This window comes from Paenibacillus sp. P4_E11, from assembly GCF_056401635.1.
In genome coordinates this window covers 1-56,158 of record NZ_JBFUIX010000042.1, presented here as the reverse complement: position 1 = coordinate 56,158, position 56,158 = coordinate 1, and the positions used below count along the sequence as shown (strand labels likewise).

Genomic DNA, 56,158 nt, shown 5'->3' with positions numbered 1-56,158 from the left:
CGATTCATCGTTAATCGAGAGGATAAACCAATTGAATTTTTCCGTCGGCTGCTTCAGAATGGTGACTGGTTTGCCTTCTTTGGTATGCAGTTGAAGGCTTGTTCCGCTGGCATCAAGAATTTGTTCCGCCGACGTTTCCCCGATTGAGAAAGTATGGTCTTGAACATCCAGTGGTCCTTTATTTTCAGAAAATCCGGTAATGATTTTACCCGAAGGGGTGATCAGGGCCAAATTCATTTGTTCTTTTTTATTAATTTTGAATAACGTTTCCTCAATCGCTTTAAGGTCCAAATCTACAGCTATGGCCATAGGAACCGGGGAGCCGTTCAGATATCGGACCATCGTAACCGTCCAGCCAGAATACTTCGATTTATAAGGTTCACTGACGATTGTAGTCCATCTGTTCTTGTCTGCCGCTTCGAACAAAGGTTCTCTGTCTGGCAACGGTTCATCGAAAATTCGGGTAGGCGTACTTCCGCCTAGGATAGATAAATCGCTTTTGATCAGGTAAATGTTACTGACATAATTGCTATTGAGCTCATACAGTTCCCTTAATTGCTTTCTAATCACTTCCATATTGTTAATGTTGGCCTTCACCGACGTTTCGACCGAGAACAAGATCGTCTGAAAGGATGAGAAATTTACCGTCAAATACTGGTCGACCTTGGCCAGAATCTGGTTTGTGTAATAGGCATCGTTAGTTCTTATTTCCTTTTGAACATATCGATAGGATAATTGGCTTATCAAGATAATGCAGCTTAGAACAAAGGCAAAACATAGAAGAAATAATTTCAAAGGCAAGCTGATTCTTCTTCGCATCGGTCATCTTCCTCATATATCTGATTAAACAAAGAATAGCATAGAACAACAAAGAGAGGGGCTACTTATCGCCACTCTCTTCGTTTATTTACTTGATTAGGCCTGCTTCTTTAAATTGTTTGATTGCTGTATCCTTGTATTTCTGCATTTCAAACTTGGTATCCAACGTTTTGAGGAAATTATCCCACTCGGAAAGAGGGTCCTTGCCCGTCATGAATTTGACCAAGCTTTCATTAATGAAACGTTGGCGGTCAGCTGCCAATGTATCGCTCGGGTCTGCAGTCAATAAATTTCCGGGTAAAGTAAGACCCACATATTGCTGGTTGTTCGTAAATGCTTCTGCCGTCTTCGGATTCTGGAAGCTGAAGTACTCGGCATCATCGCCACGGCGTGGCATTCTATAATGATCGACCCATGAATACTTATCTTTCATTGCAGCCGATAATTCAGAGGTTTTATTTTTGACCTTGCCGTCCACCAGATCCCAATGAATCCCTTTAATTCCATATGCGAAATTCGGGTATGCTTCTTTGTCTGTAAAGAGATATTCCAGCATAGACAAGATCCGAATGATTTTTTCCTTGTCCGCTTTTTTGGAAATGGCCCATGAATTGCCTTGGAACGATTTTTTCTCAACAATTTGATCGCCGTAAGGTCCTTTCATTGGAGGAATGACGATCCATTCCGGCACCTCTCCGCCGATTTCTTTCATTTTCTGCTGATAATCCGGTTCCAGCCTGCGGGCATCTCTGATCATGAAGCCAACTTTACCCTTAAACAACTTTTGGTCCAACRCATCAGGCGTATTCATCGTCACCCAGTCCGGGTCCACAACTTTGGCTGCCATCATTTTATTGATGTAAGCGAGCGCTTCCTTCATTTTGGGATCGATAAAAAGGAACACAGGTTTATTGTCTTTCACTTCAATGGCTGAAGGAGGATTGACGCCAAACATCCACATCAAGCTATCGAAGCCGTAGGTTTGCAGATTGCCTTCTTTATTCATACCGCCTATGAATCCGTACGTATCGTTTTTGCCGTTTCCGTCCGGGTCTTTATCCGTAAAAGCTTTCATCACTTCGAACAGCTCGTCAGGGGTTGTCGGCACTTTCATATTCAGCTTTTTCAGCCAATCGTTGCGGATGAAGAAGCTTCGACTGATACCGTTTACATTATCATAACCTGGAACTGCAATCGTTTTCCCTTGATAGGACATCGCCTCCCAGGAGTCTTTACCAAAACGCTTCTTCAATTCGGGGAATTGATCCAGGTATGGAGTCAAATCCGCAAGAACGCCTTGGTCATAATATTGCGCGAGATCGGCCCGGCTCTTCAAGAAGATCAGATCCGGAATATCCCCGCCAGCAATGAGCGTATTCAATTTGGTCGTCGCTTGTCCCGCCTGAGGAATGATCATATCCAAGTCGATATTCACTGCTTTTTCCAGCATTTGGCGTTGGACATCTTCTTCACGGGGAGGGATCGGAGCCGCAGCGTTGAAGGTGCCCTGGTTAAACATCGAGATTTTCATTTTGTTCGCAAACTTGTTGGACTGAGCTTGAGGGCTGCTCGAAGCTGTCGGTGTACCTTCTTGTTTTCCTCCGCAGCCTGCCAATACCGACCCCAATATAAGGGTGGCAGCCAGGACGGACAATATCCTTTTATTGTGTTGCATGTTGACCTCTCCTTTTGAGTATTATCATAACGGTAGAACACCGTAATAACCAATGAAAAAAATGGCTTGCTACCCCTTAATGGATCCCAATAGAACGCCTTTGGTAAAATGCTTCTGCAAAAATGGATAAACGAACAATATGGGAAGTGTCGTCACGACTACTGCGGCCATCTGTACAGCGAATGTGCTAACCGTTCCCGAATTGGCGAGCGAGTCGGCGCTTTGGGCTGCTACATTAAGCAGGATGTTGCGCAAGACCACCTGAAGAGGCATTAAGTTCGAATCATTAATATAAACAATCGCGTCGAAATAACTGTTCCAATGCCCAACTGCGTAGAACAAGGAAATCGTCGCTACTACGGGCAAAGATAGAGGGAGGATGATCTTCCACAGCGACTGGAGTTCACTTGCGCCGTCTACCCTGGCCGATTCTTCGATTTCAGCAGGCAATTGCTCGAAGAAGCCTTTAATGATCACCAGATTAAAGGCGCTGATTAAACCCGGAATAATTAATACCCACGGGGAGTTTAGCAATCCCAGAGAGCGGATCAACAAATACGTTGGAATTAATCCTCCCCCGAACATCATGGTAAAGACAATGAATAACAAGAATGAGCTGCGGCCTGGCAAATATTTTTTGGATAACGGGTAAGCGGCTATTATCGTAAAAACCACGTTAAGCGCAGTGCCTACAATCGTTCGGAACAACGTAATCTTATAGGCCTGCCCGATGCCATGAGAAAAAAAGACTTGTTTATAGGCTGTTAATGTAAAGGTTTCAGGTATAATAACGATTCCTCTTCTTATCACTTCCGCTTCAGGAGTCACTGAAACAGCAACTACATATAAGAAAGGGAACAAACAGATTATGGATAGCAAGATAAGAATGGAATAAACGGCTGCTTGTAATGCTTTTTCCCCGAATGTCAGGTTTATCATCTTGAATACCACCTCACCAAATTTGCCCATCGAATTTCTTGGCAAGCTTATTCGCAGCCAACACTAAAACAAATCCGATAACAGCTTTAAACAATCCTACTGCAGTAGCCAGCCCCACCTTAAGCCGTTCCAACCCTTCGCGGTACACCCATGTATCGATAATGTCGATCTTCTCCTGGTTAAAGGTATTGGCAAACATGTATATTTGGTCAAAACCCGCATCCAGAATATGGCTTAATTTCAGAATTAGCATCAGAATGATGACCCCTCGAATGCCGGGCAACGTAACATGCCAAAGCTGTCTCGACTTGGAAGCGCCATCAATTCGGGCAGCCTCATATAAGCTCGGATCGATTCCCGCCAATGCTGCAAGGTACAAAATCGCTCCCCAGCCGATATCCTTCCATATTTCAGATAAAATGATAATCAGTCTGCTCCAGGCAGGCTCCGTCAGAAAGGAGATGGGTTGGAACCCATAATCCTTCAAAATCATGTTAACCAGCCCATCCCCCGGTGCCAACAAGGCCACCATCAGCCCATACACAATGACCCATGACAGAAAATGGGCCAAATAAGTGATCGTTTGAACGGTTTTCTTAAACCATTGGACATACACTTCATTAAGAAGCAAAGCAAGTACGATGGGAGCAGAGAAGCCGAACAAAAGCTTGTATAGAGATATGAGAATCGTATTCCTCATAATGTCCCAGAAATAAACCCCATTCATAAAATCTTTAAAATTTTTCAGTCCCACCCATGGGCTATCCCATAGTCCCAGCACCATGTTGTAGTTTTTAAAAGCAATGATGATTCCCGCCATAGGAATGTACTTGAATATGGCGAAATATATCAGTGCGGGGAATAAAAGAGCATACATCACTTTATATTTGCGTATCGTTCTTATCAAAGATCTCCACTTTTGGGGGAGGGGAATGGCTTCCGCTGTCATTTTCGTTTGCATATCATCACCTCTGCTGTATTTATTTAAATAGTAGCATTCCAAAATCGATTAAATTTCTATATTTTCAAGAGTTTCTTATAAGATCTTAAGCAAGAAAAAAAACCGTCCGGTTCCCGGACGGTCCTTGGTGGTTAAGCGAAAGGGGAACCATTTGCATGGCTCCCCCTCTATAGAACCGGAAGTACGGTTTTCCGCATCCGGCACCCTATTCCCCTAACATCTATTTGTATAGCACTTTATCAATGTTGTATTTGGCCTTCAAGCTATTAATGATGTAGGTCTCATAAATTTCTCGGTCCACGGGGTCTTCCACAATACAAACATCAATTTTGGTTACTTCGTTGCGATGGTTGATCATGGGGGACACGGTGTCTTCGAAATGCTTCTTGATTCTTGGTCTTAGTTTCCTGGCCTTGCCGACAAACAGCAACTCATCACTTTGGTTGTAGAGCATGAAGATCCCACCCTTATCTCTAGGAATCAGGTGAAAATCAGTAAACCCATAAATATGACTAAGCTCAGGAGCAACTTGTTTGGCAATGGAAACATCCGGTGTTGGAATAGTAATGGTGATCAGGGTCATTCACGTCCTTCGTTCGATTTAATCTTAAATACTATCACAAATCCCGAAGTAAAACCATGTCCCCGCTGAGCATCAGGCATTAATTAATCGGAAGTAACGATAGACTTTAGCTAATTTCTGGTCGTGCCTTCCCTTTGGACTCTCCATACTCCCAAATTCGAAAAATTTCACATTTTTGATACCCACGTAATTGAATAAGGCTTTCCTCATTAACACTTTGTGTGCATTATTCAACCAGTACAACGGATAATACGCCGGCCCCTTCATCGTGGAGATGCATACAACCGACTTCCCTTTCAACAGACCTTCTGGCAGAAGCCCGCCGTTATCCTTGTAGKCAAAGTTAGAAGCGAACATTTGGTCAATATACCCCATAAGCATAGCGGGAGGCCGTCCCCACCAGATCGGATAGACGAACACAATCTTATCGGCCCACTTAATCTGCTCCCGATACTTCTCAAGCTGGGGGTCAGCATGCATATCCCTTCTGCGTTTCTTCTCATTGAAGATCAGGACCGGATTGAACGCCTCCTCATACAGATCCAACACCTGGACGTCCGTTATATGGGGGTTCTCACTGCTTCCTTGGATAACTTTTTGCAAAAATGCATAACTTAGGCTCTGATGATTAGGATGCGTATATATAACGAGTGTTTTCACTATGCCACCTCTTTACTTATCATTTGATAAGTAAATCGTACCACACTTTATTTTTAGTTGTCAAATGATAATTGTATTTTGATAATTGTTTTGTTATGGTGACTTATGAGGTGATCCCTGTGGACCAAACCACTTTTTTTCACAAATTCGTGACTTTTACTACCGCTGTTCATCAAGTGACGCATGAGCTTACCAAAGACGTTAAATTCGATGCTATCACCCCTGTCCAATATAGTATGCTGGAATATATCGCGGTTAGTCAGCCCGTTACCCTTAGTCAAATAAGTGATTGTCAGCATATGTCCATGCCGAACGCAAGTCGTGAACTGAGAAAACTAAGCGAAAAAAATCTATGTGAAAAATTTGCCGTTAGCGAAGATCGCAGAAAGCAATTTATTCGTCTTTCCCCTCAAGGGCAAGCCATGATGGACGAAGCCTTTGCTTCCATAGCGACCCGCTTCCTGCAACGGATCAAATCTGCTTCCGAAGAAGAGTTGGAAGAAATCGATCGTGCTCTGGACTTGCTCCACTCCAAAGTGTTTTATACTGGTGAACCAGTAGAGTAAGTGGGCATCATCCCATAGTAATCCGTAACATCATACGGATCGTTATGGTATAATAGAGATTGCATTTGAATATACTTTGGTAGAAACGGGGTATTGAAGGATGGGAATTTCTATGTCTAAACCAACATTTAATGTGGATCAATTGATTACCTCCACTGATGCATCGAAACGATTTGGCGAGCTTCGCAAGAAGGCGCAACAGGAGCCACAATATATCACCGATAATGGAAATGTCGAGTCTGTTTTAATTGGCTACCATTTATTTGAGGATTTATATAAGCGTCTCACTCAATTAGAACAGCAAGAAGAAGAACGCATTCTACTTCAGCGAATTGAACGAGTCGAGCAAAGCCCAGCAAGAGCGAAATCTTGGAAAGATATTCGTCGTGAACAACAATGAAGACAGAGCGCTTTGACGTTCGCTTCGATGCGGACGCGGAGAAAGAATACCTTCAAATAGACAACTCCCTATTACGCATTGTCAATGCGGCAATTGATGAACTCGTCTATCGGGCAGATGAAGTCGGAAAAAAGCTTAGCAATCATTCCAGTACCAAGTTGGCTGGTTGTAAGGAGATCAAACTGCGCGACGCGGGAATCCGTATCATTTTTCGTTTAACGAATGAGACTGTAGACATTCTTCGGATCGTTTACATTTTATCTGTTGAGCGACGATCCCATGATAGGGTGTTCAAGATTGCCGATCAGCGTTTAAAGGTTCTGAAAGCAATACAAAGTCAAAGTCTAAAGCGACATCTCTCAGCACGCAGAAAATGGGCACCATTAAATCTGGACCGAGAGAAGGACTAGCAACCGTTTACACAGAACAACCCCCGAATCCAAGTAATTGGAATCGAGGGTTGTTTGTTAATAGATGATGGCCTCTGGTGTTACGCCTACAGGGAACGTTTCTCGTTTAGAAGCCAGCAGCTACTTTTGCTGTTTCTTCCAAGCCTGCGGAAATGATTGCTTCCGCACGATCCTTGAATTGATTGTGGCCTTCAATAATGACATCTATAGGCTGAATGCCGAACAACCCAAGAGTGGCCTTTAATGGTGTTATCGCGGATTCAATGGCTGACATAGGCTCCACGGAATAAATCCCTCCACGAGCATTCAACAATACTACTTTTTTATCGCCCGCCAGACCCACCGGGCCTTGAGCTGTATATTTGAACGTCTTCCCGACTTGAGTAATGTAAGCAATATAATTGATCAGCGGTGCGGGAGCCGTGAAGTTCCAGAGCGGAAAGGCGAATACGACTTTGTCTGCCGCAAGGAATTGATCCAAATAACGATTCACAATCGTCGCAGCACTCTTCTCTGCCTCCGTAAGGTCGTAACCCTGGCTCAGCTTATAAGTTCCTGTAATCGCGTCGTTCCCATAATAAGGAAGCTCTGCATCATACAGATCGAGCTCCGTGATGACATCGGAAGGATGCGTTTCTTTATAAGTGTGAAGAAACGCTTCATACATCTTAACGCTTACCGCCTGCTCTACAGGGCGATCATTTGCTTTAACGAATAGTACATTTGCCATAATAGTTTTTCCCCTTTTGTTAAACTTAGAAGTAGTGTGGTCCCAAAAATAAAGCGCAGAATTAACTGCAACTGACTTAAGCACATAATAGTCGTTTTGAAATCGTTTGTCTAGCCCTTTGAAAAAATATTAAGTCACAAAGAAATCGACACGATTCATAACATCCGCAATCGTGTATTCCCGCAAATACTCAATTGTACGTTGTTCCGCTTCATGAAGAATCTTCTCTAACTCCAAATCCAGCTGTTTTCCAGCCTCCCCACAGTCCAATTCAATCTCAGGTTCCGATGGCACCGCGCTGACTGCAGCGTATATATCACCTAATGTAATCCGATCCGTAGGGATTCGCAAGAAATACCCTCCCTCACGGCCACCCTTGGAATCTACGATCCCTGCGGTCGCTAATTGCTGCATCACTCGGCGCATGAACGTTGCATGTGAATCGACCTGACATGCTATACTCGCACTCGATAAGATGTCGCCGCTCTTGGCTAACCAGACGATCGAGTGAACGGCTATCTTGAACCGGGGAGGCCCTATGTTAATGCCACGGTTGGCTGTACTCATTCTAGCTCACTCCTATAACCGACTACATGCAGCACATTATAGATCAATCCTATCGTTTGTTCAAGAGCACGGTCATTTTCGATAAAAGCGTTAGGATTGTGCAAATGCACGCTATGATTGTACATCCACAAACGTGCTGCTCCATACTAAAATAACGAAGAACAGCTAATACAATAATCACGAGTATGCGAGAGGATGACACAGCGATGAGTGAAATGCGCCAGCAAATATTGATCTTGCACCTGTCTTCGCCGGATTTGGAAGCGAGAACGGTCGCCTGGGCACTCTACGACAGCACCAAACCGAAGGGCGAATTGCAGATGCAGACGGGAGACGAGGACGTGCCGATGTACGAGTCGGTGTTGGACGCGATGCGGGAAGGCTGGAATGTGATCCAGCTGCCGTCCATGCCGATCTTCCGGACGGGATTTGAATTCGAGCAAGGCCATCTGACTTACGAGTATGTGCTGGAAAGAAAGGTGGCGTTGATATGAGCGGACAAGTGGAGCGGCATCATCTTCTGACGGCACGGCAAATGGCGGAGTTTGCTGTGAATGGGTTTCTCATCGTACCCGACATCGTTCCGCAGGCCTATAACGAGCAAGCTGCTGCGGAGATGCGCAAGTATGAGAACGGCACCGGCAAGTATTGGTTCGAGTCGGCTGTGATTCAGGAAATCTTCAACCTGCCTCAGGTCAAGGGTGCGTTACAAAGTTTCGTCGGCACAAGCCCAGTATATGACCATTCACATCTGCACATCGTGAAGGCGCATAATCATAAGGGGCAAGGGTACCACGCCGATTCCGTGATCGATACGCGACCGTTCGGCTACGACATCCAGGCGTTCTACTTCGCGCACGATACACCAGACGAGATGGGGCCGACACTCGTGCTGCCAGGCTCTCACCTTCGCCGGGTCAGCAATGGCAGCATCAGCCGCTACAAGAACATTGTCGGCCAGCGCCGCCTCGTCTCCAAGGCCGGTACCATCGCGTTCATGCACCATGCCATCTGGCATTGCGCCCAGCCGAACTTCACGGATGCGACACGCTACGTCTTCAAGCTCCGCTTGCGGCCTGGCCAGGAGCAGCGTGGACTGTTCAACACGGAAGGCTACACCGATCCGGAGCTGCACACGTACTTTCAACGATCCGGCCATCATGCGTGGGCTGGCGAAGAGAGCCGCGTGAACCAGATTCAGATCGCCAAGTTCTGGCGCTACTTGACCGGGGACAACCGGGTGGACGTATCGTTCGAAGGCGCTTTGACACGAATGGGGCAGTAAGCCAGGAAAGCCGGGAGATCCGCGGAATGCGGAATCGACCCGGCTTTTGTTATGTTCCTCTGAATAGAGTCAAATATTGCGGCGCAACTTCCGGTAGTCGCTTGGTGCGTAGCCGGTGCACTGCTTGAAGAAGAGAGAAAAGTAGTGAATCGAGCTCATGTGAAGCTGATCGGCGATTTCTCCGACCGTATGGTCCGTCTCCGCCAGAAGCTCCTTCGCCAGTTGGATCTTCTGCTCCATGAAGTACCGATGCGGGGATAGCCCGAATTGCTGATGGAATAGCCGCGATGCGTAATTCTCGTGATACAGCGTCCACTCCTTCAACCAGTTCCGGTCGTACGGCATGGCCGCGTTCCGCTTCAGTCCTTCCATGACCCCGCTCATCGTCTGCCGCGACGACACAACCTGCCCTTGGCTTGTGTAACGCTCCTTCAACTCCAGCATGAATTGTGTGAACAGCGACCGATTCAGCAAGTGTGCGCTAATCTCCTCCTTGTTCCACTGATCCACCAAACGGCGAAAATACGCTTCGATCCAGGTAGCCCCATCGTTCCAATGCTCCGGAATTTCCAAACCACTCCCGGCGTCGCCAATCGATAGCCGATTAGGCCGTTCCACCTTATAAAGAGTATCCTGCACTAGTGTAGTAGCGCCTGTCGAGTGCATCTTACCGTTCTCGGGGAGTGTGCCGTTCAGCATGTAATGAATGCCGTATAGGACGAACGGGCTGTTCTCATCCGCACAGAAGTAATGCGCAATATCCGACCCATAGTGGAACAGATCACCGGGTCCCGCTTCGTAATGCCTGTCTTGAATGTGCACACGCCCGAATCCGCTAGCCACATAGATGAACTGGTAGTATTCAATGACACGCGGACCGAATGCGAATCCCGGTGTACACACCAATCGGTTGGCGAACGTAATGACCGGGTAGAACGCGTTCCAAGACATGGTTCTGCTTCGTTTCATTCGGAATACCCCTATGTTTGTAATTTATAAATAGTGTATTACAAAATCTAAATACAACAGGCCTGAAGGCGTATTACAATCAATTATATCGTTTGTAATTCGCAAATTCTATAGTGAGGTGAGCAAGATGACAACAACTACATTGCATGAATTCGAGGAGTCCAACCCACGGCTGAACAACGTTCCGGTCTTGCGGGAGCGGCTGAAGGAAAAGGGGTATTTGTTTTTTCGCGGCATCCTAGACAAGGAAGCGCTACTGCAAATTCGCGGCGATATGCTGCGATTGTGCGAACCGTACGGCTTGATCCGGGAAGGTACTGATCCCATCGACGGGATTCATAGCGGATCGACGGAACTGAACGGAAAGTTCGAGACCAGCCCGCTTTACCGGGAAATTCTGGAGCTGCCGAGCTTAAACGCCTTCGGCCGCAATCCCGTGCTGATGCTGCTCTATTCCGGATTGCTGGAAAGCGAGGTGCTGGAGCACCGTCGGCGGATCGGCCGGGTTACTACGCCCAAGAGCTACGCGCAAACGACGCCCTCGCATCAAGATTTGTTCTATATCAAGGGAACGGCCGAGACATATACGAACTGGATTCCGACAGGGAATTGCCCACGGGAGTTGGGCGGACTTGCCTTACTGGAAGGTTCAAACCATCTCGGCGTTCTGGAGCATGTGAAGATGGTCGGCACGGGCGGATTCGGCATTCCAGAAGAAGTGACCGACCAGAGTGGGTTGCGCTGGTTATCGTCCGATTTCCAACTGGGGGATTTCTTGATGTTCCACAGCACGACGGTGCACAAGGCACTTCATAACGAAACGGAAGATCGACTTCGGGTTTCGCTCGAATACCGCATCCAACGCAACGGCGATGACATCGATCCGTGGTCACTTCAATCGCATATGGGACTTGTCGAGAGCAAGGCGTGACATTACCCCGAGCTGTGAAATAATCGAAGAGGCCCGCATTAGCTCCTATACGAGCTAATCGGGCCTCTCCTCTTCCATCCTCCACAGACTACTCCGCCTCACCCGCGGCTTCCCATCTAGCTATTTCCTCTCGAACCCGCGGCGCCACTTCTGTACCGAGCAGCTCAATGGCTCGCATTACATCCTCATGAGGCATCGTGCCAAGCGGTACATGCAGCATAAAACGTGTGATGCCTACTTGTTTGCGCAGATGAATGATCTTCAGAGCAACGGTCTCAGGATCGCCTACGTACAATGCTCCCTCGAAGCTGCGTGCGGCATCATAGCTGGAACGGTCGTAATGCCCCCATCCCCGCTCCCGTCCAAGCGCATTCATAGTAGCCTGGGTGGAAGGAAAGAACTTCTCGGCCGCTAGCTGGGTATTCTCCGCAATGAACCCGTGCGAGTGCGAGGCAACCGGCAACTGCGATGCATCATGACCTGCATGAGCGGCCGCTCTCTTATAGAGCTGTACGAGTGGTGCGAACTGCACAGGACTGCCTCCAATAATCGCCAGCACAAGCGGCAATCCGAGCAAGCCCGCACGGACAACGGATTCCGAATTGCCTCCGCTGCCAATCCATACCGGCAATGGCGTCTGAACGGAACGCGGATACACACCCAGATTGTCAATCGCCGGACGATGCACACCGCTCCAGGTTACTTTCTCAGACTCCCGTATTTTCAATAGCAACTCCAGCTTCTCATCGAACAGTTCATTGTAGTCATTCAAATCATAGCCGAATAGCGGGAACGATTCGATAAAGGACCCCCGGCCCGCCATAATCTCCGCGCGTCCATTCGAGATTCCGTCGAGTGTAGCAAAATCCTGGTAAACACGCACGGGATCGGCAGAAGAAAGCACCGTGACCGCGCTAGTCAACCTAATCCGCTTCGTCTGTGGCGCAGCCGCAGCCAGCAAGACAGCAGGAGAGGACGCCGCAAAATCTTTACGATGATGCTCGCCCACGCCAAATACATCCAGACCTACCTGGTCGGCAAGGACAATTTCTTCGACAACTTCACGCAATCGTTGTGCATGACTCATCACCTCACCAGTAATGACGTCCGGCGATGTTTCTACAAACGTGCTTATTCCTATCTCCACTTACATTCCCTCCTACTCAGCAAGTTTTTTCAAAAAAAGCAACAAGCCTAGTCCTCATGACTGCGCTCATCGCTTCTTATTGGTTCGTTCCATTTAACTACATGATTGCTTGTATATCACTTTGTCTACATTGCACTTGGCTCGGTGGTCTAAATACTATCACAAATATCAAATGAAAACCATTGGCTTGGAAGCGATCAGAGTAACAGAAAGACAAGCTGGTGAAGAAGGAGCACCAGGGCGGGTACTAAGAACCATTGTTCAACAGGCGATTTCTTTGCTTGTTGAAGGCGACGAAAGCAGCACATAGTAGCAGAAAGATTCCTGTGAATATAAACTTTTGGATAATGGTAAAGGGCAGCCAGCCTAACACGGAAGAGCCTGCAACAACACCTAGAGAGAAGAAGGCGTAAAAGTAACCATACGCTTTCCCGCGCATCTCTACTGATGTAGCTTTAATGAGTAACGTATTAATAGAGGGGAATAAGAAGGCGAAACCCACTCCATATAGACCTAACACGAAGTAAAGTGCTATTGTCGCCGTTGATTGGCTAATCAGAAGCTGGCTTACTCCCATTAAAGCAATTCCGATCGCCATCGTTCTTGACGGGGCAACATAATCGAATATACGACTAGTCGGAAGTACAAAGATCAGAATAGCAATGATCCCAAACGTGCTCATTAATGTGCCGCTAATTTTCGAATCATAGCCAAGTGTCAGAACATGCAGGGGTAACAAATAAGCAATCACGCCTTGAGAGAACATTAAGATAAAAGCACCCAAATAAGCTTTTATTACACCCGCATTGAAAATCGACCCTGAAGATGGTAGGACAGCATCGTTCTTCTCTTTCTTCGAGGGCTTGTACTTGCTGAGAAAAAGGGCAGACAGGATCGCAAGTAAAAACCCTAATAGAGCTACGTAAGTTAAGACAGTTGGTACGGAGGTTTTGCTTGCCATAATGCCGCTGAAAGCAGGGCCGATAATGGCGGCTAGTCCCACAAATGTACCGATGAAGGCTACTTTTTGGCCTTGTTGCTCGTTTACCGTAGTATTCGCAGAGAATGTAAACGCAGCTGGAACAATTAATCCGGCGACAAAACCATGTATGAGGCGAACGAGTATTAATAAGAAAGGTTGATCGACGAAATGATAAAGCAGCAGAGCGCCGCTTGTTAGAAGCAATCCGACCATTAGCATTTTGAAAGGCCCGACCTTATCCGTCATAATACCAGATACAATATTGCCTAACGTATTGGATAACGAATACAGCCCAATTACAAAACCTGCAAGAAACGAACTAGCACCAATGGATGTCGCGAATGTACTCATGACCGGCAGTTGTGAGAATAAATCAAAGAAAGAAAAGAACACGATACTGTACACGAGCAGGGCATAGTTGAAAGGCTTTACACGATATTTGGCCTGCGCTTTCTTCAGCTTCCCGTCCAGCAAAAAGTTGCCGAGTGGTACAAAAGCTGCGCATAGTGCTGCTGCAGACCAAAGCAGGCTCCACTTCAATCGCAATGCAGCATATAGTATCGCAAGTGTATATAGAATAAAAATCCCACCGTGAATGCTTCCTACAATCGTTACGGATTTGTCTATCCCCCATACATATTTCAAAGGCATTGCGATACTAAGTAAGACTAATAATGATATACCATCTAAAAGACCTGTTATACGTAAGAAGTAGATTGGATGTGACTGCACTTGTTATGCTCCTAATTATTAATGTGAACGAACGTACCCTATTGTAACATTTTATTGGGCGACAATAATAAGACGGAATGGGTTGGGATGTTGGTAATAACAGGAACACGGTCTAAAAAATGTGGTGGCGATCTCAGCAGGATCCCACATGAGAGCCACTCCATCCATGCAAATAATAAACTCCAAGTCTCAATTGACTTGGAGTTTGCCTCCTCTGAATTCTCTACCCCACATCTCACTTACTCGTTGCTTTCCGGATAATTGGGGCCACTTCCGTAGCTAACAGCTCTATGCTGGCTGCTACTTTCTTGAACGGTACACCGCCAATGTCGATCTGGGCAATGAAACGCTGATGCCCGAACAGCTCGTATTGACGAAGAATTTTCTCGGTGATTTGTTGAGGGCTTCCTACGAATAATGCGGTATCGGGCCCTGTCATTTGATCAAATTCGGCTCTGGATAGCTGGAATCCAGCCCCTCTCTGCCGATTCACATATGTCCAGTAATTCGAATAATAAGGAAAAAATTCGTCCTTCGCTTGCTGGGTTGTTTTCGAGATATACCCATGTCCCGTTATACTTACCTTAAGTTCTTCTCGAGCATGTCCTGCCTCGTTGCCGACTTGATGGTACAGTTCAACAAATGGCTTGAATCGCGCGGGATCACCACCGAGAATCGCAATGGCAAGCCCAACACCTAGTCGGCCCGCACGGGCAGCACTCTCCGGCGTTCCTCCTACACCAACCCATAGCGGCAACTGACGTTGTACAGGGCGCGGTGCAATCTCAGCATCATGTAAGGAAGAGCGGAAGTGACCCTTCCAAGAGATCGTGTCGGATTCGTTTAATTTTATGAATAAGTCCATATTTTCTGAGAACAGATAATCATAATCTTCCGTACTATACCCGAATAGTGGGAACGATTCCAGAAATGCTCCTCGGCCAGCGATGATCTCAGCACGTCCATCTGAGAGCAGATCCAAGGTAGCGAAGTCCTCGAACAGTCGCACAGGATCAACCGTGCTTAACACGGTCGTTGCGCTTGCCAGCTTGATATGTTGGGTCACCTGGGCAATGGCTGCGAGTACAACCGCAGGGGAAGATATAGCGTAGTCTAACCGGTGATGTTCGCCAACCCCGAATAGATCAAGTCCAGCCGCGTCCGCGAGTTTAGCAGCTTCGATTATTTCCTTTACACGTTGCTGGGCGCTCATCGCTGTGCCAGAATGAGGATCGTGTCCTATATCTCCCAGCGTATAGAGACCAATTTCCATTCCTGTTTTTGTGGATCCGATTGTCATTGGGATACCTCTCCGGATAGGGGATAACTGACAAGTTCATACTCACAGGCTTAGTCATTCGGACAACTGCCTCCTGCGGCTAGATGACCGGAGCGATTGATCTTGGTCTGCAAGTACTTTTCATTAAATTCCGAAACGTTGCCCCACAGCGGAACTCTCCCCGCTACATCCATACCTGAGTTTTTCAAGGCGTCTAGTTTTTTAGGATTATTCGTAATCAGCGTAACCGGCTTAGAACGAAGAACTTTTAACACTTGAATCGCATCACTGTAGTTCCGGGCATCATCCACAAAACCAAGATTCAAATTGGCCTCCACGGTGTCAAACCCGTTCTCTTGAAGGACATAAGCCATGGCTTTACTGAATAGACCGATACCTCTTCCTTCATGATTGGCTAGATAGAATAAGGCGCCCGTCCCATGCTCCGCGATCATCTTCAGGGATTGTTCCAGTTGGAACCCGCAATCGCACCGCTGGCTGCCGAATATATCTCCCGTATGGCAGATGGAGTGCATCCGAATAAGCGCGTCCTCGTTATCTTGGAAATCGCCATACACCAATACGCTCGATTGCTGCATTTCAGCTAGATTGATGGAAGATAACTTGTCAATGATTCGTTCGAAGTGATCGGTCACTTCTTCACACTGCAACCAACAATACCATTGAAACATGACGGATGCACCATCTAAGTTCACAGGCAACTGTATGGGCCCCACCAAGTACAGAGCTTCTTTACCATTATGAATCATTTTTATTTTCTTTTCCAAGATGGAAATTACTTTCTCTTGAAGAGCTGACATGAGATCCCCCCTTACATTCTAATACACAATATTCCTCAGCAATTGAAACTATATGTGTAGATCCACGCAATTCACCAAATTCCAAAAAAAATAGAACCGCCCGAATCGGGGCGCTCCTGAAGGATTGGTCGGATGAAAAATGTGAACAATTCGGTACACTCATGAAAAAATTGCTGGACGTTTCACCTAGTCGACTATACGGTTCTCGATCAACTGGGTGTATTTCTCATACCAGATTTCCCATTCGGTCTTACGCGATTCCAGTACGCTACCATCCAGCAAAGCGGCAATGACATCCAAGCATACATGCCAGCCAGCTAGATCCTTTGGCGTATGAGCTGTAATCTTATTTATCTTTTCAATTAAAACCAACCGACACCCCTCAGACTCTGGATATAGCTCAAAACGAACAAAATCTTCGGCCCATGTATATTCCAAAACGGAATACGCTTTAAGCTCGATGATTTCCATCTCCAGAAACGTACCGTCCTGCATGTTAAACTTAATCGTCCCTCCTTCTCGGTGGTCGTCAACCCGTAACTCAGGAAACCATTTTGCTAATTGATCATTCTCCGTCAAATAGGACCATACTTCCTCAACAGAGTGCTTCAGATGACGCTCGAAACGGGCTATATATCCATTATCGACTTGTTGTACACTAGCTAACATGCTACACCTCCTCGGCGATGTGTTTTAATTTCCATTCTAAAGACCCAATATCAGATACCATATGTGCAATCTGGCGAATCGTTTCCGCCTCTATTGTATCTTCTCCGATTTCTTTCATAAAATCATCGAATTTCATCGCGACTCCTCCTCCTCGTCAAATCTCTGTCCCTTGCTCCGATTCCACCGATGCCTTGGCATGGTGAAGCTGTTCGCCCCAAGCTTTCATGGCAAGAATGATAGGCTCCAGCGTTCTACCGAATTCGGTCAGCGAGTATTCCACTTTGGGCGGGACTACTTTATATACTTCCCGGTGGATGATCCCATCGCGTTCGAGCTCGCGCAGTTGCAAGGTAAGCATGAACTGAGTAAGTCGGGGATAGAGCCGGCGAAATTCATTGAACCTCTTCGTTCCGCCTATCAGATGATACAGAATAATTCCTTTCCACTTGCCCCCAATGACGCTTAAGGTGGCTTCTACCGGGCAATCTCTCGCTTGGTCACACGGTTCATTCTTGCCCTCGCGATCTCCCATAACCCGAATCACTCCAATAGTATGATTTTTAGTACTAAATACTAAAAAACTGCGTACTTATGCAATTTCATTATACATTGTACAATTCAGTTGCAACATACCCCACCTCGAAAGGAAGAATGCAATGAGCCTTCAACAAACCATGAAGAGTGTCGGGTTTTACCGCTCTCTTCCGTTATCCGATAAGGAAAGTCTCCTGGACCTGGAGACCGACAAACCTTCCCCGACAGGGAGAGATATTCTTGTCAAGATTATGGCCATATCCGTCAACCCGGCGGACGTCAAAAATCGGGCAGGAGGGTATGATGGGAAGGGAACGCCCAAAATCATCGGTTGGGATGCAGCCGGAATCGTCGAGCAGGTCGGACCGGACTGCACGTTGTTTCGGCCAGGCGATGAAGTCTATTATGCGGGCGACATCGCGCGGCCGGGTTGCTACAGCGAATTCCATCTGGTCGACGAACGGATCGTGGGGAAGAAGCCGACAAGCCTGAACTTTGCGCAGGCCGCGGCGATGCCATTGACGTCGATAACCGCATGGGAAGGGCTGTATCATCGGTTGGGGATCAGCCGCAACGCGAAGGACAATCAAGGCCAATCGATTCTGATCATCGGCGCGGCAGGAGGCGTTGGGTCCATCGCCACTCAGCTCGCCAAGCTTGCCGGATTGACCGTCATCGGAACGTCTTCAAGACCGGAGTCTTCGCAATGGAGTAAGGATCACGGGGCCGACTACATCATCGATCATAAGCAACCTTTTGCCCCACAGCTTAAGGAACTCGGTATTGACGCCATCGACACCATATTCTGTCTGAACGATACGGCTGGACATTGGGAGAACATGGCCGACAGCATTAAGCCGCAAGGCAAAATATGCGCGATCGTGCCCGCCACTCAACCGGTCAACCTGGACGCCATGTTCTACAAAAGCGTCTCGTTCCATTGGGAGCTCATGTTCACGCGAGCCATGTACCAGACGGAAGATATGCTCGAGCAGCATCATCTGTTGAATGCGCTAGCCGACCTAATTGATGCGGGGCAAGTGAAGTGCACCCTGACGCAGCGTCTGGAGCCGATCAATGCGGCTAATCTGAGACTGGCCCACGAGAAGGTAGCGGCTGGGGATATGATCGGGAAGCTCGTATTGGAGCGTTTCTAAGCATTCAAGAAGAGAAATGCCGAGACAGCAAATAAACTCGTCCCATGCACTGGGCGAGTTTATTTGTTCCGTTCATTTTAACCCGCTCCAGCCTGTTTCCTTGCCAACTGAACAGTGCCCGTACTGGTTGGTTTCTTACTTAAGCATGACTAGGTAGTGCAACTACCTTGATACTTTGGCAGCGCCGGGTGCAACTTATGGAATACTGCTGGCTTGGTTAGACTGAGTCTCTCCGATTGGTCGTACGTGCCGAAGCCGCGTAACGACAAGGACGATGATAACAAGCATGATGGCGCCGCTGGCTGCCGCAACGGTGTGCATCCCGCTCGTAAAGGCTTCGCGTGCCCCCGTGAGCAGTGCCTTGCCGACTTGTTCTGAGAGGCCTTCCGCTATAGTCGTGGCACCGGCCAAGCTGTCGCGGGAAGCTTGTACCGCGGACGCCGGCAAGTCGGTGGGAATAGAGTTCGCCACCTGGTTGCGATAAACGACCGTGCCGATGCTGCCCAAGACTGCGATACCTAGCGCGAAGGCGAATTCGCCGCTGGTTTGCAGCATGGAGGCCGCCGATCCTGCCTTCTCCGGCGGGGCTGAGCCGATGATAAGGTCGCTGGACAGGCTCGGGAGCGGGGCTGCACCTAAATTGAAGCAGATGTACCCGAGCACCAGAAACGTGAGACCTGACTCAACCCCCACCTGGGTCAGCAGAAAACAGCCCGCGGTCGATACCAATAGACCCGTTCCGATAAGGCGGGCCGGTCGGATCCGGCGTGCGATTAGCGGTGAGAAAAACATACCGACCATCGAGGCAATTACCCCAGAGAGCATATACAACCCTGCCTGAAGCGGCGACATTCCTTGTACGAATTGGAGGTACTGCGCGATGAAGAGCATGGTCGCTCCTGTCAGTGTAATACCGAACATGCCCCCCAGTGCAGCGCTGAATCCGGGACTCGTGAACAGTCGCAGGTCCAGCAGGGGACTCGTCAACCTGCGCTGCCGCGACACGAACACCGTGCCGAGGACGACGCCCGCCAGTATTAACAGTGTAGGCACCATCTGCAGACCGTGCTTGGCGATTTCCTTGAGGCCGTATATGACGGGCAGGATGGCGCCCAGCGATAACGCGACACTGGTCAAATCCAACCGGCTGGATTCGGGGTGCCGGTATTCGGGCAGCAACATGGGTCCGGTTATTAGTAGAAGCAACATGACCGGCACACCCAGAAGGAACACCGAGCCCCACCAGAAGTGATCCAACATGATACCTCCAACTACCGGCCCGAGGGCCATTCCGCCCATAGAGCACGTTAACCAAATGCCGATGGCAAAGGAGCGCTGCTTATGGTCACGGAACATGTTGCTAATCAAGGCTAGAGTAGAAGGCGATACAGTCGCTCCGGCTATACCGAGTATTGCGCGGGCCGCAATGAGCATCTCAGCGCTTCGAGAGAATGCAGCCAATATCGAGGCTATCATGAATGCGCTCCCGCCGATCAACAGCAGTTTGCGGCGGCCGATCCGATCTCCCAGCGTCCCCATGGTGATCAAGAACCCGGCGAGCATGAATCCGTAGATGTCGATGATCCACAACTGCTGAGCGCTATCGGCGCCGAGGTCGGCACCAATGTGCGGCAGTGCGAGAATCATTACCGAGAGATCAATCGAGACGAGAAGGGCGGGCAAGGCCAGTACCGCGAGCCCGATCCATTCACGCATGCCGGCCTTCATCTCATTTCCATGCAAGGCGTTCTTCATTCGTTCTGCAGCTCCAAGCCCAGCTTATCTAACATCAATTTTGTGCCGTGCTCGCGTTGTTCTGGTATATCGTGACCATCCAAGAAAGCTCCTTGTTCGGTGTAGATGAGTTGAGTGCCGTTGCCTGATCGCCTTATTTCTACTGTTGTCACGGAGACTGAGATCCGTGTCTCTCCTTGGTCCAGGGTGTAAGTATAAACGATGCGACTGTCCTGAACGATCTCTTGATAGCAAGCGTCGAAAGTGTAAATCGGACCATTCGGCGGGCCGCCGCGGTTGATTTCTCGACCACCAACCCGAAAGTCGAACTCGTCGGCTTTCGGGAACCACTGGGCTTTGGCCGACGGGTCCGACCAGGCGGAGAATACCCGCTCGGGCGATGCATTATAATTTCTCTCGATAACAAAGGTAGAGTGCTTTACAGATCGTTCATTCATGGTTTTAATTTGTCCTCCCTTGGGAAGCGTCATCTGGATGCTCGCCAAGATAATCGTCAAGTCGGTCGAGATGGGATTCCCAGCTCGCTTCCCGCTCGGCAAAATATTTATGGTGGCTCGTCCTCATGGCGCTCAATATTTTGGTGAATTCTTGACCTTCAGACGCTCAATTTGAAGGGAAACAATGTCGAACAGGCTGAAATGATTGCCGGCAATAACGGATTTGACCTGATCCAACGACAAGCCGAGCTCCTTCAATCACAAGTTCTCCAACTTTCCACTCCCGTTTCATGATCATCCCCTTTTTTCGCGCGAGGTTTTTACCGGTATCCACATCATAAGACATTACGTTACGTAAGTTTCAAGTGCAAAATGAAATTTTTTAAAATATTTGCATGAAAATGAGGTGTTAAGAAATAAAGAAGAGTGCGAAGCCATCTTGGCTCTGCACTCTTCCACTTGTTAAACCTCGCCCCAGTACACCTCGGTCTCATAGTCAAAAAACACTTGGCCATCCTGTTGGTTCCGTTCAAATACTTCCCTTAGTTCGTTTACCATAGGTTCGTAACTCGGATCACCAGGTACAGGACTATAGGATGACGACAGTAATCGACCCCTCAGACTTTCAAAGTCAAACGCTTGTTGGTTAGTGAACCTTGCTTCTTGCATTTCCCCTGATTTGAAAAAAGAGGCCAGGTCCTCTGGCGTAATGTTTTTTTGACTAACTACTAGGTAATCGGTGCCGAATGTATGAAGGAGTCGATCATACGCTTCCCGAAAAGGCGTGCCCTGAGTAAGCCGCGAATTCCAGATCAAAACGACCTTCCCACCTGGCTTCAGAATACGATGGAACTCCGCACGCGAAGCGACGCGATCGAACCAATGAAACGCTTGCGCGCAAACGATAAAATCAACGGATTGGTCTGGCAGTCCAGTCACCTCAGCAGATCCCGACACAACGCGATAATGGGGTTCCCCCGCAAGCTCTTTCTCTGCAGCTTCTCGCATCGCTTGATTCGGTTCGACGGCAGTAACATGACTCCCACGCTCCAGCAGCAACTTTGAAAAAATACCGGTTCCTGCACCGATGTCCGCTACCTCACTATTCAACTGCAACCCAACGATGTCGTACAAATAATCAATGGCTTCTTGCGGATAGCTCGGGCGGTACTTCACATACGAATCGACCCGGTTTGAAAATCGTTCTTTGCTATTCATTAAGAATCACTCTCCCACCATGAAATTAGACGCATAGTTTCATCAGATGAAAACGAGTTTCATTAATAATATTGTATAGTAAGCGAGAGAAAATAGCCAGCATTATCTCTACATCCAGACCTCTGAATCCTAAAATATCTGCATACAGCTCGACGTCTTCATTCGCCATAAGCCCGCGGCAGCGATGGCCGTTTATTACGAGCAGCCATACAAGTCGTCGGTATTCATTCACCAACGACTTGTATGGCTGCTTTTTTCATTCATTCTTCATTTTTTAGCAAGGAACTGGTAAATGTCCTTAGTCAGGAACGCATTCTTTTTATTCTGCTCGTACCATTTCGCATACCATTCGAAGGTCTGGTTTTGTCCGATCTTCTGCTTCAAACTCTTGAGATCGTTCATCGCCTGGTCAACCGAATAGCTGCCGCCGCTGACTACGGTCTTGGCAATAAGATCCTTGCTTTGTTGGGTCCAGTCGTTATTGATTTTTAACAAATCGGCCGGAAGCGTGGGCATATGCTCACTATGCGTAAACGTGTACAGCGGCACTGCGGGATTCTCGTATAAGTCACGCGTTTCTTTTCTGATCACACTCCATTCCTCGGCATAAGGAATTTCCTTGTTAACCACAGGAAGGTTGCATATCTCTTTGGAATCGATCGTTGTCGCCATCATATTCAGATCGGTGTTATAGTTGATTTCGATTTTACGCAAATCCGGATTAATCGCTCTAGGACAGCCAAGCTCGTCGTTTTTCCAATGTACGTTTTCCGTGCCGAATCTGATCATTTTCCAAGTCGGTTCAGCCATCATGAAGTCGATCGTTTTCACTGCGGCGACCGGATCCTTCGAGCCTGCATACACCACGGTCGTCATCTGAAGCGGATTAGACATCCGAAACGTGTATTGTCCGAAGTCAGTCTTCGGCAGCAGCATAGGGGCGATCGTAGCAGCCGAATTCGCTCCGCGGAGCGCCGTTAATAAGTCGACATTCGCGTTGTCAGCCACATAGATTCCGAGTTTACCGGACAAAAAGTCTTTCTTAGCTTTCTCTCCGTTCTTGTCTGTCAAATAATCGCGATCGACAACGCCTTCTTCGAACAGTCGTTTCTTGAACGAAACGGCCGCTTTCATTCTCGCATCATCTTCCACAAGCTTGCCGTCTTGAATGAACATCGTGTTGCCGAACATGGCGTCAATCGATTCATCCCCCAGATAGGCGAGTGAATAGCCGTACGTATCCTTCTTCCCGTTGCCGTCCGGATCTTTCTCTGTGAACGCCTTCGCCACGACCAGCAGCTCATCCAGCGTTTTCGGGATTTGTAGCGAAAGTTTTTTTAACCAGTCGGTGCGGATAAATAAGGCTATTTGTACGGAGCTCGGGGAAACCCGCCCTACCTCGTACAATTTGCCGTCAGGCTTTGTCCCAATCTGGCGCATGATCGGATACTTTTCCAGCATTTTGCTGTAGTTCGGCGCATGTTGCTTGATCAGATCCTCCAACGGCAGCAGTTGCTTCTGGCTATACAGTTGATCCCGATAACCCGTATCAAATTCGTTGATCACGTCCGGAGCATCTCCAGAAGCAAACAGCGTATTAAACTTCTGCTTCGATTCGAACCTCGGGATGGCGACGAATTCGACATCAGCCGGACCGTTCTCGTTAATCCATTTCGTCCAGCGGTTGCTCGTAGCCGTCCCTTCTGCGGGCGGAGTGTTGCCACGGTCGTAGAGGGACATTTTGATCTTGCCCCGTTTCATCGGCGTCGACGACACCGCTCCCTCTTTGGCTGGCGAGGCGGAGGCTCCGCTCCCCTTTTCGTCCGATTTACCACAAGCCGCAAGTAACGTCCCTGCCGCCAACACGACAGCCATTGTCGTTAATGTACTTTTCGTCATCTTCCCTACCATATGTTTTCCCCCTTTTGTGAGTAACCGACCGCTATGGATCGGGTTATCCTTTGATAGCACCTAGCATTACACCTTTCACAAAATATTTTTGCAGAAGAGGATATACGATCAACATCGGCAGCGTCATGATCACAATGCCTCCAGCTTTCACGGCCTCAGGTGCCATATTCTTCAGATCTTCCGGCTGCAAGGCAATCGTCTGGATCAACATACTCTGACTCTGCACCATCTGCTGAACGAATACGGTCAAATTCATCTTCTCGGCATCATTGATGAATAGGAGCACGCTCAAGAAGGAGTTCCAGTAGCCGACAGCTAAGAATAGGCAAATCGTTGCGATAACAGGCAAGGATAGAGGAAGCATGATTTGCGCAAGAAGCCGCCATTCCCCACAGCCATCGATACGCGCAGCCTCCTCAATTTCGACGGGAATCCCATCGAAATGGGTCCGCATGATCAACAGATTATACGCGCCGACCAACCCCGGGAGCCATAGCGACCAGTAGGTGTCGATCAGGCCGAGGCTTTTCATCAGAAGAAAGTTGGGGATCAACCCGCCGCTGAACATCATCGTAAACACCATCGCCAGCGTAATAAATTTGCGTCCGTAGCAGTATTTACGCGACAACGCATAAGCAGCAAGCGTAGTGCAGAACAAGCTTAATGCGGTTCCTCCCAATGTGATCTGCAAGCTGTTCAGAAACGAGGGGATGACTCTAGTGCCGAGGAACAGTGTTTTATAAGCTTCTACATTGAAATGAATCGGCCACAACCAGACGAATCCTGAATCGATAGCCGCCGAATCGCTGAACGATACAGCGATAATGTTGATTAACGGAATGAGACAGCTGACGGCCGCCAGCAGCAGAATTGCATGTACTAAGGCATTGAACCATTTCCCCGCGGAAGTCTCTCTCACGCCTTCCACCTCCTTTCATGCCGGTTACCATAGGCTTTGGTTGAACTTACGGGCAATGCTGTTGGCGGCCAACACCAACACGAAGCCTACCAGTGACTCGAACAACCCCATCGCAGCGGGAACGCCGAATTCGCCCCCCTGAATTCCCGTCTTGAACGTGTACGTGCTGATGACTTCCGAGATATCGGCGACAACCCGATTCTGCATCACATAGATTTGGTCGAAACCGACCTCCATCACACGACCTACCCCCAGAATCAGTAGCAAAATGATCGTAGGCCGAATGCCTGGAAGCGAAACATGCCACATCTGCCGCCATTTGCCGGCACCGTCCATTGCCGTCGATTCATACAAGCTCGGATCGATCGTCGTAAGTGCCGCCAAATAAATGATCGCGGAAAAGCCAGCTTCTTTCCAAATCCCTGAACTTAGATACACGGCGGTCCATGTGAACGGTTTGTAGAGAAAGGGATACCGTTCGCCGGTCAGCTTCTCGAGAATGTCGTTCACCATGCCGGAATCTTGTGAGAACAAGGTGATAAAGATGCCACCAACAATGACCCAGGAGAGGAAATGCGGCAAATACAGAAGGGTTTGTACCCATTTCTTGAACCACATCTTCCGGACTTCGTTCAGCAGTAAAGCAACCAGTATCGGAAATGGAAACCCGACAAAACTAAGTAAACTTAGCGTGAACGTATTCCGGATAATCTTCCATCCTTGTGGGTTGTTAAACAAATAATCAAAGTGCTTGAGTCCGACCCATGGACTCCCCCAGATTCCATCCCAAAAGTTATAATCCTTGAAGGCAAGGACGACCCCACCCATTGGTGCGTACTTGAATACGAGAAAACAAAAAATGGCGGGAGTCAGCATGAGATAGAGCGGAATATTTTGCTTCAGTACCTTGCTGCCCCGCTTCTTCATATCTCTTGTTCGACCCGGCACTTCCATTTCCAACGCTGTTTGTTTTGAAGATACTTGCATGAGACCTCACCTCCTATGACGCCCTGCCGAGCGTGGTATCGCATCGTTGTAATCGTTTCTGTCCCGCTCACAACTCAACACTACCTCAGAGTCCGTCGGCGCGGCAATTCACACATTTAGACCCGATGCACAACTTCAATAATCAGCAACAACCCTTGATTCGCAGGCATCCGAACATCTTTGTCGACATCTTGCGACACCTGTCGACATGCCATGCACAGTTTTTACACAAGACTCTGTTTCCACACTTTCTGAATCGAGAACAAAAAAAAGACCGGTTTCACAGGGACTTAGTTGATCTTTCCCTGAATCGGTCGTCTTCGTCCTTAGATGGTTAAGCTTGCTGGAACTCCTTGCGGTAATCACCAGGTGTTCGGCCCACTAGTTTCTTGAATACTCGGATAAATGAAAAGGTATGCGTGTACCCGACCCTCACTGCGATTTCCTGGATGGGCTCGGATGTGGTGACCAGCAAATATTTGGCTTGTTCGATTCGCAAACCAGCCAAGTAATCAATAAATTTCTCACCGAATTCTTCTTTGAACAAGCGGCTCAAATAATTCGGTGTCAGCTTGAACTTCTCACTTAGCATGACGAGCGAGAAGTCGGCATTGTTATATTCGCTCTCTATATACGCTTTCACTTGGTCAATCAGATCGTGCTGGCTTCGCTGCACCCGAAGTAAATCCAGCCTCTGATAGGCATCCTTCAGAATACCATGCAACTCTTCCTCCAATTCATCTATCGTGTCGAAGGCCACTATCCATTCATTAATGGGATTCATTGCATATTCTCGCCAACATTCCAGATATTCTGCGGACAACCCCGACATTTCCTTGTAAAAGTGAAATAACAAATAATTCATCAGATTGGCAACTTGTTCCCGCGATAATAGCTGTATGCGAACTTCTCCAAACAGGGCTTTATAATGGCGTTCCCAGTCGGCTTCGCCGAGCCGATAAGAATGGACCAGTTCACGAATATAGGGAAGGGATCGGAATATTTCTTCGGTCGACTTGTTATTGATAGCCTCGAATTCAATGACGCTGCTGGCTCCGAGCGTTGTCTTATAGCCGAGTGCTTCTAAAGCTTCTTCATAGGAACTTGATACCCTATTAATGCCCGACACTTTCGTTCCAAGTCCACAAGTGATCGTAATCGCCGCATTTTTGTCGATCCAATTCACCGTTTTACGCATGATCTCTCGCAACGGATCACCGGCTGCAGTCTCATTCGGCAGTTGACAGACGACGCATAACCGATGTTTTTCGATCCATTCTGGACAGATCGGGATGCCCACGTTCTGAGTCAGTTCCTGAACGACGTTATCAATGATGAATTTAATCAAATATTGATCCTTATTGTTGTAAGTGGAGGTGAAAGACGCATACTTATCGATTTCGATAATAGCGACCCTATAATGATCGTACGCTTCTTGAAATCCGAACTGCGATAACTCCCTCTCCCATTCCCCTTCCTTCCGAAGCTGCGTGCCAGTTAGTAATTCTTCGAACAAATATCGCCGACGGTAGCTGAAATTCTCGTCGTTCTCTAGCCGATACTTCCCGAATTGTTCAAGCAGATGATCAAGCAGGTTATCAATAATTTTGAATTCATCGTGCTTGACTTGTCCAAGGATATGGGGTCTCTGTAACGGAACGGATGAGAGCCGCTCCAGAAGCGACTGAATCGGCTTGTAATTCTGCCGACTCGCGTATACGATCCATAATGCACCCGCCAGAACCGTGATGATGCCGATCCCCATCCAGAATGCATTGAGGTTCACCAGAAAACGAAAAACGACGCCGTCTACAAATCCGCTACGGATCGTCCAACCTGTGTAGTCCGATTTCATTACGGTAAAATCTTTCCGATCTACGCTAGCTCCTCCGTCTACTGTGTGTTCACCAATGATGGTTTCTCCGCTGGCATCAAGCAGGTGGAGATAACTGAATTTAGAACGGGCCACATTGCTGACGAGGGTAGAGAGTGTATGTACTTTAATATTGACAACCAGTATCCCATCCGTGCCAAGCGGCAATGGCATACGCTTAACCAGGGACACGACTGGCGTTGTTATCCCGGCGTTATCGATATACTTACGACCGATGCTCCAGCGATTCACAGGGGGAGCGGCTATTATAGCATTCATATAAGGGCTGTTGGTGAATTGATTGAGCGTCAGCATCGACATATCGCTTAAGACGATCTGATCACGGTCGCGATACAAATAGACCGAATCGATCTCGCTGAAACTGTCGCGTAGCAGGATCAATTTCTTGTACACGTCGCGGTCGTTGAGGTAGCGGTTGGGGCTCGATGGAGACACGCTGTAAAAATCGATGACAGACTGTTCATCGAGAAATGTCTGCACGATATATTGTTCGATCGACCGTAGCTTGGAATCGACAACTTGCATCGTATTCTCCGCATAGATCTCGTTAGCCTTTAACGCCTGCTGCTTGGACAACTCACTCATGGTGACAAAGAATATCCACAACAACACGATAATAACGAGAATGAAAACGGGCAGATAAGCAAATACAAGACGATTTCCCCACTTTTTTCTCATGCCCGCATCCCCCTTTACCTTGGTACAAGGTACAACGATTCAGATGAACAAGTCAATACTCAATTAGGTGAATGATGCACATATAGAAGAAAGTAAGAAAAACCGTCCGGTTCCCGGACGGTCCTTGGTCGTTGAGTTTAGTTAGCGTGTGGAGGGCAGGTAGAGGGGTTACGACCGCTGTTGAAATCTTGTGCTTTGGATTGGAGATGGTTAAGGGTAGCACAATCTTTCAAAGGCGGGCGCTTCGCTTCTCCACCCCCTCTACCTGCCCCTCTTTTGAGCTACTTTCGATCAAGACGTTACGTTCTCCGCACGCTCCGCGTCCGGTTTTGCAGGTCGTACATTTTCTATCCGGTATTCGTATCCATTTACACCTTTGTAGTAGTCCGGGTACATCTCACCCCCACAGTTCTCACAGCTGAACTTCGGGGGTACACTCGGATCCCCGCCATCCACCGTAGAGATCCGCGTAGGTAATTGAAAGACGACCTTAACCCCCATAAAAAGGGAATTAAGGTCGTCTTTTTGATTCATGTTCCTTAGCTGCTTCGAAAAACTACAAGTTCTTCAGTGGCCTCGAATTGCCCCAGCGGCCCTTTTGGGAACTGCTTCCGGTTCGTGGCTGAATTCTTATTTCGCGATTGCTCCGCAGCTTGTGAGAACTCGAAGAAGAAGGGTTGCGGCTTGGGCGCGATTCGCTTCGCCGCGAGGCTCCAACTCGGTCTCCGTCATGCCTTGCAGCCATCCTTGACGGACGGACGCAATCATCGCTTCCCTCGCCCATCCCGAAATATCCCGCGCATCCGCGTAACGGTCGAGCGTGGACGTCACTTCAGTGGACGATTCGAGCGGAAAGCCTTGCAGCGTGGCAAAGCGCCGCAGTAGAACAGCGAGTTCTTCCCGCGTAACCGCATCGTTCGGCCGGAAGCGGTTATCCGCCCCTTCCACGAGCCCCAGCTTGGCAGCAGTCACCACAAACGGCGCATACCACGCATCATTCGCCACATCCAGGAAAGCGGGGGTAGTATTCGCCCGGGCGGAAAGCGCCTCCCCATACCCGCGTTGCAGCGATTCCACCAGTAACTTCGTCAACTCTGCCCTCGTAATCGGACGATTCGGCTCAAAGCTGTCGGCGCTGACGCCATCCACAATGTGGCGGCTTACGAGAACATCCACATCTTGGCGGCTCCAGTGGGTCGTCAAGTCCGCGAAAGGATGGTCGTACAGCAAGACGACATATTCGCCAAAGGCCTGAATGTTCGCGGTGATGCTGCGATTCGCTTCATCCAGAATTCCCCCGAGGTAGGTCCAATCCGATGGCGAGGACGCCTCTTTGAAATAGATGCCCAATCGGCGCGCATCCATACCCTTATGGAGAGCTGGATCATATTGAATGGTCAGTTTCATCGGTTGTTTCGGCTTGGTTTGACCTGCATCCATTAGGTATGACTGCGACAACCAGTAGTATTCGTCAGGCAAATGGCCGGCATTATATGGCAGCTCCTTAACCGTCAGCTTCGTCTTGCCATCGAACGTACCGGCTGCTGCTTGAAGCTGAAGCTTGCCTTCGAACGCTTCAAACTTGCCTCCGTCCTTACTTATGACCCATTCTCCATCGGCTGGCGGCCCTGTATGACCCGGACCCGGACCCGGACCCGGCCAGCCACCGCCGCCGCCACCATTACTACCTGGACCGGCTGCTGATGTTCGAGCTGTGACACTGGCGGCATCGGATTCATTGCCGTTCGTGTCGATGGCGATAATCGAAATGTTATATGTGGTCGAAGCACTTAACCCCGCTATTGAGTAAGCTTGCAAGCCCTTTGTCAAATCAACCGACTGAACGGCAGCATTGCCGCTCTCCGGTACCCAGCTAAGTCTCAGCTTCGCCAGACCCGGCGCTGCAGGGTCCTTCCATGTCACGTTCAGCTGGCTCCAGCTTGCAGCGACCGCGTTCAGCTCGCGAACGGATGATGGTGCCGTCAGATCGGGCTCCGTGGCGGCTGCCGTCCAGCTCGATCTAACGCCGGCAGATTCATTGCCGCTTTCGTCAACGGAAGTAACATGGAATTCGTAAGAGGAGCTTTCCTCCAGTAGAGCGATGCTGGCCCATTGGGTCCCCTTGCTCACTTCAAGAGGTGCGCTGAAGCTGGCGTCCGCTGCTTTCTTATATCGAACTCTTGCTTTCGATAAATCCATATCTGCGGGATCTGCCCATGAAAGTGTCGCAATCCCGTCGAAAAGCCCCACGCTCAGTCCCGAAACTTCCCCGGGCGGAGTTACGTCTCCTGCGACAATGGTCATATTTTGCTCGAAATCCGTCCCTATAGCAACGCCTGCGTAGCTAACGATTTGTCCGCTGACCGTTACCTTATAGACTGCGTCAACCGTCAGTGGACGGTCCGGTGTGAACTCGACAGCCATGGATAACACCTTGCCGCTTTCGGTAACGGGGGACTTGGCATATACCGCGCCGGTTACAGTCACTCCTCCTGCATCGGTAACTTGGACGGCTCCTTCATGCAAAGATTCGGCTGCGATCGGTTTCGTGAAAATCACATTCACCTTCGCTCCGCCCGGCTCAGCCAATACTTTGCTTACTGCTGGAGGCAGATAGGAAACTAATGGCACATTCACTTCTAACTGTGGCGGCGGTACGTCAAGTTCATTACTATAGCCTGTTATATAGCCGTCCTTTTCATATCTCACCCTCCATTTGCCTTCCGGCACATCCCATGCATATCTTCCCTGCCGATCGGTGATGAGTGGATTCTTCTGATTATACCACTGCGCATCCCATACGTTCCATGCCTTCGTGACCGGATCCTGCTCCATGACAGTCGCCGTCACGCCTTCCAGGCGATTACCATGGATACCTTCATAGACGTAACCGCTAGGATCCCAAATGAATCTAGGATCTGCTTGTGGTTTCTTGGGTAGTTTCGGCAAGCACTTGACTTTACTCAAAGCTTCTTCGAGCGCATCTAATTTATATGTGACCGCATCGTTGAGAATTTCCGAGGCCACATATTGGAAGCCGAATAGCGCCACAGTTCCTATTCCGAAGGTTGCAGGGCCAGAGACAAGAGCGACCGCCGCCAGTCCCCACTTGATCGTTTCATTGATCATAATGTCATTACCGATTTCCGTTGCCCAATCGGAATAATATTTGATCAGGTCAGGATCGCACAAGCTTTGTGCCCATTCCAAATCTTTGGTAACCCGGTCAAAAAGCTCCGGCTCTTCGGATATGCCCTTCATTTGCCAGAAACGGTCGAATAGATTCCAAAGCTCGTCAGCATTGCCCTTCACCAAATCGAGACCAAAGGTCAAGCCGATCTTGATCATCGAGCCTGAGACCAATGGAGCCGCCCCAAGAGCTGCGACCTTATTCTCCTTACCGGCCGCATTCGGACCGGATGCGCTTAACGCTTTGCTCATTAGCTCGAAGGCGGTCTTCAGCCCTTCGCCTTTTTGCAGCACTGCTTCCGGAACCATGGCTTCAAAGGTAATCGTTCCGTTTTTCCCTCTCAAGGAATGACTTACGTTCAACCCGTACACCGGAAGACCTGACGCTTTCGCCTTTTGGAGCTCTTGCTCAGTTGGCGTGTAATCCGATATTTTACTTACCTTATATTTGATATTGGATCGAATCTCATCGGTCATCATAGCGCTGATCGCCAGCGTATCGTTCGGATTTCCGCCTTCTCCGGGCATGTTAATAGATTCCGTTTTATATTGCTTCAGAGAGGAGTGCAGGTCTTCCCTGATTTGCTCCTCAGACGACGGCTCCCGAAGGTCCCTCTGAGGCTCCCATGACAGACGTTTCGTATCATAAGTCACCTGAATAGGTCCGATCTTTTCCGGCATCGGCATCGTCGCGGTAAAGATATCACCAGTCAGTTGGCCAATAGCGAACGAGCTTCCGAACTGTACGCGTACATTGGTAATTCGCGATGGATCCCTGAACTTCATGGTGAAAGTGAATGGATTACCGGGTACTACTACATACGGAAATACCGCTACGCCATCGTCGGGACGGAAGGTCTGTGTCTCTGAACGGCCCTGTTTCATCGTCACCACATCCAAGCCCGGATCATTCGGATCATAATTCACGATCGCTTCTTTACCTGAAATACGGTTGCCGGCGACCACTGTTTCTGCTCGGAGCCTGTGCTTGATCACATCTGTTCCCTGAATTTCCACCTGTAAGTTCCAGGTGCCTGCCGACGAAGCGGTCGTACGGCCGAGCATCAACGTACCGTCGTATACCATGACTTCCGCGCCAGCCGGCACAACTCCGCTCACCTGGAATAGCGGTTTGGTCACCAATTGGGGAGCGCGCAGCGTAACTGGCACAAGTTCCGCCACAGCGCTGCCAAGCAGTTCGTCGCGGCTTTCGGGAGCCGTATACTGCATTTTGCCGACTACCACGACCTGGGGATGATTCGGCTCATTTTGAATTTTAAGTTGAAGCTGCACACTGCCCTGCTCGCCAGCGGCGATCGTCCCAATCGGCACCTCCAGCGACATTCCGGTCGTATTCGGCGTAGCGGCTTTACCGTTCAGTACAAGCGTTCCCGGAACAAATTCCGCTTCCTGCGGCAGCTCGATCACCATACGCGCGTCCCGCACTTCTCCCGTACGGGTTGTGTTCTTGTATACGGCTCTCACCGTCAAACGTCCGCCTGGAGTCGACCAATCGGAGGACGTCTCCAGCCCGTTGCCCGGTCCGCCGAACAATCCGATCGGCTGCAGGCGAATATCTCCCAAATCGGCCATTCCCCCGGGCTTGGCGACGAAGTCGACTGTGGCTGTGACGGGCGCATATCGGTAAAACCCTTTAAGCAGCAACCGCTGATTCCCAATACCCTGAACCGGAACGATAAAAGCCCCTTTTACCTTATCGAACCGCAGTCCGATGGACTTCGTGGAATTGTCGCTCAGTTGGCTGACGACTGCGTCAATGTATTCGATCAGTGTGCCGTCCGGCTGGAATGCATGGAAAGAAGCTTCTCCTCCTGCATTAGCCAGCCTCATCTCGATCGTCGCTTCGTTGTCCTCTCCGATGACAGCCTCCTGGCACTTCGCCGGCAGTCCCCCTTCCACACCGTCCACGCAAATCCTGACCGTATCGCCGGTTGTCGCCCATGTCCGGTAAGCCGAATCCTCATATTTCCAGATCGAAGGCGTCATACTAACACGGAGATGAACAGCGGTAACCCCAAACCAGGGAATAGGTCCTTCCCAATCGCCTCCACCCAACTTGGTATACAGACTGAAGTTCACCTTGGCGGGCTCTTTCAAGCTGAAATCAACGTTTTGCTCGTCCGTTGCAATGATTGTGCTGATCGGAGATAAGCTCCCCGATCCAGACGAGTCTGTCGCCCGCAGCTTGACTTCGCCCGCAGGCACCCGCAAACTATAGCGACCATTTCTGTCTGATACCGCGCTGTACGTTTTGCTAAAGCCGTCCTGATCAACCGTGGCGGAAACCCTGCTTCCGTCAGCAGGGACTCCGTTCACGCCCACGACGACGCCTTGCAATACCGCCTCGGGCTTTTTGTTGAACGTAATATCATAGCGTTTGTTTAGCGAATCCGCCTGAATATCCAACGTTTGGATACTTTCCCCGGGATTCTCGGGGCTGAGCGTCAACTGCAGCGTTTCAGGGGCTGCGTTTCTACGCGTCAAGGGCAGCGATGCGGTCAGTGACCTGTACCCATTGCTTTCCCATAACATCTTCTGGTTGGCGGAGTCGCGCAGCGCAGCCCTGAAGAAAGTGTCTTGCCCTGCGCTGTTCTTCACGTTCAGCGCAAACGCGAGCTGAAATCGGGGGACAACCGTCACCAATTGTGTTTGCCCGAACTCCGAAGATGCAGCGGTTTGCTGAACCGACAGCAGCTGCTCCCATTTTCCATACCCGGGACGTAAAAAAATCGTATAATCCGTCTTTGCATACGGAACGTCGAACAAATAGGACAAAGCATCCTGATGTAACGTTTGACTTTCATAGTGGATCGGCACAAATCCGTCGTAAGATATAACATCCAATTGGGCATCGTTCAACAGGCTGGACCAGACGGAGGTAGCTGGCATGTCAAGCGTCACTTGCAGCCGATTGGCGACATTTTTGTTGAGTTCATAAACCCGGGGCAATTCGGTCCCGTCGACCTCAAGCGTGAATACCTTCAGCTTGGCCGTCCCTTCGGCAATCCGGAACACCCCTGTGTAAGTTCCGGCGCGTTCAGTAGCTTCCGTCAATACGGTCCATTCCTCGACGCTTTCCGGAGAATCCCCGCCCTGCCAAACGTCCTTGACCAGCTTGGCCCGGATAGGAAGACCGGACATCGCATTGATGGTTATGACGACATCGCTGCCTATAACCGGCACTTTGTCGCTATTTCGGCCGACTTGGCGGGAATAATCGATATTGTAGTCCCGTATCGTATCGGCAATTTTGACGAGCTGAATCTTCAGCTCGAGACGCCCTATTCCGAGCGTAACGGTTTGCTCAAGCGCAGCGTATTCGCGTTGAGCCTTGACGCTTACCGTAACGATCTCGCCCGCTGACCGACCCTCTAGCAGCGCAATGCCCTGTGCATCCGTCGCAATATGACCGAGTGGCGTCCCATTCTTGTCCTTGAATGTCACCTGAGCCGAGACGGGCGTATTGCCATACAGCACTTGGGCAGACAAGGATGCGGTGATCACCGGAGTCAGTACAATCGAAGTTGTGCCGCCCTTGTTCACAGTCAGGCCGCTTTGCCGGGCAACTTCCAATCCGCCTTTCGTATCGTTCATTACAATAGTGAGATCGGAAGTGGCCGGCCAGAAAAATTCATAATGTGCTTTCCCTTCGGCAAGCGGTTTCGTCGTCGTGCTGGCATTAGAGCTTTGCAGCAGGAACTGCGAGAATCCGAGCAGATCTCGATATTCAGTCTGAACATCGATCGAAAGTTTGCCAGCTACGTCAACAGGCAACCTGGCGGCGGTTTTGGTATTTTTTGTACCGTCGGCAAGCTTGGCCGTGATTGCGTCGACCTGTGTCAGACCTTCTGTGATCGGAAAGAAAGCGCGGTACATACCGGAAGCGGAAGCTGTTTCCGGCAACGCGATTGTTTTCGTTGCCGTCTGTATACGGGCTGGGTCGCCTTCGACCATCTTGCGGTAAGCAATCTCCGCGACTACTGTATGGCCCGGCTTGCCTTTCGCCTGGATCATCATATCGTTGCCGGGGATGAGGCTGCTGAATGTTTCGGCGCTACTGTGAACAGACCACTCCACCGAGTCGATCGCTTCATCGTACTGGCCTTGCTGGCATTCCCCATAGCAATACGTGTACAGTCCGCCTTCCCGGACGTATATGACCCGATTTCCAGCTTCATCGATTTGGGCTCCGCTGGAGCTGAAGCCAGGGTTGCCGACAAAGTCGACATTGCCCGTATTTCGGTCAAACCGTTCGTTATAACTGCTGAGATATATGTTGCCTTCCGGATTATTGTCAGTCAGCGTTGCTATGACATACCTCCCGTCGCCACTCAGCGAAGTCGACTTGTAAGCCTTGTCTTTCCTTTGATCTTGCGGGCGGTTATCCGGAAATAGGCCATCGATCCAATTCGCGCTGTCGTCGTCTCTCATATCGATAAACTGAACTTTGGCCCAGCCGCTTCCGGGTTTGGAGCGGAAGACGACAAATTTGCCGTCAGCGCTTAAGCTCAAATTCCGACTCGCGCCCGTGTAGTCGCGAAACCAGATGTGTCGGTCGGACGGGACATCGTATACGGCAACGGCGTTAATGCCAGGAATCTTTGTAGCGGGCGCTCCTTTCAAATTCGTCGAGTTCGTCTCGTAGGCGATCCGTTTGCCGTCACCACTTATGACTGGTGATTCACTTATTCCGTTACTTGGCAAATTGTCGTCCGTCTTGCTCACCAACTTCTTCGACTTGCCCGTCAGATCGTATAAATAAATTTGAGCGTCTTCAGCAAATACGACAAGGTCGCCGCTCGCATTCAATGACGGTTTGCCGGCCCTCTTTGTCGGATCGGAAACTAGCTCCAGCGTATCGGAATCGGTGTAATACACGTAAACGGCGTATTCGGAGCTGTCGGGCGGCTTCGCTGCCCGCAAATTGGATGCGTTCGACGAGAAGGCGATGACCGAGCCGGAGCGGTTAACGGCCAGTTCCGTAATTTCGCCATTCGGCATTATTCCGTCTGCGGTCAGGTCGAGCAGTCGGGTTGCTCCCGTCGTCATGTTGATTCTGTAAAGCTGCTGTTCGAAGTCCACATACAGGAAGGCATTGCCGGCGCCGCTTAAGACTGGCATCATGGAGAATCTCTCATTTTCCAGATGGACCTCGTTTGCGGGGGAAGTGCCTGCATAGATCGTTTGGTAGCCGGATTCATTGCCAGCCAGATCGACTGTCCGAATCCGGTATTCATATCGGCTCGAAGGCTCCAGATTATCGAAGATCACTTGCTTCTCCGTGGTTTCCTTGAGCAGTTTGCCCTTATTATCGTAAATCCGGTAGCTGGCAACAGACGGATCGTCGATCACGCCGCCTTGGCCGTGCGGTACCATCGGAGGCGTCCAATACAGCACCAGCGTCGTATTGGACTTCAGCCACCAGCCCAGATTCTCGACTTCACCAGGCGGCGTGCGGTCGACCTCGACGATTACCGGCTCCGAGGGTGGGCTCTGCTCTCCGTTCCGTTCGGCGACAGCCGTAATCCGGTAGATGTCTTCGTTAGCCAACTGCAGCTCGAACGAAAACCGTGAGGAAGCATCAGCGACGACCCTTCCTGCTTCGGTCGTATCCCCATTATTGAGGCGGTAGCTGATTACGACCGTGCTCCCTTCCGCTGCGCTGCCGGTTACGGCAATACTCTTCGCGTTCGAAAGCGCGGGAAGAGGGTCGAGTGCCGGCGCGGCTGGCTTCGCCGCCCCGTAAACGGCATTGACTACGCCCGGTGCAACGGCGCTAATCGAGCCAAGCTCCTTCCTGACGACCGGATCGCCGTTTCCTTCCGGCGCCAATTCGGTCAGCAGGCTGCGAAGCATTGCTTTCGAAGCCGCTCCGTCGGCAGCGAGCCCGGATGCTGCGACACCTGTTCCGGCCTGCGGCAGAAAGCCGACCAGCCAAATAGCGAGCGCCAGCGTCAGGCTGAGTATTTTACGCAATAAACGATTTCGTTTGCTCATGATTTTCTCCTTTTCCTTCTCCTTTTTCAATGCCTATCGCACATGACACACCGCATTGATGGAAAACAGTATCGTCCCCGCTTCAATAAGCACTCCCCCGACCCGTTCTGCCCCGGACTATCGTTTAGTGCACTTTATACTTCTGAATCAATTGACTTCTGTTGTTAATGTCCAGCTTCCTGAAAATATTCGTCAAATGCTTCTTCACCGTCACCTCGCTGAGGCACAGCTTGCCAGCGATCTCCAAATTGGTGTGACCTTGAAAGATCAACTCCACGACTTCCTTCTCACGCAATGTCAGGGCGGTAAGCTCCTCTTGTGTATCTCTGCGTTCGTCAAGTATGCCGAAGTTATCGAGCATCTTATTCAGATAACTCTGCAGCTTATTTCCTCTTGTATCAAGTTCATAGAATGGCGTCGGCGTTACGCCGTCATAATCGTAATGCACTGCATGCTTGGCTACCTGGCAACCCAGGCCTTGATGAATCTCTCGGAAGAACGGATTGGCCGGTGGCGCCGCAACGATAAATCCGGCCGAGATGATATGCGTGATGAATGTTAAGCCGGCAGCGGTACTCATCGATTGGTTGGCGAAATCGGGAATATCGATCGTCTTGACGAAATACCCCGCCCTCGACTCCTTCGGAACCTTCAATTCTTTCAGTCTGTGCTCCGGCAAGCCGACAAAATAAGCAGACGACAGCGGCTGCGTGCGCAGATAGTCCAATGTATGTGAGTTGATCGGTATAATCACCGACAGACCCGACAGTTCCCCTTGCCCATCCCGAATCAACTTGACAATACTCTGATCCAGCTCATACAGCTCCTGAAGATGGATATGCTTCAAAGTAAATAGATTTTCTTCTACGGAAATCACGTAATCGTAGCGCTCCAAGGTTTCGGGATGGGTATAGGTAATCTTTGTTTCCTTGGCCGATGAGCGTCTGTTCTCGATATAACGTTCCACCTCGGACCAATTGGAGCGGTTGAGTGGCTCCCAGCGATGGGTGCTCGAATTCTGATAGAAGAAGGCCAGGATCGCCGGATCACCTATATAATAAAACCACTCCACAGTCTCCCAAGCCACCGATTTCTTCTGCACCGATTCTTTAATCAGATCATAATAGAAGAGGATGCAGCGCTTCCGAATCGACTCGTATTGCTCAGGCGCACGCACCTGTAGCTCATGGCAGATCGCATCACGCATAAGGTCGTGAAGCAACCAGCCCCGATCCACCCGGCGGACGAAGGAAAGCCCTACGAGCCTTAGGAATTGCTCCGTCGTTACCGGCCTTCCCATGGCACACGAGAGCAGTTCCTGGTTGAAATGTCGCAGCACCGCTGCCGCCTCTACCAGCTCCCGAAGCTGCGGATCTGGCAGTTCCTTCAGCCAAGTATGCACCACCTGGGCGAACACGCTATTATCATCCACAATCGCCATTGGCTTCATAGCTGGGAACAACGTCGTGGAAACGAGTAGCGAAAGGGTCAGCGGATGCCCCTTGGTCTTACTCCATATCCGGTGGATATCGTCTTCGGCCTTGAAGCCAGATCGGCTCAGATACTCTTTCACTGAGAAATAATCCAGATCTCCGATCGGCAAATGGCTGATCAATTGGCGCCAAGCAGGTGAGGACAGCCATTCGCCTTGAATCGGATAGCGTCCGGATATGACGACAAGCACCTTGGAATGAAGCTGCGTCAGGAACTCTTCGCGGAACCAGTATTCAAGCTCTCCCAGTTCCTCGAACGTATCCATGGCAAGGACGACTCCCCCCGGATCGGATTCATGTTGAATCGCTTCCTGGCATAGCTCAATCAAGCGACTTAGGTTATCCGTATGTTCATCCTCAGACAAGTTGTAGCGGAGCAGTCGAAGTAGATGGAGACAGAATTCCTGAGGGTTATGTGGAAAATCCCTACTGTCAAGTAGTAGGAACCGCGTTTGCTCCTGATCGGCAATTCGGCGGAATTCGTCGAGGAGGTAGCTTTTGCCTACGCCACCAGTACCATAGATATTGAGAATACGTCCTCTATGTCTCTTCTCCGACAGTTGTTCACGGAAGAATTCGACTTCCTTTTGCCTGCCTACCAGATATTGCTGTTCAATCTGATCGATTTCATGAACGAATCGTTCCCCATCATTCCCAGCTTTGCCTGTTTCCTTCAACATGCTCCGAACCACACCCCTCTCCTACTGAATACCGCTTCTGCGGTCTGACTTACACCATCATTAATCCACCGTTCACATTCGTACAAGTACCCGTTAAGAACCGGCTCTCCTCACTAGCTAGAAAAGCAATCGCGCCCGACACGTCATCCGGCATAGCCACCCGTTGCAGCGGCGTCATGGCTGCAACCTGTTGCTGGATCGCATCAGGTGTATACCGTGACGCATCCGTCTGGACGAGTCCAGGTGAAACCACGTTCGCCGTCACCCCATAGGGGGCGATCTCCAACGCTACATATTTCGCAAACGCATGGAGTGCTGCTTTGGCTGGACCATGTGCCGCCATATAAGGCATCGCGACATCCGCCGCATTGCTGGATATATAAATAATTCTTCCATATTTCCGAGCTATCATTGAAGGCACAATCGCATGTGTCAAAGTAAATGCTGCCTTCATCTCGTCATTCAGCTTCTGGGCAAATTCCTCCCATTGCATCTCCATCAAAGGTTTCATCACGAAGGGCATATGCGCATTGCTCACCAAGATGTCGATGTCTCCAAGCGTTGTCTGAATATGAGCCACAGCATTCTTCACCTGTTCAGGATCACGCACGTCCGCCCTTGCCAGTTCGGCTTTCCCACCGACATTGCGAATCCGATCTACGATCGCCTGAGCAGAATCCTCCTGCTGAACATAATTCACTGCAACCCTAGCGCCCTGCTGGGCCAACATCAGTGCTGTGGCAGCACCGATTCCTCGGGCCCCTCCCGAGACGAAAGCTACTTTTCCATGTAAATTCATTACTATATTCCTCCTCTTATTTGATGAGCTCCGAGAACTTCTTTAATTTACCATGCATGCATGGGGGTCGATAGTATCCTATGGTAGTAGATAGGTAGTAGATAAGTGGAGGATAGGTGGGGGAAATAATGAAAAGCCACCCGATGAACAAGCTAACCCAATTCGGAGTATAATAGAGGTGTATACGATAGATGCACGGTGGAAATCTGTATGTATAGGTATCCGAATATAGCGTAGAAGAGGGTAAAGATGAGTGAGAAACAGTTTACAGATTATCCATTAAGTGAAGAGATCGTGAGGGCGCTGGATAGCTTGGGCTATGAGACGCCAACAGAGGTTCAGACGGAAGTCATTCCGGTTGCGCTTGAGAAGAAAGATCTTGTTGTCAAATCACAGACAGGCAGCGGCAAAACAGCCGCCTATGGAATTCCGCTCTGCGAGCAAGTGGATTGGAACGAGAATAAGCCGCAGGCCTTAATCCTGACGCCAACCCGTGAACTCGCGGTACAGGTCAACGAAGACCTTACGAATATTGGACGCTTTAAGCGGCTCAAGGCGACGGCTCTTTATGGGAAACATCCTTTTCATATGCAAAAAGCCGAGTTAAAGCAAAAAACGCATATGGTCGTAGGTACGCCCGGGCGTGTGCTGGACCATATAGAACGCGGCAYGCTACCGCTGCAGAAGATTGCCTATCTCGTTATTGACGAAGCGGATGAGATGCTGAATATGGGCTTTATTGAGCAAGTGCAGTCGATCATTCAAGCGCTGCCTAGTGACAGGGTTACCATGTTATTCTCCGCTACGTTTCCTGAGGATGTGGCCAAGCTGTCACGCAAGTATATGGACAATCCAGTTGAAATTGAGATCCAAGCGAGTGGTATTACGACGGCCACGATTGAACACTCGCTTATTCAGGTGATGGAGGCGGACAAGCTGGCGCTGCTTCAAGATCTGCTCATTGTGGAGAGTCCGGACAGCTGTATCGTTTTCTGCCGTACGCAGGAGCATGTGGATCGATTATTCAGAGAAATGGCTGATCTCGATTATCCATGTGATCGTATTCACGGCGGTATGGAGCAGGAAGAGCGATTCGAGGTGATGACTGCGTTCCGAAGGGGACAATTCCGTTACTTGATTGCTACAGATGTAGCCGCCAGGGGGATCGATATTACGAATATTACCCATGTGATTAACTACGATATTCCACTGGAGAAGGAAAGCTATGTGCATCGTACCGGACGTACGGGACGTGCTGGCAAGACAGGTAAGGCGATTACCTTCGTCACTCCTAAGGATGACAAGCGATTAGCTGAGATTGAAGCGTATATTGGATTTGCGATACCGAAAGTGAAAGCTCCTTCCGAAGAGGCTGTTGATCGCCGTAGAGAAGATTTCGAACACAAAATTAATGTTGGACCTGAACTGAAAAAAGATAAGCGCGAGCAATTAAACAAGCAGATTATGAAGCTTAACTTCAATGGCGGCAAGAAGAAGAAGCTTAGAGCCGTAGACTTTGTTGGCACGATCGCCAAGCTTGACGGGGTAAGCGCAGACGATATTGGGATTATTACGATTCTTGATCATGTAACAGATGTTGAGATTCTGAATGGTAAAGGACCGCTTGTGCTTGAAATGATGAAGAACACGACGGTAAAAGGCAAGCTGTTAAAGGTGCGCCGAGGCAATAAATAAGAGGGTGATTAGCATGAGCATAATTCGGCTGGAAAATGTAACTAAGAAATATGAAGATACCCTGATTTTCCGCGATATTTATTTCCGCGTGAGCAAGGGGGAGCGAATCGGTCTAATCGGACGTAATGGTGCCGGCAAATCGACTGTTTTCAAGCTGATTCTGGGTAAAGAGGAACCTACCGCTGGGAAGGTGGAAGTAGACCCTCAGGTGAAGATGAGCTACTTCTCCCAATTCTCGGAATTGCAGGGACGGCTGTCGGTGCAGCAGGAATTGGAGCTGATCTTCGAGCAGGTTGCACGTATTGAACAAGAGCTGAGGGATGTTGGGGAAAAGCTGGGTCAAGTCATCGATGCAGACGAGATGGATGGACTGCTGACACGGCAAGCAGAACTCTTTGATCAAATGGAGCATTTGGATGGCTGGAATGTAGCTGTCGAGATCAACACGGTTCTTACCAAGCTGGGATTTGATGACAGATCGCGGAATCAACCGGTGGATGAATTGTCCGGGGGTTGGAGGAACCGCGCCGCACTGGCCAAAATCTTAATTGAGCAGCCCGATGTTGTCTTGCTTGATGAGCCGACGAATTTCTTGGATTTGGAAGGGCTGGCCTGGCTCGAGCAGTGGCTGCACCGTTACAATGGGGCGATGATTCTGGTGTCGCATGATCGGCAGTTTATCGACAGAGTCGTTACGCGAACGATTGAGATTGAGAACTATCATTTTCAAGAATATGAAGGCAATTATACCGACTACATCCGTAAGAAAAGGCTGCGTAAGAAAGAATTGGACCGGCAATTTGAATGGGAGGAAGAGCTGCTTATCATGGAGTCCGAAGCCATCGATAATCGTTCGCACAAGAAATCCTCGAAGGACCGAATCGCGCGCAAGCTGACGGATATGAAGAAGCGGATTGAGCCGCATCCGGTGAACGTGCTTATTACCGATATTTATGAGCAACTACGCTTTCCTGATAGGCTGTGTGAAGTGCACCAAATCGGACAGAAGTATGACGATCGAACGATATTCCACGATGTAAGCTTCGACATTCAGAAGGAAGATCGAATCGCGATCGTAGGCCCGAATGGTAGCGGGAAGTCGACGCTGATTAAGGTGCTTACGGGACAGGAGCAGCCTAATTCGGGTGAGGTGGTTTGGGAGCGAGGCGTTAGCTACGCTTACTTTAACCGGATGTGGGAAGAGCTTGATCTGAAGGATACCGTTAGCCATGCGGTCAATATTTCGGGACTTGGTTTAAATGCTCCACGGAAAAAAGTGAACAAATTTCTAGCGATGCTCCAATTCTCAGAGACAGACCTAAGTAAAATCATCGGTAATTTATCTGGAGGGCAGCAGGCCCGAGTTGCTCTAGCCAAGTGTCTTCTCTCGGGGGCTGCCGTCATTATATTGGACGAGCCGACCAACCATCTCGATCTGACAAGCATACAGGTCATGGAGCAGGCCTTAATCCATTTCCCAGGAGCTGTCGTTACGGTAAGTCATGATCGATTTTTTATAGACAAAATAGCGACCCAAATGCTCACCTTCGACCCTGAGCTGGGAATAAGCGTACAGAACATCTAGGCGATTTGCTGGATCACCATTCGTATCGGATTTCTTGGATCGCGGTTAACGGAGGTTCGTTATCCTAAATCCGTACGGCGACTAAATAGAGGAGTAACATGACCGCCATACAGGCGGCGAATTTATAATTCGGTACCGCAAACTCGTATACCGGCTTCTTAAATAATCCCGCCAGCAAATTATTGACGGCCGAGACCGGCGATACGGTATTGGATAAACCCCAGCTTCCAAGCAGCAGTACAGCGAAATAGTTCGGACTGATGTGAACAGCCGCAGGATCGATGCCGGTTGCAAGAATGGTAACGAGTACGATCGGATGAAGGCCCACCATAGAAGTAACCGTAATAAGTGCTACTGTAAAAAACGAAAAGGATAGGGAAATCGGAATGGGGATCATCTCCAGCAGATCGGGGACGGACACCCCGAACCCGGTTGCGCCGATCGAGCCGCTGAAGAAACCCGCTGCCAAAAACAGAGTCATCTCCTTTTTCAGGGCTGGCAGTGTAACCGTGACATGATTCGCCAGCCCTTGCCGGTACGTCGCCATTGCCCCTTTTGCCCAACACCAGCTCAGCGGCAATAGGACTGCTGCTATGCAGGTGATCAGGACCATAGGCAGCTCAACTATTCGCTCCAACACCAAGATGACGGCAATGGCAGATGCCAAATAAACGCTGAGCCCGACCGGGAATGCAGATCTGCCCTTGTGTGCAGCTGGCTCCGCTTGGTCTGTGACCTCCCCTTCCGTTGGTGAGAGAGTACTTTCTGCATACCGCAGTCCTTTAATATCCACCACTAGGCTGACAAGGAGACTGATCAGCGACAAACCGAGCAAGTAGGGAAGCAGTGTCGACCAGTTTACCGAAAGCGATGAGATTACGACCGCCATGGCGGCAAAATAAGGAGACCAAAAAATCGCCCCCGCAAATCCGCGATTCAGCGCATTAGCAAGCAGCCGGGACATGCCCGGATGCTGTTTCGCAAAAACAACATGATAAACAACAGGTATGGATCCTACATTAAGAAAGACACCCATGATTTGGGTCAATAGCTGTGTTCCTGCGAACAGAACTGACTTATTGCGTACTTTCCTTTCATAGAACCGATTCAAGGCAGCGATATACTCCGGAAGTCGAACCGGGATCCCGAACAATGGAGCGAATACAAACAGGGTGACCAGGGTCACATTGATACCGGCTGCTTCAAACCAGAATTTTGCATCCACCTTCTGAAGGAGAAGGAGCACTACTCCCAAGGCTATAAAGGAAACGGTAAGCCATAACGTCATTCCTCTAAGCTGGGGCAGCAGCAGGGCTATAGCTATAAAGACCAAGCTGCCTAGCAGCGGGGAGAGCGGTTCCCAGCCTGTAAGTTGTTGAGCGATGAACACGGCGGCAAGCGAAAAGATGACCATTCGCTCTAGAGCTATCTGTACTGCAGGGGGTATCTTTTTCAAGATCGTCAATCGAATTGCCAGCAGCTTAAGCTTAAGTTGCCGAATTGATAACAGGGGCTAACTCCCTATAGTTATACAGGGCATGGACATCCCACGTTTCTAACTTGCTCTGCAGCCAGTTATCGAACGATTCCGCCCATTCGTCGATCCCTTCCCCCTGCCAGTTTAACCTCCGCAAATTATGAACGGTTCCACCGCTGCCTATAATAAGAATATCCTGCTCCCTGAGCTCGGACAAAGCTTTGCCGATTTGATATTGCTGCTCATTCGTTAGATATCGGTTTACGGAGAGCGCGACTACCGGAATGTCCGCTTCTGGGTAGATCAGCTTAAGCACGGCCCAAGCGCCATGGTCCAGCCCTCTTTCTTCGTCAAACGCGCTCTGAATGCCATGCTTGGTAAACAAAGAATGGATTTGTTCGCTTAGTGAACGCTGTCCTTTGGCCAGATAAGTCATCTGGTAAAGCTCATCTTGAAAGCCTGAGAAATCATAAATCGTGCTGTACGTATCCACGGTGCTAATCGTCTGCATCGACTCTTCCCAATGTGCGGATAAAAGTACGATCGCTTTAGGCTTGGGAGTGCCCGCCGCAAAACTTTTGATAAAAGCCGTATAGTCATTTTGTTCCAAGACAATCGAAGGCGCACCGTGCGCGAAAAAATAGGATGGCATCATAAGCTAACTCACTCCTTGTTTGAATGCGTACCCGCATCCGATTTCAGCCATTTCACAAAATCCCGTTGATTCTCCTCGGAAACGCCATGGTCGGTTGGATACGTTTTGAAAGTCAAACGAGAGGTTTGGTTTTCAAAATAAGCTGCCGTTTCATGGYCGATCCGAATCGGGAAGATCGAATCGAATTCTCCGTGGGAGATAAACACCGATACCTCTCTTACGCTTTTCAGAGGATACTCTGTTTTCACGAAATCAGGCACATACCCGTTTAACGCAACGATTCCTTTCAACTGATCCCCCATCGTAAGCGCAAGCGTCATGGACAAGATCGCACCTTGGCTAAATCCGAGCAAATAGCGCTTGGTCACGTCAATCGGGTACTTTGCTGTCGCATAATCGATGAATGCTTCCAGTTGATGAACCGATTGGTCGAACATTTCTCGAATGGGATTGCCGAGGCTCTTCAACTCGTAATATTGAAATCCTGCACCTAATGTAAGATTACCGCGAATACCGACAATAATAAAATCATCGGAAACCGGCGCAACCAAACCAACCATATTTTTCTCGTTAGACCCTTTTCCGTGAAGCGTGAAGATCGTCGGGTATTTTTTCTTAGGATCCATATGGGCTGGCAGTTGAATGTCATAATGATAAGCCGGGTTCATGAGCATAATCCTCCTTTAAGTTATATCCCGCGTTTTCTGAACAAAACGTAATCGACCGATAATGGCGTAGCTTCAGAAACTAACAAATAGATCGCCACTAACATGAAGCCTAGATCCAACTCATAACCGGCCATCTCGCTATTTCCAAGCAACCCCACGGAAAGCTTCATCGTAAAGATCGCGCCAAGGAGCATGATAACAAATAGCGCTGATACATAACGCGTAAAAAGCCCTACAAGCAGAAAAACACCTCCGACTAGTTCGAGCACCGCCACGACATAAGCCAAAATTCCAGGAACACCCATGGAGCTGAACCACGCCTCGACATTACCAAGACCCATTTGCAATTTAGTGATTCCGTGGGCTAGAAATAATATGCCCAGTACCACACGCATTATGGTCGATACAACTGTTACTTTCGTCATTCTATTCCCTCTCCGTTCTAGTTTATAAGTTATGAAGATATTTATTTCATATGACTAATATAAATAAAATGGTCTGGCGAGTCAACAAAAATATTGTTATTATTAATTTATAATTTGTATTACAAATATATTGTTGTGGAGGAACAACGGATGAATATCGGTCTTACCGTGCGGACAATCCGTAAACGAAAAAACATTACTATTGCTCAAATTTGCGAAGAAACCGGGTTATCCCAAGGCTTCATTAGCCAGGTCGAAACCAATAAGACCTCGCCGTCCATCGCTACATTGGAAAGTATAGCGAAGGCTTTGAAGGTCCCTTTGGCTTATTTGCTGCTGCAAAAAGAGGAACGCATGAATATTGTGCGTAAAGAGGAACGCAGGATCACGCTTAGCGGGGTTGAAAATTTAAGAGTGGAGCACCTGAGTGCAACAAAGAACGTAAGAATGATGCTCGTGGAGTTCCCTCCCGGTGCTTCGACAGGTGATGTTCCGCATGCTCACGAGGGTGAAGAAGTTCATTTTGTCATGAAAGGGAGAATCTGCGCTGAGCAGGGAGAAGATAACGCTGAATTTGGAGAGGGGGACTCTTTCAGTTGGAATGCCTGTACGCCCCATTTAGTGAGAAATATAAGTGAGGAAACTGCAATTGTTCTCATATCCATCTACACAGAAAGCGATCATGCAAAGGATTTCCTATAACCTATTTCATAATCAAGCCCAAGAGACCGACGAACGATGAGGCCTGGCTTGGTGAGATGATACAGCCATTCAAGTCTTCTATTTCCACAATCAACCCGCTGAACTCACAGTCGCTGAGATCGATTCCCTCCAATTTGCAGCCCGAAAAAATCGCCTGATCGATTTGACAAGCCGTAAACAACGTTTTTTGCAATGTGGAATGAAAAAGGTCGGCGCTGATCAATGAACAGTTTTCAAAAGCAGCTTGCTTAATATTGGTAAACCGAAATGCGGCGTAATCGCCTACACAGTCAAGGAAACGCACGTTCTGGAATCTGCTCCTCGTAAAGTCCGTCCCGATCAACTTGCAATTTCTGAACTCCGTCCGATGCAAGAACGAATCAGTAAGACAAACGTTCGAAAGATCGCATTTGTCAAAGACGACGTCTGTCAGTTCGATACCTATCAGAGAAGATTCCGTAACGGTTACATTCCGGAACACGAATTTTTCAAACGAAACCTTCTTGGCATCCTGGTTATCAATGGTGACATCACTTACGAATCCAAGGCGATATTCATCCTTCGTCCGAAGCGAGTTTACTTCATGAGTCAGGGTTGTCAGGTTGTCATCAGGGATTTTCGGCGGGTCAATCTTATGTTTCATGTCATCGATTCTCCTTGTGATACGGTTCAGCAAAGCTAAACGGCCTCAGTCCCATGGAATTCAGGACGAAGGCCGCATAACTCATTTTTATTTTTTTACTGCACTTCCTAATTGACGGCTTGCAGTTCCCTGCTCAGACCAAGCGTACGGTCGGTTGAAGTATGAATGGCTTGGATCAGCTCTGGGTTTTTCAACAGCGACTCGCCATAAGAAGGAATCATTTCTTTTAATTTCGGTTCCCACGCTTTAATATGCTGCGGGAAGCATTTTTTCATTAACTCCAGCATAACGGAAACGGCGGTAGAAGCACCCGGAGAAGCGCCGAGCAAGGCCGCGATCGAGCCATCCGCGTCACTAACCACTTCCGTACCAAATTGAAGCGTTCCTTTGCCGCCGGCAGCCGTATCTTTAATCACTTGCACACGTTGGCCGGCTACCACTAAATCCCAATCCTCGATTTGGGCGTTCGGGATAAACTGTCGTAATTCTTCCATGCGCTTTTCTTTGGATAACATAACCTGCTGGATCAGGTACTTGGTCAAGGAAACGTTTTTGGCACCGGCGGCCAACATGGTTACGACATTATACGGTTTTACGGAACCTAACAAGTCAAACATGGAACCGGTTTTTAAGAACTTCGGTGAGAAGCCGGCAAATGGTCCAAAGAGCAACGATTTTTTGTTGTCGATATATCGGGTGTCCAGATGTGGAACAGACATGGGAGGAGCCCCAACCGAAGCTTTGCCGTACACTTTGGCATTATGCTGCTCTACAACATCTGGATTATTACAGACCATGAATAGTCCGCTTACCGGGAATCCTCCAATATTTTTCCCTTCCGGAATCCCCGATTTTTGCAGTAAAGGCAGGCTTCCACCCCCACCGCCGATAAAGACGAATTTGGCCGTATGGCGTTCAACGGTACCGCTATCGACATGCCGCACTTTCAATTCCCATAAACCGTCGCTCGTACGTTTAATATCATCCACACTATGTTTGAACTTGATTTCGACGTTTTTACTCTTTAAGTGGTCAAACATGAGTCGCGTTAAAGCGCCAAAGTTAACATCCGTGCCAGAGTCGATTTTTGTGGCCGCTATAGGTTCATTCGACGTCCGGCCTTTTATAATAAGCGGAATCCAGTCCATCAGTTTTTTCGGGTCATCGGAAAACTCCATCCCTTGAAACAGAGGATTGTTGGACATCGCTTCAAACCGTTTTTTTAGAAACGATACATTTTGTTCCCCTTGGACTAAACTCATATGAGGCAAGGGCATAATAAAATCCTGCGGATGACGGATCAGATTGTGGTTGACCAGATAAGACCAGAACTGTCTTGAAACCTGAAACTGTTCATTCACTTTTATAGCTTTGCTGATATCCACGGATCCGTCTGGTTTTTCGTCGGTGTAGTTAAGCTCGCACAGAGCCGCATGCCCCGTTCCCGCGTTATTCCATTCGTTGGAACTTTCCTCGCCTGCGCTTGCCAGCCTCTCAAACACGGTAATTTCCCAATCCGGTACTAATTCTTTCAGCAGTGACCCTAATGTCGCACTCATGATTCCGGCACCAATTAAGATTACGTCTGTTTGCGTTTGTCTGTTGCTCATTTTAACCTTCCTTACACGCTAATATTTGAAGAAAAGATGTAGGCACTCCATTATGGTGTATCACTATTAATTATAGATTAAGATATATACTATTATATGATAGTTATATGCTATTTAAAAGCCGGAAAATTCAGTGATGACATCCTGTTGCAGTTAAAAAGTGAGAAACCGTTCACAAAACCATAGGAATACACAAAAAACCAATGCCTTAATCCAGCTACTTGCAAGGGTTGTGGCTATTAAGTGACGATTTCTAACGATATGGTATGATGGAAGCAAAGATAATTAGGAAAGGATTGGGATTGTGGAAAAAACTAAAAACTTGCTGGAGATCTACGACTCCAATATGCGTCCAAATGAAAAGCCCGATGCCGCCATTCACTGGTATTCACCTTTAGAGCAGCCTTTTCAAGTTTCAGGTTTGGCTTGGTTTAAGCAAGAAAGAAAGTATCGCAGAATGCCGACTTTGCCGACTAGAGCTATTCCTGAAGCCGTCGATCATTTGGCCAATCACACCGCTGGAGGGCAAATCCGCTTTCAATCGAACTCTTCTTCATTGTCAGTCAGGGTGAAGCTGAAAGCCAAAGCCAATATGACACATATGCCGCCAACCGGACAATGCGGCATTGATTGTTATGTAGGCTCTCCCGATACAATCGCTCCATTGCAGTATGGCAACACAACCAAGTATGACGTCACTCTCACGGAATACGAATGTACGCTGTATACCGATTGGAGCTCCACGATGCGCAATATCGTACTTAACTTGCCGTTGTATCAAGGGGTGGAGGAGATATGGGTCGGTTTGGATGGGGATGCCACTGTGACCGCTCCTCCTAGCTACGCTTCTGAAAAAAAAGTGATCTTCTATGGGACATCGATCACTCAAGGAGGCTGCGCCTCGCGGCCTGGCATGGCACATACAAACATTTTGAGCCGTAAGATTCCCTTGGAATTTATTAATCTTGGTTTTTCGGGAAATGGAAAGGGAGAACCTGAAGTTGCCGAAATCATATCACAGATTAACGACCCTGCCTGTCTTGTCATTGATTATGAAGGCAATTGCGTAAGCACCGAACTTTTTCGCAAGACACTTCCGGAATTTATAAAAATTTATAGAGAAGCTCACCCCATAACACCTATCTTGATTGCATCACGAATTCGTTACGCACGTGAGGAGCTGACACCTCACTTGTATGAGATGAGAATGGAACGTAAGCACTTCGAACAGTCACTCGTTAACGAGTTACGGGAGCAAGGTGACTTGAATATTTATTTCTTCGACGGCTCTGGATCACTCGGTGGTGAAGATTTCTTCGAATGTACGGTAGACGGCTCGCATCCAACAGATCTTGGTTTCCTGCGGATGGCAGACTCCCTTGAACCCGTTCTGAAAACACTGCTGTTGTAATCTGAATTGCGACAATCAATCCGGCTACGAATGGCAGCCGGATTATTTTTCGTCTTCATTTTTGGTACGGTCTTGCATATAATCTCTAGGGCGAACATTCTTGTTCAAAAAGTCGGATGATTCGCCTCTTAATGTCATAAATCCCCACTCTATGTACAGTTCTTGTCTATTTGCCTCGTTTATAATGAGGTTGATTTTTATTAATTAGGAGGTGAGTTATGAACGTGCCATTCAAAAAGTATGCTGCCGAATTCATTGGAACATTGGTGCTTGTTCTGTTCGGCTGTGGCAGTGCCGCTACAGCGGGAGGAGAGCTCGGATATTTGGGAATCGCATTGGCATTCGGGCTCTCTATTGTGGCGATGGCCTACGTCATCGGTCCGATTTCGGGGTGTCATATCAACCCAGCGGTTTCACTTGCCATGCTCCTTAGCCGTAAGCTAACGGGTACCGACTTCATCGGGTACGTTGTTTCGCAAATCGCCGGTGCTATTGCGGGCTCCGCCATTCTATACGCCATCATCGTCTCCGCGGGCATCCCCACGACGGGGCTCGGTCAGAATGGTTTCGGCCCTGGCTATGGGATCGGGATTTCAGCGCTGATGGCGGTCATTGTCGAAATCGTTTTAACCTTCGTTTTTATTTATACGATCCTGGGCGTGACCTCCACGGAGAGCAGTGGAAACGTAACCGGCCTGGTCATCGGACTGACGCTCGCTTTCGTACATATTTTTGGCATTGCCTTAACGGGTACGTCCGTCAATCCTGCAAGAAGCCTGGGGCCGGCATTTCTGCTTGGCGGGCAGGCCTTATCCCAAGTGTGGGTGTTTCTTATCGCCCCGTTTGCCGGCTCGGCGCTGGCCGTTGCAGTATACCAGTGGCTGAACAGCAGCCATAAGGGAAAGCAAGCGTAAAATGGTAAAAATAAGGGGCTGTCCCATAAGTCATTGAAGATAACTTAGGAATTGCCCCTTTTTGTTTCCGCGCCTTTAAACCCTTCACTGTTTACGTACATGGAAAGTGACCTTTGTCCCTGTACCTAACGTACTTTCGATATGAAATCCTGTTCCAAAGTGCCGTTTTAATCGCTGATCCGTATTGATCATTCCGACTCCCGACCTGCTATCTGCTTTTCTTTCTAATAATAGTTGCAATTGAACTTCGTCCATTCCGATTCCATCGTCTTCAACGGTTATCTCTGCATGCGTTGCATAGGAAGAAATCCGAATGAAAATCTTTCCTCCGCGAGTGCGCTTCATAATGCCATGTCTTATGGCATTTTCAACTAGAGGCTGGATTGTAAGATAGGGGATTTTTAATTCCTCGCAGTCCTCGATCGCCCAAACAACCTGCAGCCTTTCTTCAAACCGAACCTTCTCAATATACAGATAAGAGCGCACCAGACTTAGCTCTTCTTCGATCGGAACAAGTCCATCCATATCTTGGAATCTGAATTTATTCCGCAAAAAAGTGCTGAACTCATTAAGCAAATTACGCATCTTATCCAAATCAATGTCGCTTAAAGCTGTTATAGTATTCAAAGCATTAAATAAAAAATGAGGCTGGATTTGCGCTTGCAGCCATGCTGCTTCTAATCGCAATTGTTCCCGAACCGATTGTTTAATCGTAGTTAGCGCCTCGATCCGCGATTTTATTTCTATGGCTTCCACCGGTTTTGTCACATAATCGTTTGCTCCCGCTATGAAACCACTCTGAATATCTGTCGGCTGGCTTCTTGCGGTAAGGAGCAAAACAGGGAGCTCTGTGAGTGTAAACCGCTCACGAATCTTTCGTGTCAGCTCATAGCCGGACATCTGCGGCATCATAATATCAGAGATGACTAGATCCCATTCCTTTGTATCCAGTACAGCCAACGCTTCTTTACCGCTTGTTACCATCGTGACTTCATATTCTTCAGGCGGCAGTATGGCTTCAAGCACTTGAAGGTTAACAGGATCATCATCAACAATTAAGATGAGCGGACGATCACGATTCATGTCTAATAAAGTGATTGGTTTCGTAGCGGGAGGGATATCCGCCTTTTCTGAATTTATCGAGACTTGTTCCTGAATCGGCATAGCTTGCATTACTAACGGTTCGAATGAGTCAGAACCATCTTCCTCTTCCTCCGCTTTCAAACCTGCCAGCTTTAACGAAAATGTAAATTTGGAGCCTTCTCCTAACACAGAGGACACATCTAACATACCTCCATGAAGTTCAACCAGTTGCTGGCTTATACTTAGACCTAACCCAAAGCCGCCTTCAATCATGGTCTCACTCGCGCTGGCTTGCTCATATGGACGGAATAGACGCTTAAGCATTTCCTCATCCATGCCAATCCCGGTATCGGCAATAACGATATAAGCACTTCCGTCCTTGGTAAAAGCTTGAATCGAAATGACCCCTTCATTCGTATACTTCACAGCATTATGAAGTAAATTGAAAACGATTTGAATAACCCGGTTCTCATCCGCATCTACTGGAGGAAAATCTTCAGGAATTTGATTTACAATGTTTACAGACTTCACTTCTGCGTTAAATTGCAGCATATCCAGTACTCCGGTTACGATTGGCTGAATCCATATGGCTTTTTTCTGCAGACGCGGATTGCCTTCCCTTAAACTCATCACATCGATCAAATCGTTTAATATCAATGTCAGCCGACGTCCTACAGATGAAACCGTTTCAAGCTCTTTGATACTCCTTTCCTGCAACAAATGTCGTTCCCTTTTTAGAACGGATTGTGACATGTTCAGAATGCTATGAAGCGGATTTTTAAATTCATGCGAAGTGTTTGCCAGAAATTGATCCTTATGGTCATTCATTCTTTGCAATGTTGTAGCAATCTCTTTTGTGTGGGCATGCATGACAAAATAACCCTTAAACCATACAGAGGCTAAACAACCCATCGAAATAATCATATCGAACGGATAGTAGACAAGACTCAAACCGTTTCCCTTCCAGAATAACACCCAAATAAAATGATGAACCAAGGCAAAAAAAGAAAACAGCAGTAGAAGATTACTCTTTATATCCTTGATTACTTTTTTAAAGAGTGTAATCAGCGTGATCCCTGCAGCAATACCACACAATAGATAATAAACCGGGAAGAGCATAATTATTTGGTTAGGGGCTAGGAACAGCGTAATGCCGACAGTCCCAAAACTCAGTACCGTATATACACGATACATCCTGTTCCAATACGGGAGCTCGCGATAATTCGTACACTCCAACAAAGCATAGGCTCCCATAACTAGAGTAATATGAGATAGCCGAAAATCCCAATCCTTGCCGATGTAAAATAATTGGTGGAACAACTTCTCATCATTACTTAATACATTATTAAGTGTTATACATAATGTCAGCAAAGAAAAATAAAGCAGCTTCTTTTCCTTATTTCCCAATAAAAATAAAATAAGCGAATAGACAGAATGCATAAGAAATATAATGGTTGCCAGAAGCTGCATAGAAACGGAGACCTTCATTTCCTTTGCAATGGCTTCTTCTGAACCAAATTTAATGGATCGAACAATGCCGCTACTTCTACTATCCACATAATTTGCCGCCTGAATCACAAGTTCGATTAAGCCGTTTTCGTCTGCCGTAAAGGTTGTAGAATAAGGCAGGTTCTTCGCAATATATTCATCCTCCGATTCCGCCACCCGCCCGGATTTAGCAAGCAATCGGCCATTTACGTATAATTCTGATGAAGTGCGTACACTGGGCACACGAATACTATAATTAAGGTCCTTTTCCGGATTTACATAAAGTCGCAAACGATAAGAACCAAATCCGTATGGAGTTGGCTTTTCAGCATCCAAAGCTTCATTCCATTTTCCCGGAACCTGAATAAGCCTTGGCTCATTCTCGCCTAATCCTTGTTGCTTCCTATGATCCATCAGCCATTGTGAGGGAAAAAACTCCCATTCCCCATCAAGTAAAACAACATCCCCATCTTCTGCATTCCAATCGCGTAAATTTAATTGCCCGTTTTGAATTGGCGTCTGTTCTTGATCGCGAAACGATTCCATCCACAAAATGCGCGAGCCAGATAAAATAACTAATAATAACCCTAGCAATAATACAATATGGCTCTTTTTCACAAGAAGGTTTCCTCTCCTAGTATTAAGTGTTCGACGATATTGATATTTCCCAGGCGTTTTCGCCCTACGTTTACTCTTCGGCATTATGCTCCGAACTTTTCACTATCCAGAAGCTCAATAAAACAAGGAGCAGCTGCCTCGGCGATCTGCTCCTTGTTTTGAGTAACTATCATGCCCGTTAGTATTTCTCATATTAAACAACGATTCGCTTTCACAACTCTTTTAATGGACAACCAAAGTGACAATAATATTATCCGTCATTAAGATGGAATTTACAATAAAGAACAATTTATTGTCTTTCTCCATACCTTCCATCTCCTTCTACTTGTGGTAGGGTTTATTTGCGAAGTAGTATGCGCTATTTTTATTGCGATGATCTGGGAAGTGTAA

The 56,158-nt window shown here is 48.5% G+C and carries 47 protein-coding genes; 12 read left to right on the top strand and 35 right to left on the bottom strand.

Features of this window, described 5'->3' with window-relative positions:
* From AC1DWB_RS17125 to AC1DWB_RS17100, 6 genes are all read right to left on the bottom strand, one after another.
* Nucleotides 1–819, bottom strand: an 819-nt coding sequence (locus AC1DWB_RS17125; protein WP_477542293.1) for a cache domain-containing protein, incomplete at its 3' end; no start/stop codon positions are given.
* Between the two features lie 88 nt (nt 820–907).
* Complete coding sequence (locus AC1DWB_RS17120; RefSeq protein WP_477542292.1) at nt 908–2,494, bottom strand: extracellular solute-binding protein; 1,587 nt, start codon at nt 2,492–2,494, stop codon at nt 908–910.
* A gap of 69 nt (nt 2,495–2,563) precedes the next feature.
* On the bottom strand, nt 2,564–3,433 hold the full coding sequence (locus AC1DWB_RS17115; protein ID WP_477542291.1) for a carbohydrate ABC transporter permease: 870 nt from the start codon (nt 3,431–3,433) through the stop codon (nt 2,564–2,566).
* A gap of 13 nt (nt 3,434–3,446) precedes the next feature.
* Nucleotides 3,447–4,394: an ABC transporter permease gene (locus AC1DWB_RS17110; protein WP_477542290.1), complete on the bottom strand. Its 948-nt coding sequence runs from the start codon at nt 4,392–4,394 to the stop codon at nt 3,447–3,449.
* 220 nt (nt 4,395–4,614) lie between these two features.
* Complete coding sequence (locus AC1DWB_RS17105) at nt 4,615–4,971, bottom strand: nucleotide excision repair endonuclease (RefSeq protein ID WP_477542294.1); 357 nt, start codon at nt 4,969–4,971, stop codon at nt 4,615–4,617.
* A gap of 78 nt (nt 4,972–5,049) precedes the next feature.
* Entirely contained in the window at nt 5,050–5,637 is a 588-nt protein-coding gene (locus AC1DWB_RS17100; RefSeq protein ID WP_477542289.1) for an NAD(P)H-dependent oxidoreductase, read from the bottom strand.
* A gap of 119 nt (nt 5,638–5,756) precedes the next feature.
* Here AC1DWB_RS17100 and AC1DWB_RS17095 point away from each other — a divergent pair, with 119 nt between their 5' ends.
* The 3 genes from AC1DWB_RS17095 (at nt 5,757) to AC1DWB_RS17085 (ending at nt 7,013) form a co-directional block, all read left to right on the top strand.
* Complete coding sequence (locus tag AC1DWB_RS17095; RefSeq protein ID WP_477542288.1) at nt 5,757–6,203, top strand: MarR family winged helix-turn-helix transcriptional regulator; 447 nt, start codon at nt 5,757–5,759, stop codon at nt 6,201–6,203.
* Nucleotides 6,204–6,315: 112 nt separating this feature from the next.
* Nucleotides 6,316–6,603, top strand: a complete 288-nt coding sequence (locus AC1DWB_RS17090; RefSeq protein WP_477542287.1) for a type II toxin-antitoxin system Phd/YefM family antitoxin — start codon at nt 6,316–6,318, stop codon at nt 6,601–6,603.
* Nucleotides 6,600–7,013, top strand: a complete 414-nt coding sequence (locus AC1DWB_RS17085; RefSeq protein ID WP_477542286.1) for a type II toxin-antitoxin system RelE family toxin — start codon at nt 6,600–6,602, stop codon at nt 7,011–7,013. Before AC1DWB_RS17090 ends, AC1DWB_RS17085 begins: the two co-directional genes overlap by 4 nt.
* A gap of 106 nt (nt 7,014–7,119) precedes the next feature.
* Here AC1DWB_RS17085 and AC1DWB_RS17080 read toward each other — a convergent pair whose 3' ends face one another.
* Both AC1DWB_RS17080 and AC1DWB_RS17075 read right to left on the bottom strand, forming a co-directional pair.
* Complete coding sequence (locus tag AC1DWB_RS17080; protein ID WP_477542285.1) at nt 7,120–7,743, bottom strand: FMN-dependent NADH-azoreductase; 624 nt, start codon at nt 7,741–7,743, stop codon at nt 7,120–7,122.
* 129 nt (nt 7,744–7,872) lie between these two features.
* A complete protein-coding gene (locus tag AC1DWB_RS17075) occupies nt 7,873–8,310 on the bottom strand; it encodes an RrF2 family transcriptional regulator (RefSeq protein WP_477542284.1) in 438 nt (145 codons plus the stop codon).
* Nucleotides 8,311–8,516: 206 nt separating this feature from the next.
* Here AC1DWB_RS17075 and AC1DWB_RS17070 point away from each other — a divergent pair, with 206 nt between their 5' ends.
* Nucleotides 8,517–8,804: a hypothetical protein gene (locus tag AC1DWB_RS17070; RefSeq protein ID WP_477542283.1), complete on the top strand. Its 288-nt coding sequence runs from the start codon at nt 8,517–8,519 to the stop codon at nt 8,802–8,804.
* A complete protein-coding gene (locus AC1DWB_RS17065) occupies nt 8,801–9,595 on the top strand; it encodes a phytanoyl-CoA dioxygenase family protein (protein WP_477542282.1) in 795 nt (264 codons plus the stop codon). The genes AC1DWB_RS17070 and AC1DWB_RS17065 overlap by 4 nt, the downstream gene beginning before the upstream one ends.
* Before the next feature lie 69 nt (nt 9,596–9,664).
* Here AC1DWB_RS17065 and AC1DWB_RS17060 read toward each other — a convergent pair whose 3' ends face one another.
* On the bottom strand, nt 9,665–10,564 hold the full coding sequence (locus AC1DWB_RS17060; protein ID WP_477542281.1) for an AraC family transcriptional regulator: 900 nt from the start codon (nt 10,562–10,564) through the stop codon (nt 9,665–9,667).
* 127 nt (nt 10,565–10,691) lie between these two features.
* Between AC1DWB_RS17060 and AC1DWB_RS17055 the strand changes: the two genes are divergently transcribed.
* Nucleotides 10,692–11,495: a phytanoyl-CoA dioxygenase family protein gene (locus AC1DWB_RS17055; protein ID WP_477542280.1), complete on the top strand. Its 804-nt coding sequence runs from the start codon at nt 10,692–10,694 to the stop codon at nt 11,493–11,495.
* An 88-nt stretch (nt 11,496–11,583) separates the two neighbouring features.
* Here AC1DWB_RS17055 and AC1DWB_RS17050 read toward each other — a convergent pair whose 3' ends face one another.
* The 7 genes from AC1DWB_RS17050 to AC1DWB_RS17020 form a co-directional block, all read right to left on the bottom strand.
* A complete protein-coding gene (locus tag AC1DWB_RS17050) occupies nt 11,584–12,642 on the bottom strand; it encodes an LLM class flavin-dependent oxidoreductase (protein WP_477542279.1) in 1,059 nt (352 codons plus the stop codon).
* Nucleotides 12,643–12,889: 247 nt separating this feature from the next.
* The gene (locus tag AC1DWB_RS17045) at nt 12,890–14,356 is read right to left on the bottom strand and encodes an MFS transporter (RefSeq protein ID WP_477542278.1); all 1,467 of its coding nucleotides are present in this window, start codon (nt 14,354–14,356) and stop codon (nt 12,890–12,892) included.
* 235 nt (nt 14,357–14,591) lie between these two features.
* On the bottom strand, nt 14,592–15,656 hold the full coding sequence (locus tag AC1DWB_RS17040; RefSeq protein ID WP_477542277.1) for an LLM class flavin-dependent oxidoreductase: 1,065 nt from the start codon (nt 15,654–15,656) through the stop codon (nt 14,592–14,594).
* Between the two features lie 50 nt (nt 15,657–15,706).
* A complete protein-coding gene (locus AC1DWB_RS17035; RefSeq protein WP_477542276.1) occupies nt 15,707–16,456 on the bottom strand; it encodes a GTP cyclohydrolase II in 750 nt (249 codons plus the stop codon).
* Nucleotides 16,457–16,642: 186 nt separating this feature from the next.
* Complete coding sequence (locus tag AC1DWB_RS17030; RefSeq protein ID WP_477542275.1) at nt 16,643–17,125, bottom strand: SRPBCC family protein; 483 nt, start codon at nt 17,123–17,125, stop codon at nt 16,643–16,645.
* A gap of 1 nt (nt 17,126) precedes the next feature.
* Nucleotides 17,127–17,261, bottom strand: a complete 135-nt coding sequence (locus tag AC1DWB_RS17025; RefSeq protein ID WP_477542274.1) for a hypothetical protein — start codon at nt 17,259–17,261, stop codon at nt 17,127–17,129.
* Between the two features lie 18 nt (nt 17,262–17,279).
* Nucleotides 17,280–17,657: a winged helix-turn-helix transcriptional regulator gene (locus AC1DWB_RS17020; protein ID WP_477542273.1), complete on the bottom strand. Its 378-nt coding sequence runs from the start codon at nt 17,655–17,657 to the stop codon at nt 17,280–17,282.
* Nucleotides 17,658–17,781: 124 nt separating this feature from the next.
* Here AC1DWB_RS17020 and AC1DWB_RS17015 point away from each other — a divergent pair, with 124 nt between their 5' ends.
* A complete protein-coding gene (locus AC1DWB_RS17015) occupies nt 17,782–18,816 on the top strand; it encodes a zinc-binding alcohol dehydrogenase family protein (RefSeq protein WP_477542272.1) in 1,035 nt (344 codons plus the stop codon).
* A gap of 195 nt (nt 18,817–19,011) precedes the next feature.
* On the opposite strand, the gene AC1DWB_RS17010 is transcribed toward AC1DWB_RS17015, so the two are convergent.
* The 12 genes from AC1DWB_RS17010 to AC1DWB_RS16955 all read right to left on the bottom strand — a co-directional run bounded on the left by AC1DWB_RS17010 (nt 19,012) and on the right by AC1DWB_RS16955 (nt 40,794).
* A complete protein-coding gene (locus tag AC1DWB_RS17010) occupies nt 19,012–20,571 on the bottom strand; it encodes an MFS transporter (RefSeq protein ID WP_477542271.1) in 1,560 nt (519 codons plus the stop codon).
* Entirely contained in the window at nt 20,568–21,008 is a 441-nt protein-coding gene (locus AC1DWB_RS17005; RefSeq protein ID WP_477542270.1) for an SRPBCC family protein, read from the bottom strand. The genes AC1DWB_RS17010 and AC1DWB_RS17005 overlap by 4 nt, the downstream gene beginning before the upstream one ends.
* Before the next feature lie 132 nt (nt 21,009–21,140).
* Nucleotides 21,141–21,266, bottom strand: a complete 126-nt coding sequence (locus AC1DWB_RS17000; protein ID WP_477542269.1) for a hypothetical protein — start codon at nt 21,264–21,266, stop codon at nt 21,141–21,143.
* A 204-nt stretch (nt 21,267–21,470) separates the two neighbouring features.
* The gene (locus tag AC1DWB_RS16995) at nt 21,471–22,226 is read right to left on the bottom strand and encodes a class I SAM-dependent methyltransferase (protein ID WP_477542268.1); all 756 of its coding nucleotides are present in this window, start codon (nt 22,224–22,226) and stop codon (nt 21,471–21,473) included.
* 267 nt (nt 22,227–22,493) lie between these two features.
* Complete coding sequence (locus tag AC1DWB_RS16990; protein WP_477542267.1) at nt 22,494–24,137, bottom strand: extracellular solute-binding protein; 1,644 nt, start codon at nt 24,135–24,137, stop codon at nt 22,494–22,496.
* Nucleotides 24,138–24,180: 43 nt separating this feature from the next.
* Nucleotides 24,181–25,056, bottom strand: coding sequence for a carbohydrate ABC transporter permease (locus AC1DWB_RS16985; RefSeq protein WP_477542266.1), 876 nt, complete (start codon nt 25,054–25,056; stop codon nt 24,181–24,183).
* Nucleotides 25,057–25,080: 24 nt separating this feature from the next.
* Nucleotides 25,081–26,043 (bottom strand): ABC transporter permease, encoded by a 963-nt coding sequence (locus AC1DWB_RS16980; protein WP_477542265.1) that lies wholly within the window; start codon nt 26,041–26,043, stop codon nt 25,081–25,083.
* A gap of 334 nt (nt 26,044–26,377) precedes the next feature.
* The gene (locus AC1DWB_RS16975; protein ID WP_477542264.1) at nt 26,378–28,615 is read right to left on the bottom strand and encodes a helix-turn-helix domain-containing protein; all 2,238 of its coding nucleotides are present in this window, start codon (nt 28,613–28,615) and stop codon (nt 26,378–26,380) included.
* 291 nt (nt 28,616–28,906) lie between these two features.
* Nucleotides 28,907–29,149, bottom strand: a complete 243-nt coding sequence (locus AC1DWB_RS16970; protein WP_477542263.1) for a hypothetical protein — start codon at nt 29,147–29,149, stop codon at nt 28,907–28,909.
* Between the two features lie 96 nt (nt 29,150–29,245).
* Nucleotides 29,246–37,822 carry an S-layer homology domain-containing protein gene (locus AC1DWB_RS16965; protein ID WP_477542262.1) on the bottom strand — a complete coding sequence of 2,859 codons (8,577 nt, stop codon included), beginning with the start codon at nt 37,820–37,822 and terminating at the stop codon, nt 29,246–29,248.
* 124 nt (nt 37,823–37,946) lie between these two features.
* On the bottom strand, nt 37,947–39,995 hold the full coding sequence (locus AC1DWB_RS16960; protein ID WP_477542261.1) for a helix-turn-helix domain-containing protein: 2,049 nt from the start codon (nt 39,993–39,995) through the stop codon (nt 37,947–37,949).
* A 49-nt stretch (nt 39,996–40,044) separates the two neighbouring features.
* The gene (locus tag AC1DWB_RS16955) at nt 40,045–40,794 is read right to left on the bottom strand and encodes an SDR family NAD(P)-dependent oxidoreductase (protein WP_477542260.1); all 750 of its coding nucleotides are present in this window, start codon (nt 40,792–40,794) and stop codon (nt 40,045–40,047) included.
* A gap of 249 nt (nt 40,795–41,043) precedes the next feature.
* Between AC1DWB_RS16955 and AC1DWB_RS16950 the strand changes: the two genes are divergently transcribed.
* Nucleotides 41,044–42,489 (top strand): DEAD/DEAH box helicase, encoded by a 1,446-nt coding sequence (locus AC1DWB_RS16950; RefSeq protein WP_477542259.1) that lies wholly within the window; start codon nt 41,044–41,046, stop codon nt 42,487–42,489.
* A 13-nt stretch (nt 42,490–42,502) separates the two neighbouring features.
* Nucleotides 42,503–44,074 (top strand): ABC-F family ATP-binding cassette domain-containing protein, encoded by a 1,572-nt coding sequence (locus AC1DWB_RS16945; RefSeq protein WP_477542258.1) that lies wholly within the window; start codon nt 42,503–42,505, stop codon nt 44,072–44,074.
* Between the two features lie 64 nt (nt 44,075–44,138).
* On the opposite strand, the gene AC1DWB_RS16940 is transcribed toward AC1DWB_RS16945, so the two are convergent.
* From AC1DWB_RS16940 to AC1DWB_RS16925, 4 genes are read right to left on the bottom strand one after another with little or no spacing between them, the layout of a single operon-like run.
* The gene (locus tag AC1DWB_RS16940) at nt 44,139–45,539 is read right to left on the bottom strand and encodes a hypothetical protein (RefSeq protein WP_477542257.1); all 1,401 of its coding nucleotides are present in this window, start codon (nt 45,537–45,539) and stop codon (nt 44,139–44,141) included.
* 22 nt (nt 45,540–45,561) lie between these two features.
* A complete protein-coding gene (locus AC1DWB_RS16935) occupies nt 45,562–46,206 on the bottom strand; it encodes a DODA-type extradiol aromatic ring-opening family dioxygenase (protein WP_477542256.1) in 645 nt (214 codons plus the stop codon).
* Between the two features lie 8 nt (nt 46,207–46,214).
* Complete coding sequence (locus tag AC1DWB_RS16930) at nt 46,215–46,874, bottom strand: alpha/beta hydrolase (RefSeq protein WP_477542255.1); 660 nt, start codon at nt 46,872–46,874, stop codon at nt 46,215–46,217.
* 20 nt (nt 46,875–46,894) lie between these two features.
* Nucleotides 46,895–47,299 carry a DoxX family protein gene (locus AC1DWB_RS16925; protein ID WP_477542254.1) on the bottom strand — a complete coding sequence of 135 codons (405 nt, stop codon included), beginning with the start codon at nt 47,297–47,299 and terminating at the stop codon, nt 46,895–46,897.
* A 150-nt stretch (nt 47,300–47,449) separates the two neighbouring features.
* Between AC1DWB_RS16925 and AC1DWB_RS16920 the strand changes: the two genes are divergently transcribed.
* Entirely contained in the window at nt 47,450–48,001 is a 552-nt protein-coding gene (locus tag AC1DWB_RS16920) for a helix-turn-helix domain-containing protein (RefSeq protein ID WP_477542253.1), read from the top strand.
* Nucleotide 48,002: 1 nt separating this feature from the next.
* On the opposite strand, the gene AC1DWB_RS16915 is transcribed toward AC1DWB_RS16920, so the two are convergent.
* A complete protein-coding gene (locus AC1DWB_RS16915) occupies nt 48,003–48,644 on the bottom strand; it encodes a pentapeptide repeat-containing protein (RefSeq protein WP_477542252.1) in 642 nt (213 codons plus the stop codon).
* Between the two features lie 107 nt (nt 48,645–48,751).
* On the bottom strand, nt 48,752–50,254 hold the full coding sequence (locus tag AC1DWB_RS16910) for a malate:quinone oxidoreductase (RefSeq protein WP_477542251.1): 1,503 nt from the start codon (nt 50,252–50,254) through the stop codon (nt 48,752–48,754).
* A 304-nt stretch (nt 50,255–50,558) separates the two neighbouring features.
* On the opposite strand from AC1DWB_RS16910, the gene AC1DWB_RS16905 reads away from it, so the two are divergent.
* Together AC1DWB_RS16905 and AC1DWB_RS16900 are read left to right on the top strand one after the other, a co-directional pair.
* Nucleotides 50,559–51,665, top strand: a complete 1,107-nt coding sequence (locus tag AC1DWB_RS16905; protein ID WP_477542250.1) for an SGNH/GDSL hydrolase family protein — start codon at nt 50,559–50,561, stop codon at nt 51,663–51,665.
* A 218-nt stretch (nt 51,666–51,883) separates the two neighbouring features.
* The gene (locus AC1DWB_RS16900; protein WP_477542249.1) at nt 51,884–52,579 is read left to right on the top strand and encodes an MIP/aquaporin family protein; all 696 of its coding nucleotides are present in this window, start codon (nt 51,884–51,886) and stop codon (nt 52,577–52,579) included.
* Between the two features lie 84 nt (nt 52,580–52,663).
* Here the strand turns inward: AC1DWB_RS16900 and AC1DWB_RS16895 are convergent, their stop codons facing one another.
* Nucleotides 52,664–55,768, bottom strand: coding sequence for a hybrid sensor histidine kinase/response regulator (locus AC1DWB_RS16895; protein ID WP_477542248.1), 3,105 nt, complete (start codon nt 55,766–55,768; stop codon nt 52,664–52,666).
* Between the last annotated feature and the right edge of the window lie 390 nt (nt 55,769–56,158).

What these genes read in the sequence shown, in the direction of transcription:
- AC1DWB_RS17115 (WP_477542291.1), bottom strand. Translation starts at nt 3,433, where the DNA reads ATGATAAACCTGACATTCGGGGAAAAAGCATTACAAGCAGCCGTTTAT.
- AC1DWB_RS17110 (WP_477542290.1), bottom strand. Translation starts at nt 4,394, where the DNA reads ATGCAAACGAAAATGACAGCGGAAGCCATTCCCCTCCCCCAAAAGTGG.
- AC1DWB_RS17090 (WP_477542287.1), top strand. Translation starts at nt 6,316, where the DNA reads ATGTCTAAACCAACATTTAATGTGGATCAATTGATTACCTCCACTGAT.
- AC1DWB_RS17085 (WP_477542286.1), top strand. Translation starts at nt 6,600, where the DNA reads ATGAAGACAGAGCGCTTTGACGTTCGCTTCGATGCGGACGCGGAGAAA.
- AC1DWB_RS17080 (WP_477542285.1), bottom strand. Translation starts at nt 7,743, where the DNA reads ATGGCAAATGTACTATTCGTTAAAGCAAATGATCGCCCTGTAGAGCAG.
- AC1DWB_RS17075 (WP_477542284.1), bottom strand. Translation starts at nt 8,310, where the DNA reads ATGAGTACAGCCAACCGTGGCATTAACATAGGGCCTCCCCGGTTCAAG.
- AC1DWB_RS17070 (WP_477542283.1), top strand. Translation starts at nt 8,517, where the DNA reads ATGAGTGAAATGCGCCAGCAAATATTGATCTTGCACCTGTCTTCGCCG.
- AC1DWB_RS17065 (WP_477542282.1), top strand. Translation starts at nt 8,801, where the DNA reads ATGAGCGGACAAGTGGAGCGGCATCATCTTCTGACGGCACGGCAAATG.
- AC1DWB_RS17060 (WP_477542281.1), bottom strand. Translation starts at nt 10,564, where the DNA reads ATGAAACGAAGCAGAACCATGTCTTGGAACGCGTTCTACCCGGTCATT.
- AC1DWB_RS17055 (WP_477542280.1), top strand. Translation starts at nt 10,692, where the DNA reads ATGACAACAACTACATTGCATGAATTCGAGGAGTCCAACCCACGGCTG.
- AC1DWB_RS17040 (WP_477542277.1), bottom strand. Translation starts at nt 15,656, where the DNA reads ATGACAATCGGATCCACAAAAACAGGAATGGAAATTGGTCTCTATACG.
- AC1DWB_RS17035 (WP_477542276.1), bottom strand. Translation starts at nt 16,456, where the DNA reads ATGTCAGCTCTTCAAGAGAAAGTAATTTCCATCTTGGAAAAGAAAATA.
- AC1DWB_RS17030 (WP_477542275.1), bottom strand. Translation starts at nt 17,125, where the DNA reads ATGTTAGCTAGTGTACAACAAGTCGATAATGGATATATAGCCCGTTTC.
- AC1DWB_RS17025 (WP_477542274.1), bottom strand. Translation starts at nt 17,261, where the DNA reads ATGAAATTCGATGATTTTATGAAAGAAATCGGAGAAGATACAATAGAG.
- AC1DWB_RS17020 (WP_477542273.1), bottom strand. Translation starts at nt 17,657, where the DNA reads ATGGGAGATCGCGAGGGCAAGAATGAACCGTGTGACCAAGCGAGAGAT.
- AC1DWB_RS17015 (WP_477542272.1), top strand. Translation starts at nt 17,782, where the DNA reads ATGAGCCTTCAACAAACCATGAAGAGTGTCGGGTTTTACCGCTCTCTT.
- AC1DWB_RS17010 (WP_477542271.1), bottom strand. Translation starts at nt 20,571, where the DNA reads ATGAAGAACGCCTTGCATGGAAATGAGATGAAGGCCGGCATGCGTGAA.
- AC1DWB_RS17005 (WP_477542270.1), bottom strand. Translation starts at nt 21,008, where the DNA reads ATGAATGAACGATCTGTAAAGCACTCTACCTTTGTTATCGAGAGAAAT.
- AC1DWB_RS16995 (WP_477542268.1), bottom strand. Translation starts at nt 22,226, where the DNA reads ATGAATAGCAAAGAACGATTTTCAAACCGGGTCGATTCGTATGTGAAG.
- AC1DWB_RS16990 (WP_477542267.1), bottom strand. Translation starts at nt 24,137, where the DNA reads ATGGTAGGGAAGATGACGAAAAGTACATTAACGACAATGGCTGTCGTG.
- AC1DWB_RS16980 (WP_477542265.1), bottom strand. Translation starts at nt 26,043, where the DNA reads ATGCAAGTATCTTCAAAACAAACAGCGTTGGAAATGGAAGTGCCGGGT.
- AC1DWB_RS16975 (WP_477542264.1), bottom strand. Translation starts at nt 28,615, where the DNA reads ATGAGAAAAAAGTGGGGAAATCGTCTTGTATTTGCTTATCTGCCCGTT.
- AC1DWB_RS16970 (WP_477542263.1), bottom strand. Translation starts at nt 29,149, where the DNA reads ATGAATCAAAAAGACGACCTTAATTCCCTTTTTATGGGGGTTAAGGTC.
- AC1DWB_RS16965 (WP_477542262.1), bottom strand. Translation starts at nt 37,822, where the DNA reads ATGAGCAAACGAAATCGTTTATTGCGTAAAATACTCAGCCTGACGCTG.
- AC1DWB_RS16960 (WP_477542261.1), bottom strand. Translation starts at nt 39,995, where the DNA reads ATGTTGAAGGAAACAGGCAAAGCTGGGAATGATGGGGAACGATTCGTT.
- AC1DWB_RS16955 (WP_477542260.1), bottom strand. Translation starts at nt 40,794, where the DNA reads ATGAATTTACATGGAAAAGTAGCTTTCGTCTCGGGAGGGGCCCGAGGA.
- AC1DWB_RS16945 (WP_477542258.1), top strand. Translation starts at nt 42,503, where the DNA reads ATGAGCATAATTCGGCTGGAAAATGTAACTAAGAAATATGAAGATACC.
- AC1DWB_RS16935 (WP_477542256.1), bottom strand. Translation starts at nt 46,206, where the DNA reads ATGATGCCATCCTATTTTTTCGCGCACGGTGCGCCTTCGATTGTCTTG.
- AC1DWB_RS16925 (WP_477542254.1), bottom strand. Translation starts at nt 47,299, where the DNA reads ATGACGAAAGTAACAGTTGTATCGACCATAATGCGTGTGGTACTGGGC.
- AC1DWB_RS16920 (WP_477542253.1), top strand. Translation starts at nt 47,450, where the DNA reads ATGAATATCGGTCTTACCGTGCGGACAATCCGTAAACGAAAAAACATT.
- AC1DWB_RS16915 (WP_477542252.1), bottom strand. Translation starts at nt 48,644, where the DNA reads ATGAAACATAAGATTGACCCGCCGAAAATCCCTGATGACAACCTGACA.
- AC1DWB_RS16910 (WP_477542251.1), bottom strand. Translation starts at nt 50,254, where the DNA reads ATGAGCAACAGACAAACGCAAACAGACGTAATCTTAATTGGTGCCGGA.
- AC1DWB_RS16900 (WP_477542249.1), top strand. Translation starts at nt 51,884, where the DNA reads ATGAACGTGCCATTCAAAAAGTATGCTGCCGAATTCATTGGAACATTG.